Genomic DNA, 54,767 nt, shown 5'->3' on the forward strand with positions numbered 1-54,767 from the left:
GGGGCGCCGGTCGGGCCCCGCCCCTCCATCCAACCCAACCCGGCCGCGCACCCCGGGTGCGACACCCGGCGCCACGCCGACGGCGCCTCCCCGACTGGTACCGCGCCGCCGCCACCGGCCCCGCCCCCGGCCCTCGGGGCGGGACGGACCGGGCACGATCCGCACGCGACGGCTCAGCGGCACAGGGCCACGATGGCGGGGGAGACCGTGCCCTCGGCGGCCTTGCACAGGGCCGCCATGTCGTACGTACGCGGCGGCGCGGGCCGGGCCTTCGGCGCTGCGGGTGCGCGGGGGCGGAGCGGCGGAACGGGCCGGGCGGGGCGGGCCCGTTCGGCGGGCGCCTCGCGGGGCGGCCGGTGCGGACGCGCGGGGGAGGGACGCACCGCCTCCGCGGGCTTCGCGGGCTCGACCGGTTCCGCCACCGCCGCGGGCGCAGCCGGCGGCAGCGGGCTCAACGGCAGGGCCTCGGCGGCGGGCCGGCCAGGGCCCCGGGGGACCGGGGCGGCGGGGGCGTCCGGCGCCTCACCGGGCCGTACGGTGACGCATCCGGCGGCCAGGACCAGGACGGCGAGAGTCAGGGGCAGGGCCAGGGCCCGGGGCGGCTGCATCCGACCACCCTGCCGCACGGCACCCGCCGCCGGCCCACCCGTGACACGGACGAGTGAGCGGACCCGCCCACCGGGACGGGGCCGGATCGCATGCCCCGGCCGGACCGGGAGGAGGAGTAGCGTCGATTCCACGGGTCCTTCCCGCACCTTCCCGGTCGGCGCCGCCCGGGAACCCTCCGGGTCTCGCAGTGTTCATGCCCCATCCATGCGGGAGGGGCTGCGCGCTGGCGGGAGCGTCACGTGGCGTCCCGATGCTGCACGCATCCCGTTCCCGAAGCGAAGGAGCCCGTTCGTGCCCCACTCCCGCATCCGACGGTCGAGCCTGCTCGCCGGCCTGGCGGCCCTTGCCGCGCTCACCGCGGCGGTGCCCGCCGAGGCGCACCCGTCCCGCGGCGCCGCCCTTCCGGCCGTCACCCCCCGGTCCGAGACCGCCGCCCTGTTCGACGACGAGGCCGGCGGCAACGCGGACGCCGACGACCCGGCGATCTGGCGCAACCCGGCCGACCCCGGCCGCAGCCTCGTCGTGGCCACGGCCAAGGAGGGCGGCCTGCACGTCTACGACCTCGACGCCCGCCGTGTGCAGGCCCTCGCCGCCCCCGCGGGCCCCGCCCCCGGGGACGCCCCCGGCCGCTTCAACAACGTGGACCTGGTCCACGGACTGCGGCTCTCCGCGGGCCGCGCCGACCTCGCGGTCACCACGGACCGCGGAAACGACCGGCTGCGCTTCTACCGCATCGACCGCGACCGTCCCGGCGGCCCCCTCATCGACGTCACCGACCCCGGGGTCCGGCCCGTCTTCTCCGCCGGCCAGGACGAGGTCAACGAGCAGCGGACCGCCTACGGGCTCGCCACCTGGACCGACCGGTCCAGCGGCCGTGCGTACGCCGTCGTCAGCCGGCGCGAGACCACGGCCCTCAGCCTGCTGGAGATCCTGCCCACCGCCTCCGGCACCGTCGGCTACCGCACGGTCCGCACCCTCGACCTGCCCGCCGCCTTCCGGCTGCCGAACGGCGCCGACTGGTCGCCGTGCGCGGAGCCCGGTGAACTGCCGCAGGTCGAGGGGATGGTGGTGGACCCGGCCGACGGCACGCTCTACGCGGGTCAGGAGGACGTGGGGATCTGGCGGCTGCGGGCCGACCTCACCGGTGAGCCGCGACTGATCGACAAGGTCAGGGAGTTCGGGACTCCGGGCACCTACGACGAGGCGACCGAAGAATGCGTGCCGGGAGCCGACCCCGGCTTCGGAGGGCGCCGTCTCGCCGCGGACGTAGAGGGCCTCACCCTGGTCACCGGGCCGGGCGGGCGCGGCCACCTGCTGGCGTCCAGCCAGGGCGACAACACCTTCGCCGCCTACGACCGCCGGCGGGGCAAGGGCAACGCCTACGAAGGCGGCTTCCGCGTCATCGCTTCCGGCACGGTCGACGGCTCCGAGGAGTGCGACGGCGCAGCGGCCCTGAACGCGCCCCTGGGCACGAAGTACCCGAGGGGCCTGCTCGTGGTGCAGGACGGCCACGACACCCCGCAGGACGGCGAACGCACCGCGACCGGCTTCAAGTTCGTGGACCTCGGCCAGGTCCTGGACGCCCTGGAGGACTGATCCCGGGCCCGCGGTCCGCTCCCCCCGGGCCCGCCCGGTGGCGTCCGGCCGGGGACGTGCTCCTCCCGGCCGGGGGGCCCGACGGATGCCCGGGCCCTCCCCGCGGCCGGGGACGTGGTCGGACGGGCGGTTTTCACGCCGCCTGTCCGCCCCGGGAAGGTACCAGGGGGCGACGTAATCCGGCCATAAGGAGAGCGGAACCGGCCGACCGGCGCCGCAGGGGCAGCAGGACCGCCGACGGCCGCCGGGGGCCGTACCCGGGAGCGCCGTAACCCCGGCGCCGCCCCCGCGGTTGCACAGCCGGCGGGTGCACCCACGGCGAACGGAGTCCCGATGCCGCAGCTGACCGACGAGACTGCGACCGCGACGGACGAGTCCGGGACCGAGACCGGCGGGACCGGGACCGCGACGGACGAGACCGAGACCGACGAGACCGCGACCGCGACGTACGCGACCGGCGAGACCGGGACCGCGACGGACGAGACCAAGACCGCGACCGGCGAGACCGGGACCGCGACTGACGCGTGCGCGGCGGGCGGGCCTGCGAGGCCGGTCGCGGACGGCGCAGCCGGTCAGGGGCGGGCGGCGGTAGTGACGGGGACCTGGATGACTCCGCAGGAGTACGGGGCCTCGCGCGCCGGGCTCTGGGCGGGCGCGGTGGTCCTGGTCACCGACACCGACGGCCGCGTGCTCGTCCAGAGCGTCGACTACCGCCCGGACCGGCTGCTCCCCGGCGGAGCCGTGGACCCGGGCGAGGCCCCCTCCGCCGCCGCGGCCCGCGAGGTGCGCGAGGAGCTGGGCGTCGACGGCCACTACCCGCGCGCCCTCGCCGTGGACTGGATTCCGGCCGACAGCCCCTCCTTCCCGCCGGAAATGCACTTCCCCGGCGAGATCCTGCACGTCTTCGACGGCGGCACCTGGACCCCCGACCGGATCGCCGCCGTCCGGCTCCCCGCCCGCGAGGTCACCGGGATCGCCTTCGCCGAGCCTGCCGACCTCCCCGCCCTGATGGACGCCGGCGATGCCCGCCGCACCCTGTCCGCCCTGCGCGCCCGCGTCAACGGCGCGGGCCCCGCCCTGCTGGAGGACGGCCGCCCCGTCCTGCCCACCGCCCTGGACCGGCTCGGTGTGCTGCGCACCCGCCGCATCCCGCAGCACGGTGCCTGGCATCCCGGCCCACTGCCGGCGCCCCTGACCGAGACCGACCACACGGCCTGGCTGTTCGCCCCCGACGGCCGGGTCCTGGTCCTGGTCGCCCGTGCCACCGGGGCGGTCTGCCTGCCGCCGCGGGCAGCCGGCGGCCCGGCCCCGGGCGTGCTGCCGCTCGGCTACCGCCTGGCCGACGGCGCCGTGCACGCCCGCAGCGCGGGCCGCCTCTCCCCGGTGCCCGCGGCCGCGGACCCGGCGTACGCCCGGCTGCTGGCCACACCGGAGCAGGTACGCGAACTCAGCGACTGGGGGCAGGCCGGCCATCGCGAACTGGCGGCGGTGCACGCCGCACGCGACCGCCTCGGACTGCCCGCGGCCCTGCGGACACCGCCCGTCGAACTCCCCGCCCAGGACACCCGCCGGTAACGCCGGTAACGCCGGCAACGCACCCGCACCCGCACCCGGCCGCCCCGCACCCCGCCCGCCGGGCTCCGACGCCCCGGCGATCACGGCCGTGGCGGCGAAATCCGGGGTCCGCGGTGCGCGGTCCCGCAGCATGGGCGCATGAGCGACAGCGCGATCACCTACACCCTCTACATCCAGGCCGATCCCGCCCGGGTCTGGCAGGCCCTGACCGAGCCCGCCCTCACCAGGCGGTACTGGGGCGTCAGCTTCGAGACCGACTGGGCGGTGGGATCGCCGATGGACTGGATCGAGCGGGGGGCCCGTACCAGCGATCCCGCCCAGGTGGTCCTCGACTGCGTGCCCGACCGCCGGCTCTCCTACACCTGGCACACCTTCAGCCCCCAGTGGGCCGTCTCGGTCGGGATCGCCGAGGAGCTGCGGGCGCAGCTGGCGCAGGAGCCGCGCACCAGGGTCACCTACGAGATCGAGCCCGTGGGGGACTCCCTGGCCCGGCTGACCGTCCTGCACGAGGACTTCCGGCCCGGCGGCCAGCTGATCGGCATGTGCGGCCGGGCCTGGCCGATGCTCGCGTCCAGCCTCAAGACACTCCTGGAGACCGGCGCCCCCCTGCCGGAGCCGGGCCACGAACCCCATCAGGAGCTGTGACGCGACCCTGACCGCCGGCCGCGCACGGAGGTCGTGTGGAATGGGGGCATGGGGAGAGGGAATAGCAGACAGCGGCCGCCCGCCACCGGCCGGCGGCCCGCCCGCCGGAGCGCCCCGGCGCCCGGCCGCGACGGCGTCGTGCCCGGCGGGCCGGCTTCGGGCCCCGGCCCGGAGGGCCGGGGCCGATGAACCGTGCCGAGGACCGGGAACCCCCCGAGCACTGGCGCTACGCACGCCACCTGGAGTCCCTGGCGGCCGTGGCCGGTCCGGCCGGGGAGGCCCGGGAGGCCGAGGTCGTCGCCGCGGTGCTGCGCGACCCCGACCCGGTGATGGCGGAGAGCGCGGTGGTCACCCATCTCGACCGCCGGGCCGCGATGCTGCTCGCCGACGAGGCCTTCCCCGCCTGGGCCGGGGCCATGACCGTCGTCCTCGCGGGCCGCGCCTTCCCGGAACGCAGGCTCCGCGAGTGGAGCCTGCTCAAGGCCATCACCCGCGACGAGCCCTGGCCGGCCGACGCCCTGACCACCGCTTCCGACTGGTGCCAGCGCACCGCCGCCCAATCCCTCACCTCGTACGCAGCCTTGCGCCTGCTGGCCGACGCGGGCCGCACCCGCCGCGTCCGCAACGCCGCCGCCGAACGGCTGCGCAGATGGTCGGCCGCCGGGGGTGCTCAGGCACCGCAGTAACGTGGTAGAACGGCCGTACGGGGAAGCAGGCCGGGTGTCGGACACGCGCCGACGCCGTTTTCCCCTGGAGGAACCCGCCCCGTGTCGCACCTTCCGCAGGCTTCCGTCACCACCCCCGAGGGTGAGCCCGCCCTCGCCGTACCCACCGCGTACGGCGACGTCGAAGGCTGGTTCTCCGCGCCGGACCAGGCGCTCTTCGACTGGTTCCTGACCCGTCAGGACACCGGTGCCCCGCTCCCGGGCGACCTGTTGGAACTGGGCGCGTACCTCGGCAAGAGCGCCGTCTTCCTCGGCGGCTACCTGCGGCCGGGGGAGGAGTTCACCGTCTGCGACCTCTTCGGATCGCCCGCCACCGACGACTCCAACCTGGCGGAGACCCGGGGGTCCTACCCCACCCTCACGCGCCGCGGCTTCGAGACGAACTACCTCGCCTTCCACGCAACCCTCCCGACGGTCGTCCAGGCCCCGACCTCGGTGATCGCCGACCGGGTCCGCCCCCGCAGCTGCCGGTTCGTGCACGTCGACGCCTCGCACCTCTACGAGCACGTGGTCACCGACATCGAGACCTCGCGCACCGTCGCGGCCCCCGGCGCGGTGGTGGCCTTCGACGACTACCGCTCCGAGCACTGCCCCGGCGTCGCGGCCGCGGTATGGGCCGCCGTGGTCGCCGGCGGGCTGCACCCGGTCTGCGTCTCCGCCGCCAAGCTCTACGCCACCTGGGACGACCCGGAGCCCCACCAGGAGGCGCTGCTGGCCTGGCTGAAGGGCCGTGCGGACCTGTGGCACGGCGTGGACACGGTCGCGGGGCGACCGCTGGTGCGCATCGGGGACCAGGGGGTCGCGGCGCCCGCGCCCCCGCAGCCGCTGCGCCCCGCACCGGCGAAGCCGCCCGCCCCGGCTCCCGTCCCCCGGCCGGGAGCCGCCTGGCGCAAGCTGGCCAAGGACCTGCTCCCGCCCGTGGTCACCCGCGCGATCGTGGCCCGGCGCAAGCGGCGACGCGCACGCGGCTGACCGGCGTACGCGAACGGACCGGCTCCCGGGCGGCGGGAGGCGGTCCGTGCACGTGCCGGACGCGGACGCGTCAGACGCCGCGGCGCACCCGGGCCGCGCGGCGGGCCTCGGCGGTCTGGCGGGCCTCCGCCGTCTTGCGGGACTCCTTGCCCCGGCCCGTACGGCCGGGGCGGGTGCCCATGCCGCGGAAGCCGAGCTCCGAGCCCGAGGGCTTGCCCTTGGCGTCGGTCGGCGCAGCCCCCGCCAGCGGCACCCCGGAAGGTGCCTTGGCGCCGGTGATCCGGCTCAGCGCCGTCTCGCCGGAGCGCACCTGGGTGATCGTCGGCCGGATCTTGGCGTCGGCCATCAGCCGCACCATGTCGCGGCGCTGGTTCGGGGTGACCAGGGTGACGACCCGGCCGGACTCGCCGGCCCGGGCGGTGCGCCCGCCACGGTGCAGGTAGTCCTTGCTGTCGGCCGGCGGGTCCACGTTGACGACCAGGTCGAGGTCGTCGATGTGGATGCCGCGCGCGGCGACGTTCGTCGCGACGAGCACGCCCACCGCCCCGGTCTTGAACTGCGCCAGGGTCCGGGTCCGCTGGGGCTGCGACTTCCCGCTGTGCAGCCCTTCGGCCCGTACGCCCATGGCCCGCAGGTGCTTCACGAACTGGTCGACCCCGTGCTTGGTGTCGAGGAACATCAGCACCCGGCCGTCGCGGGCGGCGATCTCGGTGGCCGCCGCGTACTTGTCGGCCGCGTGGATGTGCAGCACGTGGTGCTCCATCGTGGTCACCGCGCCGACCTGCGGGTCGACGGAGTGCGCGACGGGGTCCTTCAGGTACGAGCGGACCAGCTGGTCGACGTTGCGGTCCAGGGTGGCCGAGAACAGCATGCGCTGCCCGGCGTGGTGCACCTGGTCCAGGATTTCGGTGACCTGCGGCATGAAGCCCATGTCGCACATCTGGTCGGCCTCGTCGAGCACGGTGATCCGTACCCGCTCCAGGTGCACGTCGCGCCGTCCGATCAGGTCGCTGAGGCGGCCCGGGGTGGCCACCACGACCTCGGCGCCGGTGCGCAGCGCGCTGACCTGGCGGCCGATGGACAGTCCGCCCACCACCGTGGCCATCCGCAGCTCCAGGGCCTCGGCGTAGGGGGTCAGTGCGTCGGTCACCTGCTGCGCCAGCTCGCGGGTCGGTACGAGGACCAGGGCGAGGGGTCGCTTGGGGTCGGCCTGCTGCCCCGCGGTCCGTGCCAGCAGGGCCAGGCCGAAGGCGAGGGTCTTGCCGGAGCCGGTCTGCGCGCGGCCGAGGACGTCCCGGCCGGCCAGGGCGTTGGGCAGGGTGGCGGCCTGGATGGGGAAGGGGGTCTCCACCGCCAGCTCGGCCAGCTTGGCGACCAGCTCACGGGGCAGGTCGAGCGCGGTGAACGAGTCCACCGGCGGCAGCGCCGGAACCTTCGGCTGGTGCAGGGTGAACTCACCCTGCGGTCCGGTGCTGCACGCGGGCTTGCCGCCGTTCTTGGCACCGGCCTTCACGCCGAAACGCCCGTGGGCTGACGGGTTCCTCATGCAGGACCTTTCGAAGCAAGAACAAAAAGAACAAGATGGTCAACCGCCCATGGTACCAGCGGGCACCGGGGCTCTCCGGCGCCCGTTCGCCCGGTGCCCGGCGGCGGCCGGCCGGGCCGCTCCCCCGAATCGCGGACGGTGCGGCCGGAAGTTCGATTAGCCGCGGGTTCCCCGGTTGGCCGCGTTGAGAGTGTGGTCCGGGAGGCGGTCGGGCAGGATCGAGACGGCCGCGCGTGCGGCCCGCAGTGGAACGTCGTGAAGGATCAGCCAGATGGCAACAGGCACCGTGAAGTGGTTCAACTCGGAGAAGGGGTTCGGCTTCATCCAGCAGGACGACGGCGGCCCCGACGTGTTCGTGCACTTCTCCGCCATCGAGACCACCGGCTTCAAGTCGCTGGAGGAGAACGAGAAGGTCGAGTACAACGTCACCCAGGGCCCCAAGGGCCCCCAGGCCGAACAGGTGGTTCCCCTCCGGTAGTGCCGCTTCACGGGGCGTGCCCGTGACGTGGGCCCCGCCGTCCCTCCGGGGACGGCGGGGCCCACGCACGTGCGGGGTCCGAGACGTCGGCGCCTCACAAGGCCCGGTGCAGGGCGAGCAGCAGCCGCCACAGATGGTCGGCCAGGGCTTCGGGGGACTCCGGAACGCTGTCGTGGAGCCAGTCCGCGAGGACGCCGGTGAAGGCGGCGGCGACCGCCGAGGCGACCAGATCGGGGTGTGGTGCGCCTGCCGCCGCGCGTTCGGCGCGGGCCCGGGCGCGCAGCTCCCGGCCGAGGCGGTCGCCGAGCGGGCCGGAGCCGCCGGGGAGCAGCAGGGTGCGGAAGAGCGGGGCGCGGGCCGCCGCGCCGGACAGGAACCCCGCCAGCGCGGCCGGGGGCCGGGCCGGGGGAAGCGCCCCGGCATGCGTCTGCCAGGCGTGCAGGGCGTCCACCGCCGCGTGCACGACCTCGGCGCAGGCGTCGACGGCAAGCGCGGTGAGGTCCTCGTAGTGCAGGTAGAAGGTGGCCCGGCCGACGCCGGCCCGGCGTACCACCGCCGAGACGCCGACCTCGGTGAGCGGCCGGCCGGAGCACTCGGCGAGCAGGCCCTCGCGGAGCCGGGCCTTGGTGCGGGCCGTCCGCGGGTCCTCCCCGCGGGGCTCCCGCGGGCTCATGCGGCCGACAGGGCGGCGCCCAGGGCCAGGGCGGCGGGCAGAGCCTGGACGAGGAGGATCCGCCGGTTGGCGGTGGCGGCCCCGAACACTCCGGCGACGATCACGCAGACGAGGAAGAAGACCTGCGTCGCGAGTGAGCCGGTGACCAGCGACCAGACCAGGCCGGCGGCGAGGAAGCCGTTGTAGAGGCCCTGGTTGGCGGCGAGCGGCGCCGTGCGGCGGGCGGTGTCCGCGTCGAAGCCGGACAGGGCGCGGCCCGGCGGGCGCTGCCACAGGAACATCTCCAGGACCAGGAAGCAGGCGTGAAGGGCGGCGACGACGCCGATGAGGACGTAAGCGAGGGTGTGCACGGTCGGGTCCCATGCTCGAAGGTACGGAGGACGCGATTTCCTGGACAACTGTACAGGAACTGTCCGCCGCTCCGGCAGGCATGCCCCCTGCCCCCATGCCCCCTGCAGCCCTGCAGCCCTGCAGCCCGGCGGCCCGGTGGGGAGGGGGGCGGCGGGCAGGTGGGGGCGCGGACCGGCCGCGCCCCCACCTGCTCCTCAGCCCTCCCGCACGGAGATCGCGGCCACCGGGCAGGCGCGCGCCGCCTCGCGGACCAGGGGGCTGCCCCCGCCGTCCTCCCGGCCCGGCAGCAGGGCGCCGAAGCCGTCGTCGTCCTGGGTGAAGACCTGGGGTGCCGTCAAGGCGCACTGCCCGGCGCCGATGCAGGAGCCGGTGTCGATGTCGATGTGCACGGGTGCGGCCGGCATCCGCCTCACCAGGCCACGGGGAGTTCGATCAGGCCCTGGATGGTGTCCCCGGGCTTGAAGGGGATCCGGTCCGGCTCGGCCGCCAGCCGCAGTCCCGGCAGGCGTGCGAACAGGGTGCCCAGGGCGATCTCCAGCTCGGCGCGGGCGAGGTTCTGCCCCAGGCACTGGTGGATGCCGAAACCGAAGGCCAGGTGGTGGCGGGCGGGCCGGTGCCAGTCCAGGGCGTCCGGCTCCGCGAACACGGCACCGTCGCGGTTGATGACGGAGGTCGAGAACACCACCCCGTCATCCGCGCGGATCGTCACGCCGCCGGTCTGGATGTCCTCGGTCGCCACCCTCAGCATGCCGTCCGCGATGGACAGGAACCGCATCAGCTCCTCCACGGCCGCCGGGAGCAGCGAGGGGTCCGCGCGGAGCTCGGCCAGCCGCTCGGGGTGGCGCAGCAGGGTGAAGGTACCGAGGGAGATCATGTTCGCCGTGGTCTCGTGCCCGGCGACCAGCAGGATCGTGGCCATGGCGACCAGCTCCTCGATGTCGATCTCACCGGTCAGCAGGCGCTGCGCGATGAGGTCGTCGAGGATGCCCTCGCCCGGGGAGCGCCGCTTGCGCGCGATCAGCTCCACGAAGTACGCGTCGAGCCGCTGCAGGGCGTCCTCGACGTCGGCCGCCTCGGGCCCCCGCAGCAGCCGGCGCGACTGCCCCTCGAAGAACGCGTGGTCCTCGTAGGGCACTCCGAGCAGTGCGCAGATCACCATCGAGGGCACCGGCAGGGCGAAATCGCCCACCAGCTCCGCCGTCGACCCCTTGGCGAGCATCGCGTCGATCAGCCCGTCCACCGTCTGCTGGATCCGCGGCCGCAGGGCGTTGGTCTGCTTCAGGGTGAAGCCGGGGATCAGCATCCGGCGCTGGACGTGGTGCGCGGGATCGTCCACGCCGAGCAGCGCGGGGCGCCGGTCGCTGAGTCCTTTGAAGCGCGGGGAAGGGGTGGGGAAGGCGGTGTGGCGGCGGTCCGAGGAGAGACGGCCGTCGCTGAGCAGGGCCCGCGCCTCGGCGTGGCCGGTGACCACCCACACGGACCGCCCGTCGAACAGGGTGACGCGGGTGAGCGGGCGCCCCTCCCGCAGGGGGTCGTAGGCGGCCGGGGGATGGTAGGGGCAGGTTCGGTCCTGAGGAAAGGTCAGGGCGGCGGATTCTGGCATGAGTGCACCTCGCACGCTGTGGTTCCGGCTTGCCGGACTCCATTACATGCCTGAGGCACCTATCCCTCCTATGCCAGTTCCGGCCAGATCGCCCGGGTTCGCCCGGAGGGCCCAGCCGGGCCGGTCTCAGAGGTGGGCGTCCAGGAACCGCCGGAACTCCTCGCGGGTCATCGGCCCTTCCGCGGACGCGACCGCCGCACCGTCCCTGATGAGCACCGCGGTCGGAGCGCCGGTCACGGCATACCGCCGGGTGGGGCCGGGGCAGCGGGTCATGTCGGTGCGCACGGCGGTGAACCGGGCCCCGTACTCCCGCGCCAGTTCCGCCACGACCGCGTCCATCGCGCGGCACGCCTCCAAGGCCTTGGGCCAGGATCCGCAGAAGTAGGCCAGAACCGGCCCCGGGGCCAGGGAGAGGATGAAGTCGAACTCCTGGTCCTCCAGGGGCTGGTGTACCTGACGTGCCATGCGCCGTGCTCCTCGCTCGTGCCGCCGCCGGTCGGGGGCGGACACCATCATCCCCGGTCGGCCGAGGCGGGCCGGCGGCCGGCGGCCCCGGCCGTTGTCAGTGGCGGCTGTGAAGCTGGGCCCCATGGACGACAGGATGCTCCGGCGCCGGGTCTACGGCGCCGACCACGAAGACCCCGACCCCGGCCCCCGCCCCGGCCATGTCTACGGCGAACTCGTGGGCGGCCCGCTGGACGGGCTCCTCCTGGACGTCACCGGCTGGAGCGCGCCGCAGCTCGCCGAGGAGGTGCGCCTGCTCACGGAGATAGGGCGCCACGGGCCGGGCGGCCGGGCCCACTATCGGCGCCGCGCGACGGACCCCGGACGCTGGGACTGGGCGGGGGACAGCCGCTGACCGGCAGAGCCCCCGGTCCGCCGACGTGTGACCGGGGGCTCCGTACCGCTCTTCCGGCGCCGGGCCCGCAACGGATGCGTCAGTGCGCGCCGGCCGTACGGCTCACCCGCCGGGCCCAGAGCACCAAGGGCACCTGCAGCGGCAGACGGGCGACCGCCGCGGCGCGCACGGCCGGGGAGCTGCGCCGGGCGTCGGCTGCCGTCTTGACGTTCGCGGGGAACACGCCGACGAAGAACGCGGCGGCGGCCTGCGCGGCCACGCGCCGGCTCCGCGGATGGGCGATCCCGGCCGCCAGCGCGAGCTCGGCGACCCCGCTCGCGTAGGTCCACCGGCGGGGGCTGCCCGGCAGCGCGCGCGGCACCATCGCGTCGAACGGGGCGGGCACCACCGCGTGGAGGACCGCCGCGCCGGCCAGCAGACCGGCCAGCATCAGCGGGGAGGAGGGGACGCGCGCCATCGTGGTTCCTCTCGGAGGGGCCTGGGACCGCGATCCTACTCACCGGTAAGCAAGGGGCAGGCCGCTCACCGGCCCTCCGGTGGCCGCCGCGAAAAAATCTCTGAAGAATTCCCCGGGAGCTGTCGATCCGGCCCCCTCCCGTTCGACGCAGGGGTGAGAGGCAGGGAAAGCCCCCGCCCTCCCGACCGAGGAGTCACCATGCCGCGCTTCCTGACGATGATCCACATCGACGAGCAGAACCTGCCCACCGAGGGTTTCCCCGCCGACTTCGAGCAGCGGATGGGCGCCCTCCTGGAGGAGATCACCAAGGCCGGGGTCATGCTCGACACCGCGGGGCTGCTGCCCACCTCCGAAGCCACCCGCCTCACCTGGTCGGACGGGAAGGTGAGCTACACCGACGGCCCCTTCACCGAGACCAAGGAGGTCGTCGGCGGATACTCCCTGTCCCAGTGCAAGGACAAGGCCGAGGCCATCGAGTGGACCCGGCGCTTCCTGGAGATCCACCCGGCGCACTGGAACCTCACCGCCGAGGTCCGCGAGATCCAGGAGATGTGACCCGCCGGGCCCCCGCCCGGGCCCCGGGCCGGGCCCCCGCCGCGGGGGCCCGGCCCCGCGTTTGCCCCGCCCGGTCACGGCTGCTCTGATGGGTGGCCGTGACGGCAGCGAGTACGGCCCAAGCGGTCGAAGCGGTGTTCAGGATCGAGTCCGCGCGGATCATCGCCGGTGTCACCCGCATCGTGCGGGACGTCGGCATCGCCGAGGAGATCGCCCAGGACGCCCTGGTCGCCGCCCTGGAGCAGTGGCCCGGCGCGGGCGTGCCCGACCGGCCGGGCGCCTGGCTCATGACCACCGCCAAGCACCGCGCGATCGACCTGGTCCGCCGCAAGGAGACCTACGCGCGCAAGCTCGCGGAGGTCGGCCGGACCCTGGAGGACGTACAGCCGCCCGCCGAGCCGGCCGACCCGGAGGACATCGACGACGACCTGCTGCGGCTGGTCTTCACGGCCTGCCACCCCGTACTGGCGACCGAAGCCCGGATCGCGCTCACCCTGCGCCTCGTCGGCGGGCTGACCACCCGGGAGATCGCCCGCGCCCATCTCGTCTCCGAGCCCACCGTCGCCCAGCGCATCGTCCGGGCCAAACGCAGCCTGGCCGCAGCGGACGTGCCCTTCGAAGTGCCCTACGGAGCCGACCGCGAGGCACGGCTCGCCTCGGTCTTGGAGGTCATCTACCTCATCTTCAACGAGGGCTACGCGGCCACCGCCGGCGACGACCTGCTGCGCCCGGCCCTGTGCGAGGACGCCCTGAGGCTGGCCCGGGTGCTGGCCCACCTGATGCCCGAGGAGCCCGAGGTCCACGGGCTCGCCGCGCTCCTGGAGTTCCAGGCCTCCCGGACCGCCGCCCGCACCGGCCCCGACGGGGAGCCGGTCCTGCTCGCCGACCAGAACCGGGCCCGGTGGAACCGCCTGCTCGTCCACCGCGGGGTCGAAGCCCTGCAACGGGCCGGAACCGGCCCGTACTCCGTCCAGGCGGCCATCGCCGGCTGCCATGCGGCGGCCGTCCGCTACGAGGACACCGACTGGGCCACGATCGCCGCGCTGTACGGGCGCCTCGTCCGGCTGGTCCCCTCGCCGGTGGTGGAGCTCAACCGGGCGGTGGCCGTCTCGATGGACCAGGGCCCGCAGGCGGCCCTCCCGCTGGTCGACGCCCTCGCCGCGGAACCCGCCCTGCGCTCCTACCACCTCCTGCCCAGCGTCCGCGGCGACCTGCTGGAACGGCTGGGCCGGCCGCAGGAGGCCCGGGCCGAGTTCGAGCGGGCGGCCGGACTGACCTGCAACGCGCAGGAACGGACCCTGCTGCTGCGCCGCGCAGCCCGGCTCTGACCCCGGGCGCGCCCTGCCGCGTACCAGGAGCCGCGGTCAGCGCGGCCGGCCGGCCGCGGCGGCCCCCGCCGGGGCCCCCGCCGGCCGCCGCGGCGGGGTGAGTGCGACGGGCCGGCGGAATCCACCGGAGCGGGCGATCCCCTGGACCGTGGCGCGCAGCGCCGTCTGGAAGTCGCCCATCGTGCGGCGGGCCGCCTCCGTGTCCACGTAGATGGAGTTCATGTGGAGCCCGTCCGCGTCCCGCTGGAACCAGGAGCAGGCCCCGTTGGCGCGCGCCGACCACACGTGCGCGGCGGGCCGCCACTCCTCGTGCCGCTCGGCGCCGCGGCACTTGCGCATGTCGATGTAGGAGAAGAAGTTCACCGGGTACGGCCAGGAACGGGCCGCGAACTCCGCCGGTGCCAACAGCTCCCAGGCCCGGACGAACGGCACGTCGATGTGGCCGATCATCTGGCTGAAGCCGCTGCGCACCGCGGCCATGACCTGGGCGAAGTCCCGGCCCGGGGAGGCGTCGAACTCGATGGGCATGGTGTTGACGAACCAGCCCACCGAGTCCGTCCAGGTGCCCCGGCCGCGCTCGCTCACCGGCATGAACCCGCGGTACACGCCGGGACCGCCTGCCTCGCGCAGGCAGACGGCGACGGCCGCGAGCACCCCCATGAACGGTTTGCCGTCGACCGCCAGGCACACCTTCTCGAACACCTCGGTCTCCGCCGCGTCCAGCAGCATCGAGGCCTCGTTGACGATCGGGTACATCCGGTCCGGCTCCACCCCCAGGTCGAGGGGGAAGCGGGGGAAGAACTCCCCGCCGCGGGCCATGAAATCCTTCCAGTAGTCCAGGCGTTCATCGCTCGCATCGATGGAGAGGTAGCGGCTGCGCTGCTCCTCGGCGAAGTCCAGGTAGCTCGGAGCCGGGGGCAGCACGGGGACCTCTCCGCGGCACAGGGCCTCGTACGCGGTCAGTACCTCGTAGGCGACGATCGGCATCGACATGCCGTCGCACACGATGTGGTCGAAGGCGAGGTAGACGGTCGCGCAGTCCTCGCGCACCACCGCGCCCATGATGAACAGCGGCCAGGACAACGTGTCGATGCTCCGCTTGAACCGCTCCGCGAGGAAGCCGCCCAGCTCTTCGGAGGTCTCGTACGTGCCCACCTGCCGGGCTTCGAGGGAGAGCCCGGCCGGGTCGTAGGGCTCGCAGGACAGCTCCCCGGCGAGACGGCGGAACGCGCACCGCAGGACCTCGTGGCGCCGGACGAAGGAAAGGAGGGCCCGGGCCAGCGCGGGCTCGTCCAGCGGCCCGGTCACCTCGAAGGTGACCGCGACCCACGAGGCGACGGGGTCGTCGGCGGCCCGGCTCTCCTCGGCGACGGTGAAGTGCTTCTCCTGGTTGAAGGAAGCCCTCCTGCCCGGATCGTCACCCGCCCCGTCGGCCTCCGCCGCCGCTGCGGACCGCAAGCGCCACTCGACCACCCGGCCGGGTGCCACGTGGTGCATCTCCAGAGGAAACTGCCGCATTCCGTCATCCCTTCGCCCCCGAACCGACCCCGAGGCCCTAACGACCTGCGGCCCGGGGAGGTGACGGAACGCGTTGCGCCCGAGGTCAGGCGTGGTCGGGGTGGTCGTCGCGGCGGACCTCGATGCGGTCGGCGGCGAGGTCGACCGCCACGCGGTGCTCCATGCCCAGGGCTTCGAGGAACTTCTGCGGCAGCTGGACGCGGCCGGTGCGGTCCAGCATCACGTACTCCCGTTCGCTCACCGACTCCGCGCCGTGCTCGTCGGTGACCGTCCGGCGCAGCACCTCGCTGCTGGTGCGGCCGTCGCGGATGGCCACGGTCCGGCGCACCTCACCCGCCACCAGGGGGTCGTGGGTCACTCCGAGACGGGCCGCTCGATCATGCGGCTGCTGCGCGCGGTGGTCCGCAGCGAGGGCGTCACCGCCCTCGTCGCCACCCACGACCCGGCCCTGATCGAACTGGCGGACCGGGTCGTGGAGCTGCGCGACGGACGCATCGTCGACGAGCAGCGGGTGGACCAGGCGGCTATCCGCTGAAGCGGCTCCGCAGGCACAGGTCCCGCGGGGCGCGTGCCGCGACGCTCAGCAGCAGGCGTACGGCCCGGGAGGTGGCGGCCAGTTCCACCTGGCCGCCCTCGCGGACCCACCGGTCCAGCGGGTGGAGCAGGGCCGAGTCGCAGAAGGTGACCCGGGCCGTGTCGAGGACCAGGCGGCGGGCACCGCGGGCGGCCCCGTCCGCCAGGAGCCCGCGCAGGGGGGCGGCGGTGTAGTGGTCGAACTCCCCGGCCAGGCTGACGGCGAGGACGCCGTCGCGGAGCGAAGCCCGTATGCGGGGGAGGGGGTCGGTGCCGGGTTCCGCGGTGAGTGCGGCGAGGGACCCGGGCGGGGCGGCGGCCTCGGCCGGGGCGTCCGCAGGAGCGTTCACCGGGGCGTGGGTCGGTGCGTGTATCGGAGTGTGCATGCCTCCAGCAACGGGCCGCGCCCCGGCCGGGAAGCGGAGCAGCCCGTTCATTCACCCGCGCGGGCCGCGGCACTGAGCCGTTCCGGCGATCTTCGTCCGGCTCCCGTGCCGCGGGTGCGCGTCCGCGCCCCCCGGGGCTGCGATGGCCGAAAGTGGTCGGCGTGGACGTGGAAGAGGTCATCGACAGGCTGTACGGGCTGGCACCCGCAGGATTCACGGCGGCCCGGGACGAGGCGGCGGCCCGGGCGAAGCAGGCGGGGGACCGGGCCGCGGCGAAGCGGATCGCCGGGATGCGCCGGCCCACGCTCGCGGCCTGGGCATCGAACCTGCTGGTCCGGGCGAAGCCGGAGGAGGCCGAGCAGTTCTGCCGGCTCGGGCAGGCCCTGCGGGAGGCCCACCGCTCCCTGGACGGCGAGCAGTTGCGGGAGCTGTCGCACGAGCAGCACGTGGTGGTCGGCGCCCTGGCCGGGGAGGCGGTCCGGCTCGCGGCGCAGGCGGGGACGCCGGTCTCGGAGGCGGCGCTGCGGGAGGTCGAGCAGATCCTGCGGACCGTCCTGGCCGATCCGGACGCCGCCGCGGCGTGGGCCTCGGGACGGCTGGCGAAGCCCCCGGCCGTGGTGACGGAGTTCCCCGCGCTGGACCCGGGTGCGACCCCGCCGGCGGCCGGACCCGCACCCGCCGCCCCGCAACCGGACCCGCGGGCGGCCGAGGCACTGGCGGCGGCGACGGCCGAGGCCCGGGAGACGGAACGGACCGCGACCGCCCGGGAGGCGGAACTCCGGGCGGCCGAGGAAGGCCACCGGCGCGCGGCCGGGGAGGCACAGCGCGCGGACGCGGCCCGGGACCGGGCGCACGCGGCCGAGGCGGAAGCCGCACAGGCGTTGCGTACGGCGGCCCGCGCGGCCGAGGAGGCCCGCCGGACGGCGCAAGCGGCCGCCGGCCGCCTCCAGGACCTCAGTACCGCCACCCCCGACGGGACCCCTGCGCCCTGACCGCCCTCCGGGGAGCGCCCCGACTGCTCACTCCCGCAGGCCGAGGATGTCCACGATGCCTTCGGCGTAGGCGGCGGACACCGTGCCCGGCGCGGCCGCCGCCTCCGCGCGGATCCCGGGCAGCCCCCGCCGGACGAACGCGCTGGACTGTCCGTACAGGCCCGCCTCGTGTGAACTCCCGTCGTCCTGCGCGCCCAGCAGCGCCAGCACCGTCCACAGCAGGGCCTCGCGGGTCGCCCGGCGCGGCGGGCCCGCTTCCCACACGGCCATCAGCACCCCTGCCACCGCCGGGGCGGGCGGCGCCAGCTGCTTCCCCGTGAAGGCGTGACCCTCCAGCGCACGGAACGCCGCCGGATGGCCCTCGGCCGCGGCCCACAGGGTGTCCTCCAGGTGCAGCGCGGAACGGCCGCACCCGCACTCCACCGACTCCCAGTCGTGTCGTGCGATCTCCGCCGCCACCGCATCGGGTACCAACGGGCTGCTGCGCGGCTTGTCGTCCATCCCTCTCATGGGAGGAGTATGCGATCAGGCCCCCTCCGAGACCAGGGCCGGGCGGGTGGCAGGAACCGGATGCGGCGGCGCTTCGTCTGAGGTGCCGTGCCGACGAAACGAAGAATCCTCGCGCTGCTGTTCGCCCTGCTCGCGACCCAGCTGGGCTCGCTGATCAGTCCGGCGTACGCCTGCGGCTGCGGGGCGATGGTGCCCGAGGGCGGGTCCGTCATCGGCGTCGACCGGGAGACGTCCGTGGTGCGCTGGGACGGTCGCACCGAGCAGATCGTCATGCGGTTCACGGTGGGCGGCGACGCCCGCCGGGCCGCCTGGATCATGCCCGTGCCGGGGAGGGCCACCGTCGAACTCGGCGACGCCGAGGTGTTCGGCGCGCTCGCCGACATGACGCGGCCCGAGCGCAGGGTCCGGACCCGCTTCTGGCCGCGCGAGGGCGACTGGCCCTTCACCTCGGGCGGCCGCGACACGGCCGGGGCCCCGGCCCCCGGCGCCGCAGCCCCGGGCGTCGGGGTCGTCGGGCGCGAGCGGCTCGGCGACTTCGACGTGGCCCGCCTGACCGCCACCGACCCCGGCGCCCTGCGCACGTGGCTGGAGGACAACGGCTTCCGGCTGCCGGACCGGCTGGCCACCGAGGTCCGGCCGTACGTCGACCAGGGCTGGGAGTACGTCGCCGTACGCCTCGCCCCGCGCGAGCAGGGCAGGCCGCTGGCGGGGGAGCTGGACCCGCTGAGCATCCGCTTCGACAGCGACCGGCTGGTCTACCCGATGCGGCTGTCGCGGATGGCGCGGGCGAGGCAGTCGCTCGGCCTGTACGTCCTGGCCGACCACCGGATGGAGCCCGTCTCCCCGATCGGCGGGAACACCCCGCGGGTGACCTTCGCGGGCGCCGTCGACCCGGGGGACGGTCCGGTCGCGGCGCTCACCGGGGGCGGACGGGTCTTCCTCACCGCGATCGACCAGGCCTTCCCCGAACCGGGCCGGATCGACGCCGACCACGAACTGCGCGCCACCGCCGAGGACACCCCGTACCGCAGGGTGGTGTACCGCGAGGAGCTGCTCACGGTCGGGGACGGCGTGCCCGTGTGGCTCCTGACGGTCTCGGCGGCCCTGTTGGGCGCCCTCACGGCCGGCGCGGCCCTGTTCCGTCGCCGCCGCGGCCGCGCGGCTGCGGCGGAGTCCTCCCGGAAGCCGCCATCGCGTCCTTGAGGCCGCGGGTCAGGCGCCGGCGGGGGCCCCGCGCGTGCGTGCCCGCCCTCCGCTCGACTTCCCCGCACGCTACCCGGCCCCGCCCGCTCTCCGGGGCGAGGGACCCGGCGCCGTCCCGCGGGCCCGGGTCAGGGGGCGTCCGCCCCGGCCTTCGCCAGGGCGAGTACGCCGCCGCAGACCAGGGCGAGGCCCAGCAGCTGGGGGAGCACCCACCAGTGGGCCCGCAGGTGCTCCTCGTACAGGACCACGCCCAGCGCGACGCTGAGGCTCGCGTCGCCGAGGGTCAGCGCGGGCTGCGAGGCGACCAGCGGGCCGCCCTGCATGGCGTGTTCGAGGAGCAGCAGGGCGCAGATCCCCGTCGCGCCGAAGGCGTAGGTCTGCCAGGTGGTCAGGAAGGCGACGAGGCCCCGCTCGTCGAGGATGTGCACGGCGGACTTCATCAGGGCGGCGGTGAGGGCGTAGCAGACGGCGGTGGCGGCTCCGAGGCAGCCGGCCCGGGCCCGGCCCGGCGGGCGGCGCAGCCCGGCCGCGGTGAGCGCGGCCACGACGCCGGCGCAGACCACCAGGGACAGCACCCAGCGTTCGAGCGGTACGTGCGTGCGGTTGCCCTGCGGGGAAGCGGCGACCAGGACGACCCCGAGCCCGGCCACCACTGCGGCCACGGCCAGCCAGAGGGCTCCGGGGAGCCGCCGGCGCGCCATCAGGGAGGCGATCAGCAGGGCGAGCGGCAGTTCCAGGACGAACAGCGGCTGGACGAGGGCCAGGGCTCCGGTGGCCAGTGCCAGGGCCTGTCCGACGCCCGCCGCGATCACGGCCAGGATTCCGGCGACCCACAGCGGCCTCCGCAGCAGGTCGAGGACCAGCCCGGGGCGCAAGCCGCCGCTCTGCGGGACGGTGAGTGCGGCCCGCCGCTGGAGCACCGTGGCCAGGGCATTGCTCAGTGCCGCGAACAGTGCGAAGAGGACCGGCAGGACGACGCCCATCCCCCGATCCTCACGGGGCCCGGCCCCCGTCGCCGCCGCGACACCGCCCGGGCCCCCGCCCACCCGGAGCATTCCCCCGTCCGGCCCTGCCGACGGCAAGACCGGTGCCCGCCGCTGCCGGGGGCCGGCGCCGGCTCAGGCGCGGCCGGGGCCGGCGCCGACCCCGGCGCCGGGGCCCGCGGGGGGCCGGGGGGTGCGGGCGCGGCTCAGGGCCAGGGCCGCCAGCGCCTCGGGGGCGCCCGCCTGGCCGCGGATGCCGGGGAAGGCGTTGACGTCGACGATCAGCGGTGAGCCGGCGCCGGTGGCGATGACGTCCACGCCGTAGACGTCCAGGGCGAACACCGCCCCCACCTCGCGCACCAGGTCGGCCCAGCCCGGGGGCAGTTCGTCCACGGGCAGCGGCCGGGTGGGACCGCGGCCCTGCGGGGAGAGCTCGGAGCGGCGCAGGGCGGCGAAGACCCGGTCCCCGACGGCCCACAGTTTGTGGTCCCAGCCGTCGTTCGGCGTGAATTCCTGGACGGTCACCGGCTCCTGCGCCCAGCCGGCGGCCAGGTCGGAGACTTGGTCGGGGCCGTCGACGCGGGCCACCAGGTCGCCCCGGCGGCTCTGCCGGCTCTTGACCACCGCGGGAAAGGCGGACGCATCCCCGGCGGCCCCGGCCGCCCAGGCGGCGAAGGACTCGTACGTCCGGGTCGCGGCGAAGGGCAGCCCGGCGCGGCGGGCGAGCGCGGCCATCGCCGTGCGGTCCTGGCACAGGGCGGTGGCCGACGCGGAGTTCACCACGGCAGCGCCCCGCCCCTCCAGGTGCCGGGCGAGTGCCAGGGCGGGCGCCGTGCGCGACTTCAGCAGGTACACGTCGGCGGCCACCGGCGGGGCCGGGTCCGTCCGCGGGTCGAGTACCTCCACGACGTGCTCCCGGGTCAGCAGGGAGGTGACGGCCGCCAGCAACGGATGGCCGGGCTCCGGGGTGATCAGGCCGATCCTCACGCGCCCTCCGCCGTCCGCACCGTCGCCTGCGCCGGGATGGAGACGGGCAGCGCCGCGTGCGGCCTCGGGTACGGGGCCGTGGAGCCGCCTGCCGTGGCCAGGCCCAGGACCGCCCGGGCGACCCGGGCGGCCGCGTCCGGGACCTGACGGAAACTCGGGAAGTCGTTGACGTCGACGACCACCGGACCGTCCGGGCCCAGCAGCACGTCCACCCCGTAGAGGTCGAGCCCGTACACCGAGCCCACCCGGGCGGCGATCGCCGCGACCTCCGCCGACAACGGCACGCGGCGCTCGCGCACCGAGGGGTCGGGGTGCAGCGGCGAGCAGCGCTCCGTGGCGAAGAGCTCGCCGCCGACCCCGTACACCTTGATGTCGGTGCCGGTGTTGGGGACGTACGGCTGGGCGATGAGCATGCCCTCGCCCGCCAGCAGCGGCAGCGTCTGCTCCAACTGCCGCGGCGAGGGCACCAGGCGCACGGCCCGCCCCGAGCTGCCGTCGGCCGGCTTGACGACCAGGGGGTAGTCCGCGTCCGGGATCTCGCGCAGCAGGGCGGGAGAGGCCACCGCGTACGTGGGCGGCAGCGGAAGCCCCCGGCCGCGCCCGATGGCTGCCGCGAGGGCCTTGTCGCGAACGCCCCGGATCGAGCGGGCGTCGTTGACGGTGGTCATCCCCGCCGCTGCGGCGGCTTCGAGGAGGGTCAGGCCCGGCCCGCCGGACACCGTCTTGAGCACCCAGGCGTCGTGGGCTCCGGCGTCCACCACCTCGGACATCCGCAGCAGCGATCCGCCCGGCCGCACCACGTCCACCCGGTGGCCCCAAGCGGTCAGCTGCCCGATCACCTCGTTCGGCATGCCGTCGTGGCGGTAGTGCTCCTCCACCAGGAAGCAGAGCCTCATGGACCTTCCCCATATTCCCCGGACGTCCGCCGATTCCGTCCGGCGAGTTGTGACGTCACAGGATGTCATGGACCGCAATGTGACGATCGGTCCGCGTCGGTCCCGGTCGGTCCGCGTGCGGTGCGGCCGGCCGGCGGGGGGTGCGACCGGCACCTGGCGCGAGCGGCCGGTCGATCGGGGAGAGCCGGTTTTTACCTTGGTCCCGTGGTCAAAAATCGCTGCAAAACAACCCTAAGTGATCACTTCCTCATATGATGAGGGTCAAGGCCTTTTTAAATCGATCAATAACTCTCCTATAGTTGGCCCCGGTTACCCCAGGAAACCAATTCCTCCGCTCCCGCCCGGTATGAGGCTTTGATCGATGACGGCGCCGCCCTCCCCACTCCGCCCCTCCGCGCTCGCCCTGCTGATCACCACAGCGGCCACCGGCGCGGTCTGCACGGCGGCGGTGGCAGCGGCCCCGTCGACCGTCCGCGTCCCCCTCGCCTGGTTCTCCGGTGCGGGCGTGCTGCTGCTGGCCGTTGCCGCGTTCGCGGTGACCTGGTCGACGCGCACCGCCCGGATGCAGCGCAGCCGGATCACCGCGCTGCGCGCCGAACTGGCCGACCGTGACGCCCACATCGCCCGGATGACCGCCGACGCCGCCCGCGACGCGGCCGCGCGCACCGCCGAACGGACCGGCATGGCGCAGGTCCACGCCACCGAACTGGCACGGCTGACGGCGGCTCACACCGCGGAGCTGGGGGCGCTGGCCGCCACCGGGGCGGCCGCCCGCGAGCAGCTCGGCGCCGAGCTGCGCCGCGCCGAGTCCGGCCGGGCCGCCGCCATGGCCGCCGCCGCCAACGCGGCCGGCCGCATGCAGGCGCTCGCCACCGGCATGCTGGCCGACCTCCGCGACATGGAGCACCGGCACGCTGACGAGGACGTGCTCGGCGACCTGCTCCACCTCGACCACCGCACCGCCCAGGCGGGCCGCCTCGCCGACTCCATCGCCGTGCTCACCGGGGCCCGTTCGGGCCGCCGCTGGGCCAAGCCGATCGTCATGGAGTCCGTGCTGCGCGGAGCCATGGGGCGGATCGGCAGCTACCAGCGGGTCCGGCTGCACTCCACCAGTGACGCTGCCGTCGCCGGACACGCCGCCGAGGGCGTCATGCACGCCTTGGCCGAACTCCTGGACAACGCGGCGAACTTCTCCCCGCCCACCGCCGAGGTCCACGTGTACGTGGAGGAGGTGCCGGCCGGGATCGTCATCACCGTCGAGGACAGCGGGCTGGTCATGAGCGAGGTGCAGCTGCGCCGCGCCGAACAGGCCGTGACCGCCGAGTCGCTGGACCTGGCCGGGCTCTCCGGTACCCGCCTCGGCCTGGCCGTGGTCGGCCGGCTGGCCCGCAAGCACGGGCTGACGGTCTCCTTCCGTCCCTCGGCGCGCGGGGGTACGGGCGCCCTGATGATGCTGCCCCAGGAGCTGATCAGCCGCACCCCGGCCGAACCCGCCGCAGCCCCGGAGCCCGCAGCCCCCGTACCGGCCGCCTCCCCCGCGCCCGACACCACTCCCGCAGCCCCGCCCGCGTCCGAGGGCGCCGGCCGCCCGGGGGAGCGTACGCACGAACGGGCCCAGACCCCGGCCCCGTACGGCGAACCGCCCGCAGACGGCGCCGAACCCCCCGCCCACGACGGCGGATCCACCGGGCAGCACCCGGTCCCCGACACCGGCGGGACCGCGCTTCCCCAGCGGCGGCGCGGCCGTACCCTGGCCGCCGCGCACCCCGACGGACCCGGCGCCCCCGCGGCGGCCCCCCGTACGGACACCGGCCCTGCCGAGTCCGCCCGTCCGGCCGCCCGCTTCGGCAGCTTCCGCCAGGCCGTCCGAGGCGCCTCGGCGCACCCCACGAACCCCCAGAACCCGGAAGGCACCGCGCAATGACCGGCTCCACCACCGACGAGACGCTCAGCTGGCTCCTGGAAGGCCTGCTGGAGCGCACCCCCGGCGCCCGGCACGCCCTCGTGCTCTCCCGGGACGGCCTCAAGCTGTGCCGCACCCCGGAGCTGTCCGTCGACCAGGCCGACCAGCTGGCCGCGATCGCCGCGGGCATCCAGAGCCTCTCGCACGGGGCGTCCATCGAGTTCGGCGACGGCACCGGCGGCGTACGCTCCGCCATGGCCGAGTTCTACGGCGGGATCCTCTTCATCGTCGAGGCCGGGGAGGGCGCCCACCTCGCCCTCGTCGCCTCCGAGGAGGCCGACGCCGGCCTCGCCGGACACAACATGTCCGAACTCGTGGAGCAGCTCGGCGAGCACCTCGTCGCCCTGCCGCGGGGATGAGCAGGGGCCGCACGGGCCGGGACGACTCCCCGGACCGGCTCTACACCCTCACCGGTGGCCGCAGCCGCTCCGGTTCCGATGCCTTCGACCTGGTCACGCTCATCGTCTCCGAGTGCGACCCGGTCCCCGGCATGCAGTCCGAGCATGCGGCGATCCTGCGCATGTGCCAGTACCCGACCGCGGTCGTGGAGATCGCGGCCGAACTGGGCCTGCCGGTCTCCATCGTCCGCATCCTCCTCGCCGACCTGCTCGGCACGGGCCGGATCAGCGCCCGCCACCCCCGCACCACGTACCGCCTTCCCGACCTCGACATCCTGGAGCAGGTGCTCGATGGACTCCGCAGCCTCTGACGCGATCCCCGAACCGCGTCGCCAGACCCTGCACAGCACCGCCGACAACGGCTTGAAGATCGTGATCGTGGGCGGCTTCGGAGTCGGCAAGACCACGATGGTCCGCTCGGTCAGCGAGATCCGCCCGCTGAACACCGAGGAGACCATGACGCAGGCCGGCGAGGCCGTCGACGACACCGACAAGATCGCCTCGAAGTCCGCGACCACCGTCGCCTTCGACTTCGGGCGCATCACCCTCGACGCACGCAACGTGCTCTACCTCTTCGGCGCGCCCGGCCAGGAACGGTTCTGGTTCCTGTGGGACCGGCTGTTCTCCGGCACCCTCGGCGCGGTCGTCCTCGTCGACACCCGCCGCCTCGCCGACTCCTGGTACGCCATCGACCGGCTCGAACACCACGGCACCCCCTTCGTGGTCGCCTGCAACGACTTCGGCGGACAGGAGCACACCCGGGAGCAGGTCCGCGCCGCCCTCGACCTGCCGCCCGAGGTGCCCCTGGTGTTCTGCGACGCCCGCTCCCGCGAGTCCAGTAAGCAGGTCCTCATCTCCCTCGTCCAGCACCTCCGGACGGCCGTCCGGTCGAACCAGCCGAAGACCCCGGAGCCCACCCCGTGACCACCCCCGCCGCCTCCGAGCCGCAGCCCGTCCCCCTCGGCGGCCCCCGCTTCCAGACCGATCCCCTCGGCCTGTACCGCGAGATGCGCCGCGACCACGGCGCCGTGGCCCCGGTCGTCCTGGACGGCGACATACCGGCCTGGCTCGTCCTCGGCTACCGCGAGCTGCACCAGGTCACCAGCGACCCGGTGCTCTTCTCCCGCGACTCCGAGCTGTGGAACCAGTGGGACCGCATCCCTGCCGACTGGCCGCTGCTCCCGATGATCGGCCGCCGCCAGCCGTCCATCCTCTACACCGTCGGGGAACGCCACCGCGAGCGGGCCGCCGTCATCAGTGAGGCCCTGGAGTCCGTGGACCCCTTCGAACTGAAGGGCCACGCCGAGCGGTTCGCCGACGAGCTGATCGACGACCTGTGCGGCAAGGGCTCCTGCGACATCGTCGGCGAGTACGCGATGCTGCTGCCGCTGCGCGTCCTCGCCCGGATCTACGGCTTCTCCGACGCCGAGGGCCCCGGCCTCGTCGCCGCCATGAACGACATGATCAACGGCCGGGAGGGAGCCCTCGCGGGCCAGGCGCACCTCGGCAGCTCGATGTACGCCCTGCTGGCCGCGAAGCAGGCCGAACCCGGCCCGGACGTCGCCTCGCGCATGCTCGCCAACCGGGCCGGCTTCACCGTCGACGAGATCGCCCAGGACCTGATGGTGATGATGGCCGCGGGCCACCAGCCCACCGCGGACTGGATCGGCAACTCCCTGCGCCTGATGCTCACCGACCCCCGGTTCGAGGCCTCCCTGGCCGGCGGCCGGCACAGCGTCGGCGAAGCCATGAACGAGGTGCTGTGGGAGGACACCCCCACCCAGAACGTGGCCGGCCGCTGGGCCTCCCGCGACACCCACCTCGCCGGACGCCGCATCGCCGAGGGCGACCTGCTCCTGCTGGGCCTCGCCGCCGCGAACGCCGACCCGCACGTGCGCACCGACGCGGGCGCCCTCACCGGCGGCAACAGTGCCTTCCTCTCCTTCGGGCACGGCGAGCACCGCTGCCCGTTCCCGGCCCAGGAGGTCGCCGAGGTCATCGCCCGCACCGGCATCGAGGTCCTCCTGGACCGGCTGCCGGACGTCGACCTCGCCGTCCCCGCCTCCGCACTGTCCCGGCGCCCGTCCCCTTGGCTGCGCGGGCTCTCCGAACTCCCGGTGACCTACACCCCGACCCCCGCCCTTGGAGCCACCCGATGACGTGCCCGATCGACCACTCCGCCGCCGCGCCCCTGACCCTGGACCCCTTCGTCACCGACCTGGACGCGGAGAGCGCCGCCCTGCGCGCCGCGGGTCCGCTGGTACGGGTGGTGCTGCCGGGCGGCGTCGGGGTGTACGCCGTCACCCGCCACGCCGAGGCACGGGCGCTGCTGACCGACTCCCGCGTGGTCAAGGACATCAACGCCTGGGGTGCCTGGCAGCGCGGCGAGATACCCCTGGACTGGCCGCTGATCGGGCTCGTCAACCCCGGCCGCTCGATGCTGACCGTCGACGGCGACGAGCACCGCCGGCTGCGCACCCTGGTCGCGCAGGCCCTGACCGTCCGCCGGGTGGAGAGGCTGCGGGCCGGCATCGAGGCCCTGACGGCCGGCATGCTCGACCGGCTCGCCGCACTGCCCGCCGGTGAACGCGTGGACCTGAAGGCCGAGTTCGCCTACCCCCTCCCGATGAACGTGATCAGCGAGCTGATGGGGGTGGACGCGGCCGAACACCCCCGGCTGAAGGCGCTGTTCGAGAAGTTCTTCTCCACGCAGACCCGCCCCGAGGAAGTCCCCCAGATGATGGCGGACCTCGGCGCGCTCTTCTCCCGCATCGTGGAGGCCAAGCGCCAGAACCCGGGGGACGACCTGACCAGCGCCCTGATCGCCGCCTCCGAGGACGGGGACCGCCTCACCACGGAGGAGATCACCAACACCCTCCAGCTGATGGTCGCGGCCGGGCACGAGACCACCATCAGCCTGATCGTCAACGCGGTCGTCGCCCTGGAGACCCACCCCGAGCAGCGCGCCCGGGTGCTCAAGGGCGAGGTGCCGTGGGAGAACGTGATCGAGGAGACCCTGCGCTGGTCCACCCCGACCTCGCACGTGCTGATCCGCTTCGCCGCCGAGGACATCGAGGTCGGGGACCGGATCCTGCCCGCGGGCGAAGGGCTGATCATCTCCTTCGGCGCCATCGGCCGCGACGAGGAGCAGTTCGGGCCCACGGCCGGGGAGTTCGACGCCACCCGTACCCCGAACCGGCACATCTCCTTCGGCCACGGCCCGCACGTGTGCCCCGGCGCGGCCCTGTCCCGGCTGGAGGCCCTGGTGGCACTTCCGGCGCTGTACGCCCGCTTCCCGGGCCTCTCCCTGGCCGTCGCCCCCGAGGAGCTCCGCAACAAGCCGATCCTGACCCAGAACGACCTCTTCGACCTCCCCGTCCGGCTGTCCTGACCGGGTGGAAAATCGCATGTGCTCCCGCCCCCGCCCCTGTTAGGTTCACCGTGTGCCGAAGCTGAATCAGATCATCGCAGTGGAAAAGGGCGTCAAGTCCAAGTCCCTCCAGGAGCTTTCGCAGGCTCACCACGACGTCCAGAAGCCCGCCCTGCTGGCCGGTATCTCCCGGACCTACCAGCCCAAGGACGAGGAGGGCGAGCAACTGCCCCCGGAGTCCACCCGGGTGCAGGTCATGGCCGAGGACGTGCTGCGGGCCACCGCGGTGACGCTGACGCGGCTCTTCGACGTGACGGCGACGAAGGACTGGGCGAACCGCACGGCGGCGGCGGACGTGGTCGTGGACGGCTCCGTGCTGCTCGCACAGGTGCCCGTGCCGTACCTGCTGTTCCTGGAGAAGCAGCTCACGGACCTGCACACCTTCGTCCGGAAGCTGCCGGTGCTGGACGCCTCCGAGTCCTGGAGCCTGGACCCGTCCACGGACACCTGGAAGACGGACGCCGTGCGCACCATCCGCACGAAGAAGGTGCCGCGCAACCACGTCAAGGCCGAGGCCACCGAGAAGCACCCGGCTCAGGTCGAGGTCTACTACGAGGACGTCCCGGTCGGGTACTGGACCACGGTGAAGTTCTCCGGCGCGCTGCCCGCACGCCGGGTGAACGAGCTGCTCGACCGGGTGGAACGGCTCCAGCAGGCGGTCAAGTTCGCCCGTGAGGAGGCCAACGGCGCCGAGGTCGTCGACCAGCGGGTCGGCGACGCGGTGCTCGGCTACCTGTTCAGGTAGCCCCGAGAACGCCCTCCGTGCGAGCGGGGGGTGCGCGAGAGCGCAAGCTGAAACTGATGTTGAAGCTGACCCAGGGGTGTCAGACGGGGGTTCGAATCCCTCCCCCGGCACTGCGTGCCGGGGTGGCCCAGCCTGGCAGAGGCGGCCCCTTGAATCTCAGATTCTCGCTCCAGTCTCAGTATTCGCCGCCGAACACCGGATCGACCGAGCCCGGACGACCACCGACGGATGAGGGTTCAAGTCCCTCCTGCGCCTCTGCGTGGCGCGGTAGTTCAAAGGCAGAACACGTCGGCATCACCATGATCCGCGGCTCTTAAACGCCGCCGGTGTGCGCAATTGGGTGGCAAGCAGGAGCCCGGGAGCTGGACATGCTCCCGGGCTCTGTCACGTTCCCGCCCGTCCGCTACACCGGAACGGACACGAAGGTCCGGCCCGCCTCGTTCTCGACGACGACCGCCCTGACGTCGGCCGGGTCCACGGCCGCAGAGCCGTCCAGGGAGGCCCCCTTGCCCCCGCCGCCCTCCTGGCCGGCGCCCACGACCCAGCCGCCCGCGGTGGTGCGCGTACCGTCCTTGGCGACGACGACCAGCCGGCAGCGCTCGCCCGGCGGGATGCCGGTGACGGCGGCGTTGACCCGCACCCACCGGGCGGCGGGAGTCATCTGCACGGTCATCCGCGCCCCCGAGACCCGGTCGGTCGCCGAGGCCACCCTCGTCCCGGCCGGCGGCGGCGAAGGAGCGGCCGAAACCGACGGGGAGGGGGACGGCGGGAGCGCCTCCGGGGCCCCGTCGGCGCCGCCCAGCCGGGCTCCGGCCCAGAACACGGCGGCCAGCGAGGCGGCGGCGGCCAGCCCGGCCAGAGCCGTGCGGCGGCGCCGCTCACCGGAGCGCTCCCCGCGCATCTGCCGCAGCGTCCGCTGGAGCAGCAGGTCACCGCCCTGCGGCGGTCCGTCGAGGAACGCCTCGTCGGGCACCTCGCCGAGCGCCCGCTCCATCTCCCGCAACGCGGTCACCTCCTCCCGGCACTGCAGGCAGCCCTGCATGTGGTCCTCGACCCGGCGGGCCTCCCCGCCGTCCAGGACGCCGAGCACGTACGGGCCGAGAAGTTCCTCCTCGTGCCGCAGCCGGTTCATGCCACCACCTCACGCAGTCCGGCGGGCTGCTGGGGCGGCCTGCCCGTTCGTTTCCCTGTTCTGGAGTCGCTCTCCCTGCCAAGACCTTCCCTGAACACCTCGCGCAGGGCCTTGAGGGCGTAGTGCGAACGCGATTTCACCGTGCCCGCGGGAATGCCCAGGGCGTCGGCCGCCTCGGCGACGCTGAGCTGGCGGTAGTACAACTCCTTCAGCACGTCCCGGTGTTCCGGCGACAGCTGGTCGAGCGCCCCGAGCACCGTCATCGAGTCCACCACGGAGTCCGCGTGGTCCGCTTCCACCGCGGGCGCGCACGCCTCACCGGAGACCTCCGCGGGCCGTGCCGCCCGGGCCCGGTACCGGTCGGTGATGATGTTGCGGGCCACCGTGAGCAGCCAGCCGCGCACCGAACCCTTCCCGTTGACCAGGACCTCGGAGTGCCGCCAGGCCCGGAGGAGGGTCTCCTGGACCACGTCCTCGGCGGCTGCGCGGTCCCCGGTCAGCCGGGTGGCGTACGCGAGCAGGGCGTGGCCGTGCTCCTCGTACACCGATGTGATCAGTACCTCATCGGTCGAGCCCCGCCGAGTGCGGGGCCACAGTGGTCCGGCCATCTCACCCTCTCCGTCTTCCTCGACTGCCTGGTGCGGTCGGAACACGCCCGCGCGAGGCCCGCGGTTCACGTGACGTACGTCACTCACATCCGGCAGGCCCGGCCGGTGTTCAGGCAGTCGGCGACGGCAGCGGCCTGCTCGGCGGTCATCGCGTTCACGAACATGGCGTGGTCGGTCTTCGGGCTGTGCCGCTGCTCGGGAAAGGAGTCGAGCGCCACGGGCGCGCCCGCGGGCAGCGCGTAGGAGAAGGACAGGCGCAGCTCGGGCACGGGGAAGGTGCCGCGCGGGCAGACCCCGTTGGCCGCCGGGAACACCAGGTGCGAACGGCGCCCCGCACTGACGGTGTCGAGGCCGTTCCAGCAGCTGGGGAAGGTCAGGGTGCGGGTGAGCCGGTCGCCCGCGGGGCAGCGGGGGTAGCGGGTGGTGGTCCGGTCGGGGAAGCCGGAGCACCCCCAGCGGGCGCGGACGTCCCTCTCGTCGGCCGCCGTGTACGCGACGGCGTCACCCGTCATGCCGCGCAGGAAGCGCGGCATGGGCACCACCTTGCTCACCGGATTCCCGTGGAACTCCACCAGGACCGAGGCCTCGGGCAGGATCTCGCCCGTGTTGCCGTGCCCGGCCGAGCCCTCGTGGGGGCGGGCTCCGGGCCGGTCCGGGCGGCGCAGGACCGGCCAGTAGTACGTGGACCGGTCGCCGCCCGCACAGCTGGTGGCGGCCGCGGCCAGCGAGGCGTCGGTGGACATCGCACCGGTGGAGAGGTTCCCCACGTACGCGTGCGTGTGGTGGGCCCCGGACGGCACGCCGGGCGAGACGACGAGGTTGTCCTCGTTGTAGTGGCCTTCCGCGTTGCGCCCGCAGTCCACCGCCGCCGAACCGGTCGAGGCGTCGGGCCCCCGGGCCGGGGCGGGGCCGGCGTCGGGCGCGACCGCACGGATGTCCACCTGGTCGAAGGGCGCGGGGCCCGCGCCGGAACCCCGCTGCGGGCCGCCCGACCGCGAGGCGCCCAGCACCGCGGCGAGCAGGCCGCCGCCCAGGACCAGGCAGACGACGAGAGTGAGCAGGCGGCGTTCGTTCCCCATGGCGGTCACGGTCGCCGGTGGCGCAGGCGGCGTCAACCCGGCGGCGCCCCGGCGCCGGCCCGGCGCGGAGTCGGCGTACGTGCCTGCCCCGTAGCCCCGGGCAGATCAGGGGATGCGGGCAGAAGGGCCGTGGTGGAACGATTGCGGAGGGTTGCCGAACCGGGCGAGGGCCCCGCACAGTTCGCCGTATGACACCCGCCGAGCTCCTCAACGCCCTCGCCCGCACCCGGGCCTCGCTCGACGGCCGCGAGGTCGTCTTCTGGTGGTCCGGCGACGTCTGGTCCTGGGCCCCGGGCGAGGCCCACCAGCGGCTCTTCGGCTTCGAAGGGCTCAACGTCGCCCGCCTGGTTCCCGGGGACGGCGAGGACGGCGGCTACCAACTGCTCACCAGGGAAGCGGCCTTCTACCTCGATCCGGTCACCCGGGAGATCCTGGAGACCTGGGAGGACAAGCCCGTGGTCCACGTCTGGAACGACCCGGCGAACCAGAAGTGGCGCCCCTTCCCCGTCCCCGTCACCCGCCTCGGCGACCAGGTCTGCTTCAGCCTGGAGATCCCGCTGGCCTACCCCTCCCCGCTGCCCGTCGCCCGGTACCCGAAGAACTCCGCGGACGACACCTACCGGGCCCTGGAGCTCTTCCAGTTCTTCGCGCCCGCGTCGGTCCTCACCACCGACGCGGTGAGCGTCCCGTCGGCCATGTCGTGGACACGGATGTCTCCCTGGCTCCCCTGGATGGAGCGGGGGCAGCAGCCCGGCGGTCTCACCTTCCACTGCCGCGGCCGCAAACTGGACGCGTACGCCGAGGCGCCCGAGCGCACCCGCGCCTACATCGCCGCGCACCGCCCCGAGTTCGCCCATGCCCCGGAGCGGTGGACCGAACCGAACGAGACCAGCTGGACCACCTTCCGCACACTCGCCGAGGGCCGCCGGGACGCCCCCCGCCGACCGCACGGCTGACCTGCGGGGGAGCGGGGCCGCACCACCCCCGGGGGAGCCGGAGGGGGCCGACAAGGGTTTTCCCCGTATCGAGTTCATCCCCCCGTTGCCTACTGTCTGCCCACCGGCGATCTTCCCCCGCCCCCGGCCACGCTCCCACCCCACATGGCGCGAGGCCGTCGGGCGGTACGGACCACCGGTCATGCCGTTGCCCTGAGCCCCACCGTCGTGGACGGGCAACGTGGCGCGCAGCGGTGGCCGGGACGGGTGTCGACCAGCCCGTCCCGGTCCCGCAGCCGCCGGTTCACCTCCCACACTGCACCGACCGGCCGCTCCGGCCTGCCCGGAAACGGCCCGCGAAAGGGAACACCGTGCACGCATCCAGACGTAGGCTCATATCCGTGGTGGCCATGTCCGTCACCCTGCTCGCCGGCTCCGCCACCGCTTCCGTGGCCCTCGCCGCCGAGGTTCCGGCCCCCGGCCCGGCCGCCGCCGCCGGGACCGCCGCCACCGCGCCGGTCGAGAACCTCATCGTCGGATACAAGTCCACGGCCACCGAGGCAAGCTCCAACACCGCAGCCGCCGACGACGCCGCCACCAAGGGCAAGAAGGCCGGCAAGAAGGCCACCTTCGACCGCCGCCTCGGCACCGGTGCCGCCCTGGTCAGCCTGGGCGCGGCCGTCGCCCCCGCCGAGGCCGCCGACCTCATGGCGCAGTTCCGCGCCGACCCCGACGTCGCCTACGTCGAGCCCGACTCCCGTGCCTACGCGCTGGCCACCCCCAACGACACCGAGTACGCCAAGCAGTGGGACCTCTTCGAGCCCACCGCCGGCATGAACGTCCCCGCCGCCTGGGACAAGACCACCGGTGCGGGCGTCACCGTCGCCGTGATCGACACCGGCTACGTGGCCCACTCCGACGTCGCCGCGAACGTGGTCGCCGGATACGACTTCATCAGCACCTCCAGCGCCGCCCGCGACGGCAACGGCCGCGACGCCAACCCCGCCGACCAGGGCGACTGGAGCGCGGCCGGCGAGTGCGGCGTCGGCTCCAAGGCCAGTGACTCCTCCTGGCACGGCACGCACGTCGCGGGCACCATCGCCGCGGCCACGGGCAACTCCAAGGGCATCGCCGGCATCGCGTACGGGGCGAAGATCCAGCCCGTCCGCGTCCTCGGCAAGTGCGGCGGCGCCACCTCCGACATCGTCGACGCCATCACCTGGGCCTCCGGCGGCACCGTCGCGGGCGTCCCGGCCAACGCCACCCCCGCCAAGGTCATCAACATGAGCCTCGGCGGCTCCGGCGCGTGCACCGCGACCTACCAGAACGCCATCAACGCCGCCGTCGGCCGGGGCACCACCGTCGTGGTGGCCGCGGGCAACAGCAACGCGGACGCCGCCGGCTTCTCGCCCGCCAGCTGCAACAACGTCGTGAACGTCGCCGCCAGCAACCGCACCGGCGACCGCTCCTTCTACTCCAACTACGGCACGATCATCGACGTCGCCGCCCCGGGCGGTGAGACCCGCCGCGCCACGGACACGCCCGGCACCGTCACCACCCCCGAGAACGGCATCCTCTCCACCCTCAACGGCGGCACCACCACCCCCGGCGCCGAGCTGTACAAGCCGTACCAGGGCACCAGCATGGCGGCCCCGCACGTCGCGGGCCTCGCCGCCCTGCTGAAGTCCGCGAACTCCGCGCTGACCCCGGCCCAGATCGAGTCGGCGATCAAGGCCAACGCCCGCCCGCTGGCCGGCACCTGCACCGGCGGCTGCGGCACGGGCCTGGCCGACGCGGCCGCGACCGTCGCCGCCGTCACCTCGGGCCCGGTCACCCCGGCCTTCGAGAACACCGCGGACTTCGCCATCGGCGACAACGCCACCGTGGAGAGCCCCATCACCGTCAGCGGCGTCACCGGCAACGCCCCGGCCGCCCTCAAGGTGAACGTGAACATCGCGCACACCTACATCGGCGACCTGAAGGTCGACCTGGTCGCCCCGGACGGCTCCGTCTACGTCCTGCACAACCGGGCCGGCGGCAGCACCGACAACATCAACCAGGCCTTCACCGTCAACGCCTCCTCCGAGGTCGCCAACGGCACCTGGAAGCTCCGCGTGAACGACAACGCGGGCGGCGACACCGGCAAGATCGACTCCTGGAGCCTCGGCTTCTGATCCGGCCGCCCGGCCCACCCGGCCGCGCCCCGGTCCCCACCCGGCCTGACGGGCCGATAGTACGGACCAACCCCGCCCCCCGGACCTGCCGGTACACCCGTACCGGCAGGTCCGGGGGGTTTTCCCGTCAGCTGACTGATTTCTGCGTCACAATCCGGGTCCACCCGGCATCCGACCTCGTATTGTCGCGTCTCACAGGAAGGGCACAGGAGCTGGGGACCGAGAGGCTGGTGGCTGTGCGTGGTGGCGGCGACGGGGCACGCTGACACGAGCGTAGGACACGGGGAACTGATCAAGGCCGTCGACCGCGCGCTGACCACGCACGGCCGGGCCCTGGTGACGGGAGCCGCCGGAGCGGGCAAGACCGAGCTGGTCCGCGCCGTCGCGGCCGCGGCGCAGTCCCGTCGCGAGAGCGTGCTCCTGCTCGCCCCCGAGGCCGCCGACCAGTGGATACCCGAGGCCTCCGCCGCCGCGCTCCTCGCCTCCGTGCCCGCCGCCGCACTGGAACGCCTCTCCGGACCGCAGCGCACCGCCATCGCCCTGCTGCGCCGCGAGGCCGACGCCCCCCGCGCCGGCCGCGACCACGTCGCGCTGCGCCTGGCCGTCGTCGAGGTGCTCCGCACCCTCGCCGCCCGCCAGCCCGTCCTGCTCGTCCTGGACAACGCCCAGTGGCTCGACGCCGAGACCACCGACCTGCTCCGCTTCGCCCTGCGCCTCACCCCGGCCCGGGTCCGGGTCCTGGTGGCCGAATGCGTCCAGGGCGGGGCCCCGGTGGGCGAGCGCCTCTGCGGCCCCGGCACCCCGGCCGTGCCGGTGCCCCCGCTCGGCGCCGACGAGGTCGCCGAACTGCTCGTGCGCCGGGGCCTGCCCGCCCGGCTCGCCGGCCGGATCCACCAGGCCAGCGGCGGGAACCCGCGCCTGGCCCTGGCCCTCGGCCAGTCCCTCGCCGACGCCCATGACGGCGGCGCCCACCACGCCGACACCCTGCCCGTCTCCGGACCTGCCCGCGAAGTCGCCCGCCGCCTCCTCGCCGCCGCCCCCGCCCGGACCCGCCGGACCCTGCTGCTCGCCGCCCTGGCCGCCCGGCCCACCACCGCCCTGCTGCGCCGGGCCGGGCGGCCCGACGCCGAAGCGGAGCTGGCCGCGGCGGAACGGGCCGCGCTGGTGCGGGTCGGCGAGGACGGAGCCGTGGAGTTCACCGCGGGCGCCCTGCCCACCGTCCTGGCCGCCGACGCCGGCTGGCCCGACCGCGCCGCCGGGCACGCCGCCCTGGCCGCCGCCGTCGACGACCCCGTCCAGGCCGTGCGCCACCGCGCGCTCGCCGTGGACACCCCCGACCAGTGGCTCGCCGAGGAGGTCACCGCGGCCGCCGCAGCCTGCCGCCGCCGCGGCCAGCGGGCCCTCGCCGCCGAACTGGGCCTGCTCGCGGCCGAACGCACGCCCTCGCAGCTGGCCGGGGAGGAGCTGGCCCGGCTCGTCGCCGCCGCCGAGGACGCGGGCTGGGCCGGCCGCGCCGACCTGGCCCGCCGTGCGACCCGGGCCGTCCTGGCCCGGGACGCCTCCCCGGCCGACCGGGTACGGGCCCGGCTCGCCGTGATCGACGCCGCCGGGCAGGCGCTGGGCGCCCTGGAGGAGACCTTCGCCCACGCCGCGGACGACGCCGCGGGAGACCCCGCCCTGCAGGCCGCCGTCCAACTGCGGATCGCCTGGAAGCACAACCTCAGTGACGGCGACCCCGTCCGCTCCCGGGACGCCGCCGCCGAGGCCGGCGAGCTCGCCGCCCGGGGCGGGGACCCGGTGGCCGAGGCGATGGCCCTCACCGTACGGGCCCGCATGGGCCGGATCCTGGGCGACGCGGGCGCCGAGGAGATCCTCGCCGAGGCCCTCGCCCTGCCCGCCCCCGAAGTGCCCCTCGGCATGCGCAACGCCCCGCGCTACCTCGCCGTCCGCCACGCCCTCTTCGACGACCGCCTCGCCGAGGCCCGCCGCCTGCTGCTGGTCCTGCTGCCCGCCGTGCAGCGCACCGGTTCCGCCGAGGACGTCTTCGAGGTCCTGCGCAGCCTCACCGAGGTGGAACTGCGCGGGGGCCGCTGCGAAAGCGCCTCCGCCCATGCCCGGCGCGCCCTGGAACTGACCATCGAGGCGGGACTGTCGCCCGGCCCCGCCTGGTACGTGGCCGCGATGGCCGAGGCCGTGGGCGGCGGGTTCGCGCGCGCCGCCGGGTATGCCAGGCGCGGCATCCAGGCCTCCGAGGAAGAGCAGGACCAGGTGTTCCTCTCGCGCAGCCTGCACGCCCTCGGCCTGGTCGAACTGGCAACGGGTGAGGCGGCCAAGGCGGTGGCGACCCTGCGCCGGGTCGCCGCCCTGGAGGCCGCCCAGCAGGTGGTGGACCCCTCGATCCTGCGCTGGCACGGGGACCTGGCCGAGGCCCTGGTCGCCGCGGACGCCCCGGACGAGGCCGCCGCCCTCCTGGACGGGGTCAGGGAGGTGGCCCTGCGCCTGGGCCGCGCGGGAGTGGTCGCCGCCCTCGACCGGGCCCGGGGCCTGAGCTTGTCGGCGCAGGGAGAGGCCGACGCGGCCGTCGCCCTGCTGGAGGCCACCGAGCAGCGGTTCACCGCCCTGCACCTGCCGTGGGAACGGGGCCGCACCCTGCTGGCCCTCGCCCGGGTGGAGCGCCGCCGGCGCCGGCGCGCCCCCGCCCGGGAGGCACTGCTGGCCGCCGCCGGGGTGTTCGAACGGGCCGGCGCGGCTCCCTGGGCGGAGCTGGCCCGGGAGCCGGCCGCCGCAGGCGGCGAGGGCGGCGCCGGGGACGCGGCCGCCTCGCTCACCGAGGCCGAGAGGCGCCTCGCCGTGCTCGTCGGCCAGGGGGCCAGCAACCAGGAGGCGGCGGCGAAGCTCTTCGTCAGCGTCAAGACCGTGGAGGCGCGGCTGACCCGCATCTACCAGAAGCTCAACGTGCGTTCCCGGGCCCAGCTGGCCACCGCACTGCGCGGCGGCCGCTGAGCCCGGGCACCGGCGTCAGCAGCCGAGGTTGTTCCCGGGCGTCACCCCGAGGAGCTGCGTGAAGCGCTGGTAGGCCGCGATCCGGCTCTGCACCTGCCCCGGGTTGCCGCCGTTGCACTCCAGGGAGCCGTTGATGGAACGGATGGTCTCGCCGAAGCCCGCGCCGCTCACCATGGCGTTGTGCGGGGTCATGGTGCCGGGGCCGTTCTGCGTGTTCCAGTACCAGAGCGCCGTCTTCATGGCGACGGCCGGGTCCTGCTCGACGAGGTACGGGTTGGCCAGCAGGTTGATGCCCAGGGCGTCCCCGGCGGCCTTGTAGTTGAAGTTCCAGCTCAGCTGGATGGGGCCGCGCCCGTAGTAGGCGGCCTGGCCGGCGGGACAGCCGTAGGGCTGCGTCGCGTCGCAGTAGTGCGGGTAGTTGGCGGTGTTCTGCTCGACGATGTGCACGAGCCCGCCCGTCTCGTGCGAGACGTTGGCGAGGAAGGCGGCGGCCTCGCGCCGCTTCACGGTGTCGTCGCCGGTCTGCGCGAAAGCCGGGTACGCGGACAGCGCCGAGACGAGGCCGTTGTAGGTGTAGAACGGGTTCCGGTTCGGGAACATCTGGTTGAACTGGGCCTCGGAGACCACGAATCCGGACGGATTGCCGGGGTCGGGGTCCTGGCCCCCGCCGCCTCCGCAGGTCCCCTGGTCCGACCAGACGCCCCACTGCCCGGTGGTGCCGGGCGTCTCGCCCTGAGTCCACCACTTGGCCTGCCAGTTGTGCCCGTTGTACGAGGCGCTCATGCCGTTGGTGTAGACGGCGGCGGAGCCCCAGGGACTCGCGCAGGCGGCGGCCGCGGTGGCCTGTGCGGTGGGGAAGGTGAGGGCGAGTCCGACCGTGACGGCCGCGGCCGCGGCCAGGGACAGGGCGCGGCGGCGCAGTGCAGGTATCACGAAACTGCTCCTTCGGTGGGGGGGAGTTGCCGTGGGTGGGGGCGGCGACTCAGCCCACTGAAGCGAAATGGTCTGGACCTGTCAAGGTCCAGACCAAGGAGATCTCGTGGGGCGCGGGGGTTCCGCGCCTCGGGGTGGGCGTGACGCCGTCACGCCCACCCCGAGGGGCAGTTCAGCTGCCGGCGGAGAGGTTGCCCGAAAGCACCGGGATGTTCTCCAGGATGTGCGAGGCGGAGTCGTCGCCCTTCGCCTGGGTGGAGTTCTCGGCGCACTGCTGGTTCTGCGGGTTGGCGAGGACATTGACGTCCTGGACGCCGATGTTGGCGAGGACCGCCACCAGGGACTGGGCGTTGACCTTCGCGGGCAGGCCCACGCAGAGCTTGTTCAGGGAGCCCTGGATGGCGCTCAGCTGCGGGCTCTGGGCACCCTCGGTCTCCTGGTTGCCGAAGACCTGCGCGGAGCCGTTGCCGTTCACGGTGTTGACGCCGTTGTCGTTGCCGATCGCCATCGCCGGGGCGGCCGCGGCGGCGCCGGCGCCCAGGACGGAGGCGGTGACCGCAGCGGTGGCCATAAACTTCTTGAACATGTGGGGGATCCTTCTGTCGCACTGTCGCATGAGATAGCTGCCCTCGGCGGGACGCGCTGATCAACTGCTGACGGCGCCCGGGGTTATCCCCACTCACCCGGGTGGCTCAACGCGGACCGGCGGCCCCCCGGTCGCAGGCCGGTCCGCAGGCCCGCCCGGTCCCGCCGCCGCGGCGGCGGGACGGAGCTCCTCGCATCCGGGGTCAGCCGGTCTTGCGGCGGACCTTCTTGTTCTTGCCGCCGGGGCCGCTGCTGGCACCCTGGACCTTCGCCCGGCTCTGGTGGGACTGCTGGGAGTGGGCATTCGCCGCGTTGCGCTCCAGAGCCTCCCGGAACTTGCGCTTGGCCTCCTCGGCCGGCGATTCGTCCTGCGGGGTGTCTGTTTCGTCTGCCATTGGTCCTCCTGGGGTGATCAAACCGTTTCAGTCTGTCAGCTGGGGTGCCCGCTGACCAGCGGGTTCCCTCAGGCGGCCGGTCCACGCCCCGCGCGCCTGGCGGAGCGGTGCGAGCGGAACGCGACCATCCAAGGAGGGCTTGGGGGAGTCATAAGATTTAATTATGAGGCCATAACCTGCCACCGGGTGCTGGATTAGGGTTACCTCAGTTTAGGGTCGTCCTTGATCCAGCCTGTTGTCACTCGAAGGGAACTTCGTCATGCCTCGCCCCCTGCGGGTAGCAATCGTCGGTGCCGGTCCCGCAGGGATCTACGCGGCGGACGCGCTGCTGAAGTCCGAGACCGCCGCGGAGCCCGGCGTGTCCATCGACCTCTTCGAGAAGATGCCCGCGCCCTTCGGCCTGATCCGCTACGGCGTGGCCCCCGACCACCCGAGGATCAAGGGCATCATCACCGCCCTGCACCAGGTGCTCGACAAGCCGCAGGTCCGCCTCTTCGGGAACGTCGACTATCCGAACGACCTCGGCCTCGACGAGCTGCGCGCGTTCTACGACGCCGTGATCTTCTCCACCGGCGCCACGGCCGACCGCGAGCTGGGCATCCCCGGCATCGAGCTGGACGGCTCCTACGGCGCGGCCGACTTCGTGTCCTGGTACGACGGCCACCCCGACGTCCCCCGGACCTGGCCGCTGGACGCCGAGAAGGTCGCCGTACTCGGCGTCGGCAACGTCGCCCTCGACGTCGCCCGCATCCTCGCGAAGACGGCCGACGAGCTGCTGCCGACCGAGATACCGGCCAACGTCCACGACGGGCTGAAGGCGAACAAGGCCGTCGAGGTGCACGTGTTCGGGCGCCGCGGTCCGGCCCAGGCCAAGTTCAGCCCCATGGAGCTGCGCGAGCTGGACCACTCGCCCACCATCGAGGTCATCGTCAACCCCGAGGACATCGACTACGACGAGGGCTCCATCGCCACCCGCCGCGCGAACAAGCAGGCGGACATGGTCGCCAAGACCCTGGAGAACTGGGCGATCCGCGACATCGGCGACCGCCCGCACAAGTTGTTCCTGCACTTCTTCGAGTCCCCCACCGAAGTGCTCGGCGAGGACGGCCGGGTCGTCGGGCTGCGCACCGAGCGCACCGAACTCGACGGGACCGGCAACGTCAAGGGCACCGGCCGCTTCACCGACTGGGACGTGCAGTCCGTCTACCGGGCAGTGGGCTACCTCTCCGACGAGCTGCCCAAGCTCCCCTGGGACGTCGAGACCGGCACGGTCCCCGACGAGGGGGGCCGCGTGATCGAAGCCGGCGCGCACCTGCAGTCGACGTACGTCACCGGCTGGATCCGCCGCGGCCCGGTCGGCCTCATCGGCCACACCAAGGGCGACGCCAACGAAACCGTCGCGAACCTGCTCGCGGACCACGCGGAGGGCCGTCTGCACACCCCGTCGGAGCCCGCGCCGGAGGCCGTGGAGACCTTCCTCGCCGAGCGGAACGTGCGCTACACCACCTGGGAGGGCTGGTACCGGCTCGACGCCGCGGAGAAGGCCCTCGGCCGGCCCCAGGGCCGCGAGCGCGTGAAGATCGTCGAGCGCGAGGACATGCTGGACGCCAGCGGGGCCTGACCCTCCGGTACGGGCCCGCACGAAGGGCCGCGGCCGACCGCCGCGGCCCTTCCGCAGCCTTTCCGGTCACAGCACTAGGCGCCGCGTGCCGCCGGGGCCGTCAGGCAGGCGAGGGCCGCCGCCGTGAGGGCGCGGACGCCCGCCGGGAGGGCGGTGCGCACGTCCGGCGCGAAGTCCGGCGCGTGGTTGGCCGGCAGCGCCGCCAGCTTCTCGGCCGCCCCGGCCCCCGGCGCCGCCGACCACGCCGCCGGGCCGATCACCCCCAGCATCCAGTAGGCGAGCCGGATACCCGGCGCCCCGTGCAGGTCCCGTCCCGCGTCCCCGAACAGGGCGAAGTCCTCCGTCGCGAGCGTCGGAGGCCACATCGCCACCCGCCCGGGGCCGAACGCGGCCGCGTGGGCCTCCCGGACCGCGGCCGTCGTCGCCGGGTCGGGGTGGGTGACGGGGGAGGAGGACACCCGGACGACCTCCGGATCGCGGGGGCAGTCCGCCGCCGCGCATTCCGCCCGGACGATCCGTTCCACCGCCGCGGCCGCGCGCGTCAGCGCCGCCGCGCCGGCCGCCCGTACGGTCACGGCCAGCTCGGCCCGGTCCGGCACGATGTTCGCCCGGTCACCGGCGTGGAAGGAGCCGACCGTCACGGCGACCTGCTCCGAGGGCGCCGCCTCCCGCGCCACCACCGTCTGCAGCCGGGTCACCACGTGCGCCGCCGCCACCACCGGGTCCACCGTCAGGTGCGGGGCTCCCGCGTGCCCGCCCCGGCCGTGCACCACGACCCGGAAGGTGACGCTCCCCGCGGTCATCGGCCCGTACCCGTGCGCCACCATCCCCGCGGGGAGCGGAGCCGCGTGCTGCGCCAGTACGGCGTCCGGGCGGCCGGTCCGCTCGTACAGCCCGTCCGCGAGCATGGCGCGGGCGCCCTCCAGGGTCTCCTCCGCCGGCTGGCCCACCACGATCACCGTGCCCTGCCGCGCCTGTGGCGAGCCGGCCAGCAGCGAGGCGGCGCCCGCGGCCGCCGCCAGGTGCAGGTCGTGTCCGCAGGCGTGCGCCGCCTCCCCCTCGCTGGCGTAGGGCAGCCCGGTCGTCTCCCGCACCGGCAGCGCGTCCAGCTCCGCCCGCAGCAGGACCGTCGGCCCCGGCCCGCCCCGCAGGACACCGGCCACGCCGTGGCCGCCGATCCCGCGCACGGTCTCGTACCCGGCGTCCTGCAGCCAGTCGGCGAACCGGCCGGCTGTGCGCTCCTCGGCGCCCGACAGCTCCGGATGCCGGTGCAGGTCCAGGTAGAGGGTCGTCAGGGGCCGTATGAGACCGGCCAGTGCGGGGAGTTCGGCCGGTCCGGGGAGTTCGGCGGGTGCGGTCATGCCGCCCATGATCGGACAGGGGCCCCGGGACCGGACGCCAGGGCGCTGACACTTCCTGTCAGCGAGGTGTCAGCGGTACGCCGGGTCCCGTGCAGGTGCGACCGGTTCTGATGGGAGGGCGCCATCGCAGTACCCACCGACCGCACCAGCTGAAGGAGTCACCATGGAGAAGTCGCCGCTCGCCTCGCTTGCCGACGAGATCCTCGAACTCGAGTCCGAGACCTTCGAGATCTCCGACTACTCGGACGCCAGCGAGGTCGTGCTCGCCGGTTCGACGAGCTGCAGCTCGACCTCGACCTGTTCCTCGACGACCAGCACGACCTCCTGCAGCGCCTGACCCCTCGGCGTACGCACACCGGTGCCCCGGCCCCCGCGCGAGCGGGAGCCGGGGCACCGGTCGTGCGGCCGCGGAGCGCTCAGGGGAAGGGGTGCGGGACCATGCGGACCTCCGCGTCGGCCAGGTCCGTCGCCCGCAGCCCCGCCCGGCGGGGCGCGGTACGCAGCCGCGGCATGAACGGAGCCCGCTGCCGCGACCAGCCGAAGTCGATCGGCAGCAGCCCCGGCACGATCGCGCAGACCGTGCGCAGCCCGATCCGGCGCTGCTCCGGCGTGGTCTGGTCGACGACGATCACGTCGTGCCCGCCGTGCGTCAACTCCTCGACGCAGTACAGGAGGTCGTCCCGCAGGTCCCCGGTGCGCGGCCGGCCCTCCGCGTTCCAGGCACGGTGGACCTCCGCCATCGGCTTGACCGCCACCGGCTCCAGGTAGGGCCGTACGTACGGGGCCATCACCGGCAGACCGTACAGCTGGGCGTGGTCCTTCAGGTGCCGGACCTGGGTGAAGTCCCCTGCCATCGCCTCCAGTTCGGCGCGTCGGCCGGCCACCTGGCGGGGCAGGTGCGGGATGTAGGTGAGCACCTCCGACAGGGCCGCCTCGGCCGCCGCAGCCGGATCGAGCGCCGCGCCCGCACCGAAGGAGAACAGCCCCGGCCCGCCGTCACGGCGTACCGCGAGCGCCGTGACCACCGGCACCGAGAGGTCGATCCTGTTGTCGAAGAGGTGCACGTCGTACCCCTGGAGGGCGGCCCGGTCCGCCATGGTCCGCACCGCCGGCCCCGGTACGGATGCCAGTTCCAGCTCCGTCAGCGTCAGTCCCGCGTACCAGGCGATCAGGAACGCGTCCCGCTCGATCAGCTCCAGCAGGGCGCCCAGCAGGGCCTCTTCCATGCAGCTGCCGATCGCACAGCCGTTGGAGCACTCGAAGACGAAGTTGTCGGAGGCCAGCCCCGCGCTGTAGTGCACCAGCCGCGCCGGCACCAGCACCGGCCGGTCGTCGCGCAGGGAGTGCCCGTACACCCAGGGGATCGGCCGGTGCGGGTCGAAGGGGGAGACCATCGGGTCGTCGCGGTAGGTCCGCGGCGGGTAGGACCCGCACAGCGCCGGATCCAGCGCCCGCTCGCCGAGTTCCGCGTACGGAGCCGTGAGCAGGGAGCTCCCGGTGCGCCGGTGGGTTCCGGCGTACCGCTCCAGGCCCTCCAGGTAGGCCAGGTCGCGGCTGGCCGCGAAGCTGTTGGCCTGCCCGCTCCAGGTCACGTCGGTCAGCCCCGCGTAACCGCGCATGAACACGCTGCCCGCGACCGGCGCGGTCGTCGGGGAGGTGACGTTGATCCAGGTGCCGCCGCCCAGCACCCCGGTCTCCGGGTTCGCCAGCGCCGCGTGCGGCATGGGGTACGAGGCGGCCGGGCGCAGCCGCTGCGCACCCGGCCGGGGAGTCGGCCGGGCGGCCGGGACGAACGGGACCGGGGCGTCGGTCCCGCGCGGCCCGCAGTCCGGGCACAGCGGATCGGCGGCCAGCGGATAGGTCCGCACCTGCAGGGTCTCCAGGTCCAGCCGGGAGACCTGCGGCAGGGCCCGGTCCGCCGCGGTGGCGCCGGGGCCGGCCGCGTGGCCGCCGGACACCGCCCCGTGCAGCGCGCGCACGGCGTCCAGAAGGTACGGGGTCAGCCGCGGCCAGTCCCCGGCCACCGCGGTGAGGGGACCGCTGCCGGTCTCCAGCGCGTCCCGTTCGCTGCGGCTGCGCAACCGCTGGCGGCGCATCGCCAGGCACTGGCCGCAAGCGGGGGCGGAGCCGTCGCCGCCCCAGGGGCCGACCAGGACGGCGCGGGCGCCGAGGTGGACGGTCGCGGCGGCCCGCACCCTCGCGAAGGGGTCGGCGGCGCGCGGCCCGAGGGCGTCGTGGACGCCGACGGTGACCACGGTCGCGCCGCACTCCTCCAGCGCCGCTTCGAGTGCGCGCCGGGCCGCTTCCATCGGGGCGCCGTCCGGGGCCTGGACGGGGCGCGTGCGCACGGGGGTCGAGGTCATGTCCGGTTGCTCCAGCGGAAGGTCTTCAGCCCGATTGCGCCGAACAGCAGGGCGAAACCGAGGAGCACCGCGCATCCGGTGCCGATGGCGGACAGGGAGCCCGATCCGGTCAGTGCGCCGGTCGCGGCGTCGTTGAGGTAGCGCAGCGGCAGGATCCGGGAGAGCGACCGGAGCCACGCGGGCATCATGTCCAGCGGCAGGAAGGAGCCGGAGAGGAACGCCATCGGCACCATCATGCAGTTGGCGATCGCGGCGACGGCCTCCGGCGTGTCCGCGTACGTCCCGACGATGACGCCGATCGCCAGGAACGCGGTGATGCCGAGGACCAGCGCGGGCAGCACCAGCGGCCAGCGCCCGTCCAGTTCCAGGCCGAAGCCGGGCAGCATCGCCACCGCCACGAACACCGCGGCCTGCACCACGCCGACCGCCACGGCCAGCACGTACCGCGAGGCCAGCACGGTCGTCAGCGGCGTCGGTGTCAGCCGGATGAGCCGCAGCAGGTCGTCGCGCCGCCACTGCATCAGCGTGAACGCGATGCCGAAGACGGCGGCGTTGGCCACGCCCCACGACATCACGCCGGGTGCGATGTACGAGATGTAGGGGCGGCCGCTCTCCTCCACGTCCTGCCCGCTGAAGATCAGCCCGAAGACGACGAGGAAGAGCAGCGGGAAGGCGAAGGTGAAGAACAAGGTGGCCTTGTCCCGGACCTGCGCCCGGTAGCCGGCGGCGGTCAGGGCCGTGTACGCGCTCATGCCTGGTGCTCCGTGGGGTGCTGGGCGGTGCGCCCGGAAGCCGCACCGGTGAGTTCGAGGTAGACGTCCTCCAGGGTGGCCGTGCGGGTCATCACCCCGTCGAGTCCGGTGAGGGCGTCGACGGCCTGCAGGACCTTGCCCGGGGAAGCGGTCTCCAGCACCAGCGAGCCGCCCTGGAGGGTGGCCCGGTCCACGTGCGGCAGGGCGGCCGCGTCGTCGAGCGGGATCCGGCCGGCGGGCAGCAGCAGCCTGGCCGGTGCGCCCGCGGCGGTCACGAGCCGGTGCGGGGAGTCGAGCGCGGCGACGGTACCGCCGACGAGGATGGCCACGCGGTCGCACAGGGCCTCGGCCTCGTCGAGGTGGTGGGTGGTGTAGACGATGGTGCGCCCCTCGCTCTTGAGGGTGCGCAGCACCTGCCACAGGTCGCGGCGGGCCTGCGGGTCGAGGGCCGCGGTCGGCTCGTCCAGGAAGATCAGCTCGGGGCTGTGCACCAGCGCCGAGGCGATGGCCAGGCGCTGGCGCTGCCCGCCCGACAGGTTCTCGACGAGGACGTCGCGCTGCTCCGTCAGGCCCACGGTCTCCAGCGTGCGGTCCGCCGCGCCCTGCTGCGCGCGGTACAGCCCGGCGACGGTCAGCAGGTGCTCGCGCGCGCTCTGCCGGACGAAGAAGGCCGAGGCCTGTGTCTGTACGCCGATCCGCGGGAGCAGTGCGGTGTTGCGCGGCCAGGGGCTCTGGCCGAGGACCCGGACACTGCCCGAGTCGGCTTGCCGCAGGCCTTCCATGATTTCGATGAGGGTGGTCTTGCCCGCCCCGTTGGGGCCGAGGAGACCGAAGAACTCCCCGCGGTGCACGTCGAGGGTGACGCCGTCCACTGCGGTGCGGTCGCCGTAGCGCTTGCGGATCTGCGACACGGTGACGGCGGCCTCGGGGTCCGCGCCGGGCGGCGGGTGCTGGATGGTGCGGTCAGTGGTCATGGGGAGTGCGGTTCCCTCGTTCTCGGTGGCGGGGCGGGGTTCGGGGGCGGGGGGCAGGGGCGGGTCAGGAAACGGCCGCGACCGCGTACCCGACCGCGCCGGCCAATGCGGCGGCGAGCAGCAGGACGAGCAGGGCGGAGCCCGCGCCGTACGCCAGGTACAGCCGGCGGGCCCGCGCCGGATAGGCCGCGGCGGCCGCCCGGTCACGCATCCGCAGCCGCAGGTACGCCGAACTCGCGGGAGCCAGGCGGGTCACCCGCAGCCCGTGCCCGAGCATCGTGTACCCGTCCAGGGGCGGCAGCGGCAGCAGGTTCACCAGCGCCTGCGCACTGCCGAGCAGCAGCAGCGCGCCCAGCACCCGGCCCGTCGGGTCGCCCTCGGGCAGGAACGCCCACCAGAGGGCGAAGGGCAGCAGGAAGAGGAGGTTGGCGAAAGCACCGGCCGCGGCCACGGCCAGTTGCCGGCGACGCCCGCCCAGGTAGCGGTAGTTGTCCACGGTGCAGTACATGATGGCCACCGGCAGCCGCCAGCGCAGCCCGATCTCGCCGACCGTCCCCCCGACGTGGCGGGCGGCGACGCCGTGGGCGAACTCGTGCAGGGCCGTGCTCAGCCACAGCAGCGAGGCCACCGCCAGCAGGGGGACCGGGTGCGCGAGCAGCCACCCCAGGTCGCGGACGAGGCGGCCGGCGGCGGCGGCCAGCACCCCCTCCATCACCAGGCACACCAGGAGCAGCCCGCCCAGCACCACCGGGTGCAGGGCGGGCCGCAGCACACGGTGCAGCCGGGCCGTCGCGGCGTCGGCGTCGGCCACCAGGCGCAGCGTGCCGCGCAGCAGGGTCCCGCTGCGCGGCTCCTGCGGGCGGGCCGGCGCCTCGGGCGCCGGCCCGCCCGCGAGCAGCCGCCGGCTGCCGAGGAGGGCCAGCAGCTGCTGCCAGTTGGCCTCCCCGAGCCTGCGGCCGAAGGCCTCCCCGTAGGCGGCGCCGATCTGCCCCAGGCTGCGGGAGCCGTCGAGCCGGGAGACGAGGAAGAACTCCTTCGGGCCGATCTCGAAGGAGGCACCCGACACCGGGTCCTTCACCAGGTGCACCACGGCGGGCCCGTTGAGCAGCGGCGGGGACAGCAGGATGCCCTCCCGCAGCGCGGGGCGGGCCTCCAGCAGTCCGGCGGGGCCGCTCACGGGCGCACCGCCCCGGCCCCTGCGTCCTCGCGCAGCACCCGCCCCAGCAGGTGCGCCAGGTAGGCCTCGTCCCTGATCGTCACGTGGAGCCGGTTGTTGGTCATGTGCATGTACGGGGAGAGCAGCAGGGGCAGCGCCACGGCCGGATCGGTGACCTGCTCGTCCCGTGTGCCGTCCCAGGAGCGGAAGACGAGGTCCCCGGCCAGCGCCAGCTCCTGCGCCCGCCCCCGCAGCTCCCGGCAGTGCTCCGCCCACCCGGCGAGGAAGGCCGGCAGCCTCCCGGTCTCCCCGGAGGCCAGCGCCTCGCGGACCGCCGCGAACCGGCGGCCGAGCCCGGGGCCGGTCTGCTCGAAGGTGCGGTCGTACTCCGCGGAGCCGATGAACCCGGTCCCGGGAAAGGCCGTGTGCCAGAACTCGTAATACCGGTCGAGGTACCCGCCGAGCTCCTCCCGGTCGGGCAGGAACACCCCGGCCATCACCATCATCAACTGCGCCGAGGTGCCCAGCAGTACGGTCCGCAGATGCAGGTTCATCCGGCCCAGGGCGTCCATCACGAGGTCGCTGGAGCGGGCGAAGTGCCATTCGGCGAGCTCCACCCCGGCCGGGCCGCCGTACTTGCCCCATTCCGGTTCGTAGGGCTCGTACGCGTACGAGTTGTTGGGCCGCAGGTTCATCCGCCCGTCGGCGCCCATGAAGGCGGCCCGGTCGCCCTCGGGGAACTCGATGTCGAAGAGGGTGTTGTAGAACTCGTTGAGGAAACCGGAGTCCACCTCGTACAGGGCGGGCCGCGCCTTCAGGAAGGCCGAGACGGCCTCCTGCGCGCGGCGGCGCACCTCGGGGGCCGCCGCCTCGTCCACGGGCCGCAGCCGCAGCCGCACGTGCGGCCCCTCCAGCCAGTAGTTGATGAAGAAGTGTCCGGCGAGGAGCCCGTCTGCGGTCAGCGAGGCGATCAGCGGACGGACGCAGTGCACCAGCAGGGGCTGCGGGTTGGCGGCGTAGAAGATGTGCATGGCCTGCCATGCGCCGCGCCGGTCCGTGCCGGGGTCGGTCAGTTCTGGCATCGGGGTCCGCCTTCCGGGCGTCGCGGGGTGGGGGTGCGGGTGGTGAAGGTCTCGACGGCGAGTTCCGCGACGTGCGCGCCGCGTGCGGAGACCGCGTGCAGGGCGTCCGGGCCGGGCAGCATCTCGCGGAACACGACGCGGTGGCCCGGCTCGCGCAGCAGCGACTCGAAGGAGGCCAGCGACAACAGGCTGTCGAAGTCCACGTACTGCGGCTTCGCACCGAGCGCCGACGGTCCGGCGGACACCGTCGCGAAGACCTGCGCGGGCAGCGCGTGCGCACGCCGCCACCGCTGCCACTCCAGGAAGTGCCCGGCCTCCCGGGCGCCCGCCGCCGGGAGGGCGGCCGCGGTGGTGGTCCAGCTGCGCCGGCTGAGCACCACGTCGCCGTGCACCACCCGCGGCCGGGAGGTCACCCCGGCGTGCGCGAGGCCCTCCGGGACGCCCGCCCACACGTCCAGCGGCGACATCGAGGACGGGGAGAGCAGCAGCAGCGTCCGCGGGATCGCCGGCAGCGCCAGGGGCACCAGGTACCCGAGGTAGACCGGTACGACCTCCAGGCCCAGGCGGCGCGAGCGCAGCACCACCCGCCCGGTCTCGGGCACGTGCCGGGCGTACAGGTCGTCCAGCCCTATCCTGCGGTCCTCGGGGAGGGTGCCGGTCTCGCCCGGGCAGACGATCTCGTAGTCGGTCAGCGGTGCGTGCAGGTTCAAGTTGGTCGTCACCGGGCCGCCGGTGACCTCCGCGAACACCGCCCCCTCGGGCGTCACCCGGGCCGCGGCTGTGCGCAGCTCCCCGGCGAGGCCGCCCGGCCCGTCCGGGTCCTCGTAGACGTGGGTGAACCGGCTGAAGGGGAAGGAGAGGCCGCCGTAGGAGCGGTTCAGCACGGTCAGCGGGGCACCGCCGGCCGGGTCGCGGGCCAGCTGGAGGTGGTGGCAGCGCGGAACGAACCCCGGTGCCACCGCATCGAGTTCGGCGGCCACCGCGTCGATGTCCGCCCCGGTGAGCCGCAGTTCGCTGCCGCCACCACCGTCCTCGTACGCCGCCCAGTGCGCCCGCATCCGGCCGGTGAAGGCGCGCCGCGCCGCGTCCAGGGCGCGGATGCCCGCCAGGCCGAGCCAGTTCTCCTCGGGCACGTACTCCCCGCGGGCGTCGAAGGGCGTGCGCCGGGCCGTGAACGAGAGGTACTGGTCGAAGAAGTCCTCGTGGAAGTCGTGCACCAGGCCCAGCAGGTCCTCGCAGCGGCCGCCCGCGCCGTAGCGGGCGGTGAAGAACCCCTCGAAGGTGATCCGCTGGGCCAGGGTGAGGTCGAAGGCCGGCAGGATCCGCTCCACCTCGCGCAGCGCACCGCCGCCCGCCGCCGCCCAGGGGGGCGCCGCGGCGGCGAGGTCCCGGCCCGCGCTGACGTCCTCGTACAGCAGGGTCTGCGGCAGGGCCGCGTCGTGCTCGCCGAGTTCTTCCTGGGCCCGGCGCAACCCCGCCCGCAGGGTCCGCAGCAGCTCCGCCCGCTCGCCCTGCTCCGCCGCCGGATAGCGCTCCAGGGCCTCGGCGGGCCCCTCCAGGAGCGCGGCGAGGGTGTGCGCCCAGGGCCGGTCCAGCGCGGTCAGCGACCGCTGGAAGGCGCGCAGCGGGTCGCCGTCGTGGACCTCGGTGTCCAGACACGGCGCCCGCACCATGCCCAGCTGGAGGAGGGCGCCCACATACGCCTCGCACTCGGCGGCCGGGGCGCCGTGCTCGGCCGCCAGCCAGTCGGCCAGCTCCTGGTGGCGCAGCTCGGGCCGTTCCCCGAACAGGGCGAGGAGGCGGTCCAGGGTGCCGCTGCGCCGCAGGAAGAACAGCCGGTCCTTGACCGCGTCGAAGGTGACGGCCGCCGCGTCGTCGCCGGCGGTGACCGAGCGCCGCACGTAGCGGATCCGGTCCTCCTCGCGGCCCCAGCCGGAGGCGGCCCGCAGCGGCAGGTCCCGCCGCCGGACCGGGTCGGCGAGGACCAGCTCGGCCAGCCGGGCCAGCACCACGACGTTGAGCCGCACATGGCTGGTCCAGGTGTCCTCGACCCGGATCACGTCCTCGCCGGCCGCGGCGCGGGAGTCGGCGGCGGAGGAGTCCTCGGCACGGGAGCCGGCGGCGAAGGTGCCCGTGGCCACCCCGGTGAAGGTGGAGAACGGGCTGGTCTTGCAGGCCGTGCGGTACACGTACGACAGCACCGAGCGCTCCGCCTTGCGGGCCCGGCCCGTGGGTGCGCCGGTGTCCGCCACGGCCTTGGCGTAGGCGTCGAGCTGCCCCTCCAGCACGGGCGACGCCAGGAGCAGCCCGTGGCGCAGCCGGTCGTCCCCGAGCAGCCCGCGCAGGGCCGCCCGACCCCGGCCGAGGTCGGCGGCGAGGAGCGGGTCCCCCTCGGCGAGCAGCTGCTCCAGCCCGCGGCGCCGCTCCAGCCAGGCCGTGAGCAGGGCGGCCGCGCCGGGAACGGCGCCCAGGGCCCGCAGGGCCGCATCGCCGGAGGCGAACAGCCGGTTGTTGTGGATCTGGCGGCGCAGGCGCAGCAGTTCCCGGCGCAGGACGGCGCCCCGGCCCTGCGCCGCGGGGTCGGTGGCCGCGACGGCCTGGTGGAGCAGCTCGCTGAGCCGCTCCCCGTCCGTGCGCAGCGCCTCCTCCTCGGCGAGCACGGCATCGGCCCAGCCGCGGGCGCCGGGACAGCGCAGCCCCTCGACCGCGGACAGCGGCAGGCCGGCCACGCGCAGCATGAAGCGGTCGCCCGCGTGCCATTCGGTGGTGGTGTTCATCGGGATCGTCCTGGTCCTCTCGTCGGCCCGGTCAGGCGATCTCGTGGCGGAAGTCGGCCGGTCCCGGCCGTTCGTGGCCCAGCAGCATGATCAGCAGCGGCGCCTCGCCGGTGCCGGCGAGGCCCAGCTCCTCGATGTAGGAGATGTTGTCGAAGCCGAGGGCGACGCCCGCGCCCAGTCCGTGCGCCGCGGCGGTCGTGTAGAAGGTCTGCGCCAGCGCGCCGATCGTCGCGTTGACCAGGCGGTAGCCGCGGTCGCCCACCGCGTCGAGCACCGCGGTGGTCCGTACGGTCGGCACGAGGACCGCGCCGGCCTGCTCCAGGTTGTAGTTGGAGAGGAAGTAGGTGCGCTGCAGGAAGGGCCCCGGAGGCCCGGGGACCACCGGGCGCAGGGCGTGGGCCGCCGGATCGTAGGCGTAGGCGCCGGGGGCGACGCCCTCGACGTGGTTGACGAAGGCGTACAGCGCCGGGAGCCGGGGCCCGTCCGGTCCCTCGGCCTCGCTGCCGACCGAGGTGGCGGCGCAGTCGGCGAGCGCGGCGGCCAGCTGCCCCGCCGTCACCTCACGGCCCCCGTCGAACCGGCCGAAGCTGCTGCGCCGGGCGCGCAGCGCCCCGTCCACGCCGAGCGGGGCCGCTGCGGGCGGTGGCAGCGGCACCGGGTCGCCGCCGCGGGGAGGCAGGGCCGCGGCGGCGTCCAGCGCACCCGGTGCCGGGCGGTCACCGGCGCGGCCCAGAGTGGCCTCGTGGATGCGGTGCAGGGTCTCGAACTCCAGGACCGTGCGGGAGCGTTCGACGTCCTGGTGGGTCACGGCGGGGGAGCGGTCCGCGGCCGGCGCCTCCCCGGGCCCGCCGCCGGCTCCGCCCGCACCGGGCCGGTGCGCGGGGTCCGGCCCGCCCGCCTCCGGCTCGCCCGCCTCCGGCTCGCCCGCCCACTCCAGCGGGACCACCGCGAAGATCCCCTCCTCGCGGGCCCCGACCCCCAGCAACCGGGCCAGCCGCTCTTCGTCGAACCACAGCAGGGGGGCGATCCGCAGCCCCCGGGGTGCGGCCCACAGCCGCCAGGTCTGCAGCAGCGCCCCGACGTCCATGCTCACGGCGTGGAAGGAGAAGCTGTTGTACTTGAAGGCGTTCTGCCAGTACTTCACCCCCAGCACGAGGTAGTGCCCGTGGCCCGGGCCCGCCGTTCCCAGGGCCCGGTGGACCTCGCCGGTGACGTCCCCCGTCAGCAGCCGCCCCACCGCGTGCCGGTGCGGCGCGTAGTGGTAGAGCCCCGGGGTGAGCGGACCGCCCGCGCCCGCCGCCCAGTACACGCTGACCGGGTACAGCCCGCCGCCGGAGGCGGTGCCCCGCGACCAGTTGGCCTGGGTGTAGTGGGGGAGCGCGGCCAGGTCGGTGTTGGCCTGCACGCCCAGCCGGCGGCCGGTCAGCCCGTACGAGTCCTGCAGCATCCCGGAGAGCAGCGGCAGCGTGAACCCCGGCCCGGCCGCGCCCGCTCCGGCCGGGTCGGGCAGCGGCAGGACCTGCGCGCCGGGGTAGAACTTCGCCTTGCGCGGGCGGTCCGCCCAGTCGGGCACGAAGTCGACCGGCTCCATCGGTGTCCGGCCTCGGTGCAAGATGGCGTCGGCGTAGTCATGGGCATGGCCCACGGTGTCCTCCTACGGTCGGTCGTGGGCGGTCAGGGGAAGGGATGGGGCGCCGGGTTCAGGTCACCGGGCTCCAGGTCGTGTGCGCGCAGGCCGGCCGAGCGCAGCGCCGTGCGCAGCCGGGGCATGCCCAGGGCGCGCTGGCGCGACCACCCGAAGTCGATCGGGAGCAGCCCGGGCACGAGCACGCTCACGGTGTGCAGGCCCAGGGCCCGCTGCTCGGGCAGGGTCTGGTCGACGACCACCACGTCGAAGCCTTCGGCGCCGACGGCGGCCACGCACCGCTCCAGGTCGTCGAGCACGTCGTCCGAGGCGGTGGCGCCCCAGAGGTCGGGCCACCGCAGGGAGGAGACCGGCACCGGACCGGCCCCGGTGGACCCGGCCGCGGGACGCAGCAGGAAGTCGGCGTGCCGTCCCATCTCCGGTATCCCGTACACCAGGGGGTGGTCGTGCAGGGCGGTGACCAGGTCGAAGTCGGCGGCCATCGCCCGCAGCCGCTCCTCGTCCCGCACGGTGCGGCCCGGCAGGTTGACGGCGTCCGTGGCGATCTCGCACAGCGCCGAGTCCAGGGCCGACTCCGGGTCGAGGCCGGCGCCCGCCCCGAAGCACATCCGGCCCGGGCCGCCGTCGAAGCGCTCGGCGACGGCGGTGACCACCGGGATCGGGAAGGTGATCCGGGTGTCGAAGAAGCGGGCCCGGTAGCCGTACAGGGCCAGCCGGTCGACCATGGCGCGGGTCGCGGCGCGGCCACTGGTCGCCGGATCGATCTCGGGCAGCGGCTGCTGCCCGTACCAGGTCAGCAGGAAGGCATCGCGTTCGACGACCTCCATCAGCCCGAAGTACGCCGCCTCGGCGAGACTCCCGCCGGAGGCGCAGCCGTTGGAGCTCTCCTGCACGAACCGGTTCTCCAGGCCGGGCGCGTGGTAGTAGGTCAGGATCTCCGGGACCAGGCGGGGCGTGCCGTCGCGCAGGGACCAGCCCCACACCCAGGGGATCTCCCGGGCGGGATCGAAGGGCCGCACCCGCGGGTTGTCCCGGTGGAACTGCTCGCTGTACAGGCCGGCCTGGCGCGGGTCCACCGCGTCCGCGCCGAACTGCTCCAGCGAGCCGGTGACGCTGGTCGTGCGGGCCCGGGCCCGCATGCCCGCGTACCGCTCCAGCCCCTCCAGGACACCCACCCGCGCACTGCGGTCGAAGGAGTTGGTGTGGCCGCCCCAGAAGGTCTCGCGCAGGTACGCGCCCGCCCGCATGGAGAAGCAGCCGATGGTGGCGGACGTGGAGGTGGAGGACACGTCCTGGACCACCGACGGCCCCAGCGCTCCGGCCAGCGGGTTGGCGTAGGCGGCGAGTTCGATGCCGTACGCCTCGATGGGGCGGGTGCGGAAGACACCCGGCCGGTACTTGGGCGAGGGCCGCAGGTCCGGCCGCCCGGCGGTGTCCGCGTACGGCGATCCGCACCGCGGGCACTCCGGGTCGGGGACCAGCGGATAACGCCGGACCGTGCCGCCGCGCAGGTCGAGCAGCCGGACGTCCGGGTAGGGGCCGGCCGCCGCGGGCCGCGCGTGGACCGCGGTGACCAGTGCAGCCAGCGCGTCGGCGGCGAATGCGTGCGCATAGGGCCACCCGCCGGCCGCCCGGG

The 54,767-nt window shown here is 74.6% G+C and carries 54 protein-coding genes (1 of these 54 running past the window's edge); 24 read left to right on the forward strand and 30 right to left on the reverse strand.

Going from position 1 to position 54,767, the window contains the following annotated elements; translation table 11 throughout:
- Positions 1-173 precede the first annotated feature (173 nt).
- Positions 174-608, reverse strand: a complete 435-nt coding sequence (locus tag ACLJTM_RS08295; RefSeq protein WP_411102776.1) for a hypothetical protein — start codon at positions 606-608, stop codon at positions 174-176.
- Positions 609-900: 292 nt separating this feature from the next.
- On the opposite strand from ACLJTM_RS08295, the gene ACLJTM_RS08300 reads away from it, so the two are divergent.
- From ACLJTM_RS08300 to ACLJTM_RS08320, 5 genes are all read left to right on the forward strand, one after another.
- Positions 901-2,205 (forward strand): phytase, encoded by a 1,305-nt coding sequence (locus tag ACLJTM_RS08300; protein WP_411102777.1) that lies wholly within the window; start codon positions 901-903, stop codon positions 2,203-2,205.
- A 333-nt stretch (positions 2,206-2,538) separates the two neighbouring features.
- The gene (locus ACLJTM_RS08305) at positions 2,539-3,780 is read left to right on the forward strand and encodes an NUDIX domain-containing protein (protein WP_411102778.1); all 1,242 of its coding nucleotides are present in this window, start codon (positions 2,539-2,541) and stop codon (positions 3,778-3,780) included.
- 138 nt (positions 3,781-3,918) lie between these two features.
- Complete coding sequence (locus tag ACLJTM_RS08310; RefSeq protein WP_411102779.1) at positions 3,919-4,425, forward strand: SRPBCC family protein; 507 nt, start codon at positions 3,919-3,921, stop codon at positions 4,423-4,425.
- 185 nt (positions 4,426-4,610) lie between these two features.
- Positions 4,611-5,111: a hypothetical protein gene (locus ACLJTM_RS08315; protein WP_411102780.1), complete on the forward strand. Its 501-nt coding sequence runs from the start codon at positions 4,611-4,613 to the stop codon at positions 5,109-5,111.
- 81 nt (positions 5,112-5,192) lie between these two features.
- On the forward strand, positions 5,193-6,122 hold the full coding sequence (locus ACLJTM_RS08320; protein WP_411102781.1) for a class I SAM-dependent methyltransferase: 930 nt from the start codon (positions 5,193-5,195) through the stop codon (positions 6,120-6,122).
- A 70-nt stretch (positions 6,123-6,192) separates the two neighbouring features.
- Here the strand turns inward: ACLJTM_RS08320 and ACLJTM_RS08325 are convergent, their stop codons facing one another.
- Entirely contained in the window at positions 6,193-7,668 is a 1,476-nt protein-coding gene (locus ACLJTM_RS08325; RefSeq protein WP_411102782.1) for a DEAD/DEAH box helicase, read from the reverse strand.
- Between the two features lie 271 nt (positions 7,669-7,939).
- On the opposite strand from ACLJTM_RS08325, the gene ACLJTM_RS08330 reads away from it, so the two are divergent.
- Entirely contained in the window at positions 7,940-8,146 is a 207-nt protein-coding gene (locus ACLJTM_RS08330; protein WP_411102783.1) for a cold-shock protein, read from the forward strand.
- A gap of 94 nt (positions 8,147-8,240) precedes the next feature.
- On the opposite strand, the gene ACLJTM_RS08335 is transcribed toward ACLJTM_RS08330, so the two are convergent.
- The 5 genes from ACLJTM_RS08335 to ACLJTM_RS08355 form a co-directional block, all read right to left on the reverse strand.
- Entirely contained in the window at positions 8,241-8,819 is a 579-nt protein-coding gene (locus ACLJTM_RS08335) for a TetR/AcrR family transcriptional regulator (protein ID WP_411102784.1), read from the reverse strand.
- Positions 8,816-9,169: a DUF1304 domain-containing protein gene (locus ACLJTM_RS08340; protein WP_411102785.1), complete on the reverse strand. Its 354-nt coding sequence runs from the start codon at positions 9,167-9,169 to the stop codon at positions 8,816-8,818. Before ACLJTM_RS08340 ends, ACLJTM_RS08335 begins: the two co-directional genes overlap by 4 nt.
- 195 nt (positions 9,170-9,364) lie before the next feature.
- Positions 9,365-9,559 carry a ferredoxin gene (locus ACLJTM_RS08345; protein WP_411103272.1) on the reverse strand — a complete coding sequence of 65 codons (195 nt, stop codon included), beginning with the start codon at positions 9,557-9,559 and terminating at the stop codon, positions 9,365-9,367.
- 20 nt (positions 9,560-9,579) lie between these two features.
- Complete coding sequence (locus ACLJTM_RS08350; protein ID WP_411102786.1) at positions 9,580-10,773, reverse strand: cytochrome P450; 1,194 nt, start codon at positions 10,771-10,773, stop codon at positions 9,580-9,582.
- A 126-nt stretch (positions 10,774-10,899) separates the two neighbouring features.
- Positions 10,900-11,238: a thioredoxin family protein gene (locus ACLJTM_RS08355; protein ID WP_411102787.1), complete on the reverse strand. Its 339-nt coding sequence runs from the start codon at positions 11,236-11,238 to the stop codon at positions 10,900-10,902.
- A 124-nt stretch (positions 11,239-11,362) separates the two neighbouring features.
- On the opposite strand from ACLJTM_RS08355, the gene ACLJTM_RS08360 reads away from it, so the two are divergent.
- The gene (locus ACLJTM_RS08360; protein ID WP_411102788.1) at positions 11,363-11,632 is read left to right on the forward strand and encodes a hypothetical protein; all 270 of its coding nucleotides are present in this window, start codon (positions 11,363-11,365) and stop codon (positions 11,630-11,632) included.
- Positions 11,633-11,711: 79 nt separating this feature from the next.
- Here the strand turns inward: ACLJTM_RS08360 and ACLJTM_RS08365 are convergent, their stop codons facing one another.
- Positions 11,712-12,089, reverse strand: coding sequence for a hypothetical protein (locus ACLJTM_RS08365; RefSeq protein WP_411102789.1), 378 nt, complete (start codon positions 12,087-12,089; stop codon positions 11,712-11,714).
- Positions 12,090-12,287: 198 nt separating this feature from the next.
- Between ACLJTM_RS08365 and ACLJTM_RS08370 the strand changes: the two genes are divergently transcribed.
- Both ACLJTM_RS08370 and ACLJTM_RS08375 read left to right on the forward strand, forming a co-directional pair.
- Entirely contained in the window at positions 12,288-12,644 is a 357-nt protein-coding gene (locus ACLJTM_RS08370; protein WP_411102790.1) for a YciI family protein, read from the forward strand.
- A gap of 92 nt (positions 12,645-12,736) precedes the next feature.
- On the forward strand, positions 12,737-13,972 hold the full coding sequence (locus ACLJTM_RS08375) for an RNA polymerase sigma factor (protein WP_411102791.1): 1,236 nt from the start codon (positions 12,737-12,739) through the stop codon (positions 13,970-13,972).
- 36 nt (positions 13,973-14,008) lie between these two features.
- Here the strand turns inward: ACLJTM_RS08375 and ACLJTM_RS08380 are convergent, their stop codons facing one another.
- A complete protein-coding gene (locus tag ACLJTM_RS08380; RefSeq protein WP_411102792.1) occupies positions 14,009-15,490 on the reverse strand; it encodes a condensation domain-containing protein in 1,482 nt (493 codons plus the stop codon).
- A gap of 85 nt (positions 15,491-15,575) precedes the next feature.
- Positions 15,576-15,848: a hypothetical protein gene (locus ACLJTM_RS08385; protein ID WP_411102793.1), complete on the reverse strand. Its 273-nt coding sequence runs from the start codon at positions 15,846-15,848 to the stop codon at positions 15,576-15,578.
- Here ACLJTM_RS08385 and ACLJTM_RS08390 point away from each other — a divergent pair.
- Positions 15,840-16,025, forward strand: coding sequence for a hypothetical protein (locus tag ACLJTM_RS08390; protein ID WP_411103306.1), 186 nt, complete (start codon positions 15,840-15,842; stop codon positions 16,023-16,025). The two genes, ACLJTM_RS08385 and ACLJTM_RS08390, sit on opposite strands and share 9 nt — an antisense overlap.
- On the opposite strand, the gene ACLJTM_RS08395 is transcribed toward ACLJTM_RS08390, so the two are convergent.
- Positions 16,015-16,449: an STAS domain-containing protein gene (locus ACLJTM_RS08395; RefSeq protein WP_411102794.1), complete on the reverse strand. Its 435-nt coding sequence runs from the start codon at positions 16,447-16,449 to the stop codon at positions 16,015-16,017. The genes ACLJTM_RS08390 and ACLJTM_RS08395 overlap by 11 nt on opposite strands.
- Positions 16,450-16,610: 161 nt before the next feature.
- Between ACLJTM_RS08395 and ACLJTM_RS08400 the strand changes: the two genes are divergently transcribed.
- The gene (locus ACLJTM_RS08400) at positions 16,611-17,441 is read left to right on the forward strand and encodes a hypothetical protein (protein WP_411102795.1); all 831 of its coding nucleotides are present in this window, start codon (positions 16,611-16,613) and stop codon (positions 17,439-17,441) included.
- Positions 17,442-17,468: 27 nt separating this feature from the next.
- Here the strand turns inward: ACLJTM_RS08400 and ACLJTM_RS08405 are convergent, their stop codons facing one another.
- Positions 17,469-17,951 (reverse strand): hypothetical protein, encoded by a 483-nt coding sequence (locus tag ACLJTM_RS08405; RefSeq protein WP_411102796.1) that lies wholly within the window; start codon positions 17,949-17,951, stop codon positions 17,469-17,471.
- A gap of 87 nt (positions 17,952-18,038) precedes the next feature.
- Between ACLJTM_RS08405 and ACLJTM_RS08410 the strand changes: the two genes are divergently transcribed.
- Positions 18,039-19,154 (forward strand): DUF2330 domain-containing protein, encoded by a 1,116-nt coding sequence (locus ACLJTM_RS08410; RefSeq protein WP_411102797.1) that lies wholly within the window; start codon positions 18,039-18,041, stop codon positions 19,152-19,154.
- 128 nt (positions 19,155-19,282) lie between these two features.
- On the opposite strand, the gene ACLJTM_RS08415 is transcribed toward ACLJTM_RS08410, so the two are convergent.
- From ACLJTM_RS08415 to ACLJTM_RS08425, 3 genes are all read right to left on the reverse strand, one after another.
- Positions 19,283-20,137: a DMT family transporter gene (locus ACLJTM_RS08415; protein ID WP_411102798.1), complete on the reverse strand. Its 855-nt coding sequence runs from the start codon at positions 20,135-20,137 to the stop codon at positions 19,283-19,285.
- Positions 20,138-20,272: 135 nt separating this feature from the next.
- The gene (locus ACLJTM_RS08420; RefSeq protein ID WP_411102799.1) at positions 20,273-21,124 is read right to left on the reverse strand and encodes a RimK family alpha-L-glutamate ligase; all 852 of its coding nucleotides are present in this window, start codon (positions 21,122-21,124) and stop codon (positions 20,273-20,275) included.
- Positions 21,121-22,020: a RimK family alpha-L-glutamate ligase gene (locus ACLJTM_RS08425; protein ID WP_411102800.1), complete on the reverse strand. Its 900-nt coding sequence runs from the start codon at positions 22,018-22,020 to the stop codon at positions 21,121-21,123. Before ACLJTM_RS08425 ends, ACLJTM_RS08420 begins: the two co-directional genes overlap by 4 nt.
- Before the next feature lie 361 nt (positions 22,021-22,381).
- On the opposite strand from ACLJTM_RS08425, the gene ACLJTM_RS08430 reads away from it, so the two are divergent.
- Genes ACLJTM_RS08430 through ACLJTM_RS08460 form a run of 7 tightly spaced genes read left to right on the forward strand, consistent with a single transcriptional unit; the run spans position 22,382 to position 28,556 of the window.
- Positions 22,382-23,944: an ATP-binding protein gene (locus ACLJTM_RS08430; protein WP_411102801.1), complete on the forward strand. Its 1,563-nt coding sequence runs from the start codon at positions 22,382-22,384 to the stop codon at positions 23,942-23,944.
- Positions 23,941-24,342 (forward strand): roadblock/LC7 domain-containing protein, encoded by a 402-nt coding sequence (locus ACLJTM_RS08435; RefSeq protein WP_411102802.1) that lies wholly within the window; start codon positions 23,941-23,943, stop codon positions 24,340-24,342. The genes ACLJTM_RS08430 and ACLJTM_RS08435 overlap by 4 nt, the downstream gene beginning before the upstream one ends.
- Positions 24,339-24,692, forward strand: a complete 354-nt coding sequence (locus tag ACLJTM_RS08440; RefSeq protein ID WP_411102803.1) for a DUF742 domain-containing protein — start codon at positions 24,339-24,341, stop codon at positions 24,690-24,692. The genes ACLJTM_RS08435 and ACLJTM_RS08440 overlap by 4 nt, the downstream gene beginning before the upstream one ends.
- Positions 24,673-25,305, forward strand: coding sequence for a GTP-binding protein (locus ACLJTM_RS08445; RefSeq protein ID WP_411102804.1), 633 nt, complete (start codon positions 24,673-24,675; stop codon positions 25,303-25,305). The genes ACLJTM_RS08440 and ACLJTM_RS08445 overlap by 20 nt, the downstream gene beginning before the upstream one ends.
- A complete protein-coding gene (locus tag ACLJTM_RS08450; protein ID WP_411102805.1) occupies positions 25,302-26,540 on the forward strand; it encodes a cytochrome P450 in 1,239 nt (412 codons plus the stop codon). The genes ACLJTM_RS08445 and ACLJTM_RS08450 overlap by 4 nt, the downstream gene beginning before the upstream one ends.
- Entirely contained in the window at positions 26,537-27,772 is a 1,236-nt protein-coding gene (locus ACLJTM_RS08455; RefSeq protein ID WP_411102806.1) for a cytochrome P450 family protein, read from the forward strand. Before ACLJTM_RS08450 ends, ACLJTM_RS08455 begins: the two co-directional genes overlap by 4 nt.
- 52 nt (positions 27,773-27,824) lie before the next feature.
- Positions 27,825-28,556 carry a hypothetical protein gene (locus ACLJTM_RS08460; protein WP_411102807.1) on the forward strand — a complete coding sequence of 244 codons (732 nt, stop codon included), beginning with the start codon at positions 27,825-27,827 and terminating at the stop codon, positions 28,554-28,556.
- Positions 28,557-28,959: 403 nt separating this feature from the next.
- Here ACLJTM_RS08460 and ACLJTM_RS08465 read toward each other — a convergent pair whose 3' ends face one another.
- From ACLJTM_RS08465 to ACLJTM_RS08475, 3 genes are all read right to left on the reverse strand, one after another.
- Positions 28,960-29,688, reverse strand: a complete 729-nt coding sequence (locus ACLJTM_RS08465; RefSeq protein ID WP_411102808.1) for an anti-sigma factor family protein — start codon at positions 29,686-29,688, stop codon at positions 28,960-28,962.
- Positions 29,685-30,296: a sigma-70 family RNA polymerase sigma factor gene (locus ACLJTM_RS08470; protein ID WP_411102809.1), complete on the reverse strand. Its 612-nt coding sequence runs from the start codon at positions 30,294-30,296 to the stop codon at positions 29,685-29,687. The genes ACLJTM_RS08465 and ACLJTM_RS08470 overlap by 4 nt, the downstream gene beginning before the upstream one ends.
- A gap of 83 nt (positions 30,297-30,379) precedes the next feature.
- Positions 30,380-31,375 carry a DUF1996 domain-containing protein gene (locus ACLJTM_RS08475; protein WP_411102810.1) on the reverse strand — a complete coding sequence of 332 codons (996 nt, stop codon included), beginning with the start codon at positions 31,373-31,375 and terminating at the stop codon, positions 30,380-30,382.
- A gap of 188 nt (positions 31,376-31,563) precedes the next feature.
- On the opposite strand from ACLJTM_RS08475, the gene ACLJTM_RS08480 reads away from it, so the two are divergent.
- The 3 genes from ACLJTM_RS08480 (at position 31,564) to ACLJTM_RS08490 (ending at position 37,487) form a co-directional block, all read left to right on the forward strand.
- On the forward strand, positions 31,564-32,331 hold the full coding sequence (locus tag ACLJTM_RS08480) for a DUF1838 family protein (RefSeq protein ID WP_411102811.1): 768 nt from the start codon (positions 31,564-31,566) through the stop codon (positions 32,329-32,331).
- 389 nt (positions 32,332-32,720) lie between these two features.
- Positions 32,721-34,484, forward strand: a complete 1,764-nt coding sequence (locus ACLJTM_RS08485) for a S8 family peptidase (RefSeq protein WP_411103273.1) — start codon at positions 32,721-32,723, stop codon at positions 34,482-34,484.
- Positions 34,485-34,724: 240 nt separating this feature from the next.
- Positions 34,725-37,487 (forward strand): AAA family ATPase, encoded by a 2,763-nt coding sequence (locus tag ACLJTM_RS08490; protein ID WP_411102812.1) that lies wholly within the window; start codon positions 34,725-34,727, stop codon positions 37,485-37,487.
- A gap of 15 nt (positions 37,488-37,502) precedes the next feature.
- On the opposite strand, the gene ACLJTM_RS08495 is transcribed toward ACLJTM_RS08490, so the two are convergent.
- The 3 genes from ACLJTM_RS08495 to ACLJTM_RS08505 all read right to left on the reverse strand — a co-directional run bounded on the left by ACLJTM_RS08495 (position 37,503) and on the right by ACLJTM_RS08505 (position 39,400).
- Positions 37,503-38,408 (reverse strand): glycoside hydrolase family 19 protein, encoded by a 906-nt coding sequence (locus ACLJTM_RS08495; RefSeq protein WP_411103274.1) that lies wholly within the window; start codon positions 38,406-38,408, stop codon positions 37,503-37,505.
- Between the two features lie 184 nt (positions 38,409-38,592).
- Complete coding sequence (locus ACLJTM_RS08500) at positions 38,593-39,006, reverse strand: rodlin (protein ID WP_411102813.1); 414 nt, start codon at positions 39,004-39,006, stop codon at positions 38,593-38,595.
- A 202-nt stretch (positions 39,007-39,208) separates the two neighbouring features.
- A complete protein-coding gene (locus ACLJTM_RS08505; protein WP_190183994.1) occupies positions 39,209-39,400 on the reverse strand; it encodes a DUF5302 domain-containing protein in 192 nt (63 codons plus the stop codon).
- A gap of 259 nt (positions 39,401-39,659) precedes the next feature.
- Here ACLJTM_RS08505 and ACLJTM_RS08510 point away from each other — a divergent pair, with 259 nt between their 5' ends.
- Entirely contained in the window at positions 39,660-41,021 is a 1,362-nt protein-coding gene (locus ACLJTM_RS08510) for an FAD-dependent oxidoreductase (protein ID WP_411102814.1), read from the forward strand.
- A 74-nt stretch (positions 41,022-41,095) separates the two neighbouring features.
- On the opposite strand, the gene ACLJTM_RS08515 is transcribed toward ACLJTM_RS08510, so the two are convergent.
- Positions 41,096-42,391 carry an amidohydrolase gene (locus ACLJTM_RS08515; RefSeq protein ID WP_411102815.1) on the reverse strand — a complete coding sequence of 432 codons (1,296 nt, stop codon included), beginning with the start codon at positions 42,389-42,391 and terminating at the stop codon, positions 41,096-41,098.
- A 154-nt stretch (positions 42,392-42,545) separates the two neighbouring features.
- Here ACLJTM_RS08515 and ACLJTM_RS08520 point away from each other — a divergent pair, with 154 nt between their 5' ends.
- Positions 42,546-42,719 (forward strand): thiazolylpeptide-type bacteriocin, encoded by a 174-nt coding sequence (locus ACLJTM_RS08520; protein WP_007268044.1) that lies wholly within the window; start codon positions 42,546-42,548, stop codon positions 42,717-42,719.
- Positions 42,720-42,798: 79 nt separating this feature from the next.
- Here ACLJTM_RS08520 and ACLJTM_RS08525 read toward each other — a convergent pair whose 3' ends face one another.
- From ACLJTM_RS08525 to ACLJTM_RS08560, 8 genes are all read right to left on the reverse strand, one after another.
- The gene (locus tag ACLJTM_RS08525; RefSeq protein ID WP_411102816.1) at positions 42,799-44,745 is read right to left on the reverse strand and encodes a TOMM precursor leader peptide-binding protein; all 1,947 of its coding nucleotides are present in this window, start codon (positions 44,743-44,745) and stop codon (positions 42,799-42,801) included.
- Positions 44,742-45,497, reverse strand: a complete 756-nt coding sequence (locus ACLJTM_RS08530) for an ABC transporter permease (RefSeq protein WP_411102817.1) — start codon at positions 45,495-45,497, stop codon at positions 44,742-44,744. Before ACLJTM_RS08530 ends, ACLJTM_RS08525 begins: the two co-directional genes overlap by 4 nt.
- On the reverse strand, positions 45,494-46,471 hold the full coding sequence (locus ACLJTM_RS08535; protein ID WP_411102818.1) for an ABC transporter ATP-binding protein: 978 nt from the start codon (positions 46,469-46,471) through the stop codon (positions 45,494-45,496). Before ACLJTM_RS08535 ends, ACLJTM_RS08530 begins: the two co-directional genes overlap by 4 nt.
- A gap of 64 nt (positions 46,472-46,535) precedes the next feature.
- A complete protein-coding gene (locus tag ACLJTM_RS08540) occupies positions 46,536-47,648 on the reverse strand; it encodes a peptidase M50 (protein WP_411102819.1) in 1,113 nt (370 codons plus the stop codon).
- Positions 47,645-48,709: a lantibiotic dehydratase C-terminal domain-containing protein gene (locus ACLJTM_RS08545; protein ID WP_411102820.1), complete on the reverse strand. Its 1,065-nt coding sequence runs from the start codon at positions 48,707-48,709 to the stop codon at positions 47,645-47,647. Before ACLJTM_RS08545 ends, ACLJTM_RS08540 begins: the two co-directional genes overlap by 4 nt.
- Positions 48,697-51,486 carry a lantibiotic dehydratase gene (locus tag ACLJTM_RS08550; RefSeq protein ID WP_411102821.1) on the reverse strand — a complete coding sequence of 930 codons (2,790 nt, stop codon included), beginning with the start codon at positions 51,484-51,486 and terminating at the stop codon, positions 48,697-48,699. Before ACLJTM_RS08550 ends, ACLJTM_RS08545 begins: the two co-directional genes overlap by 13 nt.
- Before the next feature lie 31 nt (positions 51,487-51,517).
- Complete coding sequence (locus tag ACLJTM_RS08555; protein ID WP_411102822.1) at positions 51,518-53,131, reverse strand: nitroreductase family protein; 1,614 nt, start codon at positions 53,129-53,131, stop codon at positions 51,518-51,520.
- A gap of 29 nt (positions 53,132-53,160) precedes the next feature.
- Positions 53,161-54,767, reverse strand: the 3' portion of a protein-coding gene (locus ACLJTM_RS08560) for a TOMM precursor leader peptide-binding protein (RefSeq protein WP_411102823.1). It continues 385 nt past the right edge of the window; the window shows 1,607 of its 1,992 coding nt (coding positions 386-1,992); the start codon falls outside the window, past its right edge; its stop codon occupies positions 53,161-53,163.

The sequence above is a fragment of the Streptomyces sp. cmx-4-9 genome (assembly GCF_046548835.1).
GTDB lineage: Bacteria > Actinomycetota > Actinomycetes > Streptomycetales > Streptomycetaceae > Streptomyces.

What these genes read in the sequence shown, in the direction of transcription:
- ACLJTM_RS08335 (WP_411102784.1), bottom strand. Translation starts at nt 8,819, where the DNA reads ATGAGCCCGCGGGAGCCCCGCGGGGAGGACCCGCGGACGGCCCGCACC.
- ACLJTM_RS08325 (WP_411102782.1), bottom strand. Translation starts at nt 7,668, where the DNA reads ATGAGGAACCCGTCAGCCCACGGGCGTTTCGGCGTGAAGGCCGGTGCC.
- ACLJTM_RS08415 (WP_411102798.1), bottom strand. Translation starts at nt 20,137, where the DNA reads ATGGGCGTCGTCCTGCCGGTCCTCTTCGCACTGTTCGCGGCACTGAGC.
- ACLJTM_RS08435 (WP_411102802.1), top strand. Translation starts at nt 23,941, where the DNA reads ATGACCGGCTCCACCACCGACGAGACGCTCAGCTGGCTCCTGGAAGGC.
- ACLJTM_RS08365 (WP_411102789.1), bottom strand. Translation starts at nt 12,089, where the DNA reads ATGGCGCGCGTCCCCTCCTCCCCGCTGATGCTGGCCGGTCTGCTGGCC.
- ACLJTM_RS08530 (WP_411102817.1), bottom strand. Translation starts at nt 45,497, where the DNA reads ATGAGCGCGTACACGGCCCTGACCGCCGCCGGCTACCGGGCGCAGGTC.
- ACLJTM_RS08500 (WP_411102813.1), bottom strand. Translation starts at nt 39,006, where the DNA reads ATGTTCAAGAAGTTTATGGCCACCGCTGCGGTCACCGCCTCCGTCCTG.
- ACLJTM_RS08350 (WP_411102786.1), bottom strand. Translation starts at nt 10,773, where the DNA reads ATGCCAGAATCCGCCGCCCTGACCTTTCCTCAGGACCGAACCTGCCCC.
- ACLJTM_RS08305 (WP_411102778.1), top strand. Translation starts at nt 2,539, where the DNA reads ATGCCGCAGCTGACCGACGAGACTGCGACCGCGACGGACGAGTCCGGG.
- ACLJTM_RS08430 (WP_411102801.1), top strand. Translation starts at nt 22,382, where the DNA reads ATGACGGCGCCGCCCTCCCCACTCCGCCCCTCCGCGCTCGCCCTGCTG.
- ACLJTM_RS08395 (WP_411102794.1), bottom strand. Translation starts at nt 16,449, where the DNA reads ATGCACACTCCGATACACGCACCGACCCACGCCCCGGTGAACGCTCCT.
- ACLJTM_RS08370 (WP_411102790.1), top strand. Translation starts at nt 12,288, where the DNA reads ATGCCGCGCTTCCTGACGATGATCCACATCGACGAGCAGAACCTGCCC.
- ACLJTM_RS08355 (WP_411102787.1), bottom strand. Translation starts at nt 11,238, where the DNA reads ATGGCACGTCAGGTACACCAGCCCCTGGAGGACCAGGAGTTCGACTTC.
- ACLJTM_RS08510 (WP_411102814.1), top strand. Translation starts at nt 39,660, where the DNA reads ATGCCTCGCCCCCTGCGGGTAGCAATCGTCGGTGCCGGTCCCGCAGGG.
- ACLJTM_RS08455 (WP_411102806.1), top strand. Translation starts at nt 26,537, where the DNA reads ATGACGTGCCCGATCGACCACTCCGCCGCCGCGCCCCTGACCCTGGAC.
- ACLJTM_RS08525 (WP_411102816.1), bottom strand. Translation starts at nt 44,745, where the DNA reads ATGACCTCGACCCCCGTGCGCACGCGCCCCGTCCAGGCCCCGGACGGC.
- ACLJTM_RS08550 (WP_411102821.1), bottom strand. Translation starts at nt 51,486, where the DNA reads ATGAACACCACCACCGAATGGCACGCGGGCGACCGCTTCATGCTGCGC.
- ACLJTM_RS08465 (WP_411102808.1), bottom strand. Translation starts at nt 29,688, where the DNA reads ATGAACCGGCTGCGGCACGAGGAGGAACTTCTCGGCCCGTACGTGCTC.
- ACLJTM_RS08315 (WP_411102780.1), top strand. Translation starts at nt 4,611, where the DNA reads ATGAACCGTGCCGAGGACCGGGAACCCCCCGAGCACTGGCGCTACGCA.
- ACLJTM_RS08440 (WP_411102803.1), top strand. Translation starts at nt 24,339, where the DNA reads ATGAGCAGGGGCCGCACGGGCCGGGACGACTCCCCGGACCGGCTCTAC.
- ACLJTM_RS08310 (WP_411102779.1), top strand. Translation starts at nt 3,919, where the DNA reads ATGAGCGACAGCGCGATCACCTACACCCTCTACATCCAGGCCGATCCC.
- ACLJTM_RS08380 (WP_411102792.1), bottom strand. Translation starts at nt 15,490, where the DNA reads ATGCGGCAGTTTCCTCTGGAGATGCACCACGTGGCACCCGGCCGGGTG.
- ACLJTM_RS08505 (WP_190183994.1), bottom strand. Translation starts at nt 39,400, where the DNA reads ATGGCAGACGAAACAGACACCCCGCAGGACGAATCGCCGGCCGAGGAG.
- ACLJTM_RS08470 (WP_411102809.1), bottom strand. Translation starts at nt 30,296, where the DNA reads ATGGCCGGACCACTGTGGCCCCGCACTCGGCGGGGCTCGACCGATGAG.
- ACLJTM_RS08515 (WP_411102815.1), bottom strand. Translation starts at nt 42,391, where the DNA reads ATGGGCGGCATGACCGCACCCGCCGAACTCCCCGGACCGGCCGAACTC.
- ACLJTM_RS08405 (WP_411102796.1), bottom strand. Translation starts at nt 17,951, where the DNA reads ATGAGAGGGATGGACGACAAGCCGCGCAGCAGCCCGTTGGTACCCGAT.
- ACLJTM_RS08425 (WP_411102800.1), bottom strand. Translation starts at nt 22,020, where the DNA reads ATGAGGCTCTGCTTCCTGGTGGAGGAGCACTACCGCCACGACGGCATG.
- ACLJTM_RS08295 (WP_411102776.1), bottom strand. Translation starts at nt 608, where the DNA reads ATGCAGCCGCCCCGGGCCCTGGCCCTGCCCCTGACTCTCGCCGTCCTG.
- ACLJTM_RS08330 (WP_411102783.1), top strand. Translation starts at nt 7,940, where the DNA reads ATGGCAACAGGCACCGTGAAGTGGTTCAACTCGGAGAAGGGGTTCGGC.
- ACLJTM_RS08445 (WP_411102804.1), top strand. Translation starts at nt 24,673, where the DNA reads ATGGACTCCGCAGCCTCTGACGCGATCCCCGAACCGCGTCGCCAGACC.
- ACLJTM_RS08475 (WP_411102810.1), bottom strand. Translation starts at nt 31,375, where the DNA reads ATGGGGAACGAACGCCGCCTGCTCACTCTCGTCGTCTGCCTGGTCCTG.
- ACLJTM_RS08360 (WP_411102788.1), top strand. Translation starts at nt 11,363, where the DNA reads ATGGACGACAGGATGCTCCGGCGCCGGGTCTACGGCGCCGACCACGAA.
- ACLJTM_RS08535 (WP_411102818.1), bottom strand. Translation starts at nt 46,471, where the DNA reads ATGACCACTGACCGCACCATCCAGCACCCGCCGCCCGGCGCGGACCCC.
- ACLJTM_RS08485 (WP_411103273.1), top strand. Translation starts at nt 32,721, where the DNA reads ATGTCCGTCACCCTGCTCGCCGGCTCCGCCACCGCTTCCGTGGCCCTC.
- ACLJTM_RS08520 (WP_007268044.1), top strand. Translation starts at nt 42,546, where the DNA reads ATGGAGAAGTCGCCGCTCGCCTCGCTTGCCGACGAGATCCTCGAACTC.
- ACLJTM_RS08480 (WP_411102811.1), top strand. Translation starts at nt 31,564, where the DNA reads ATGACACCCGCCGAGCTCCTCAACGCCCTCGCCCGCACCCGGGCCTCG.
- ACLJTM_RS08545 (WP_411102820.1), bottom strand. Translation starts at nt 48,709, where the DNA reads ATGCCAGAACTGACCGACCCCGGCACGGACCGGCGCGGCGCATGGCAG.